60 protein-coding genes and 1 riboswitch (2 of these 61 only partly in view) are annotated in these 54,461 nt (G+C 69.5%); of the genes, 30 read left to right on the forward strand and 30 right to left on the reverse strand.

Annotated features, from left to right (window positions below):
* Together ACZ6WN_RS25440 and ACZ6WN_RS25445 are read right to left on the reverse strand one after the other, a co-directional pair.
* Positions 1-1,426, reverse strand: partial view of a fumarate hydratase gene (locus tag ACZ6WN_RS25440; protein ID WP_465868699.1) — the 5' portion only. Its footprint begins 263 nt before the window's first position; 1,426 of the gene's 1,689 nt are visible here — the first part of the coding sequence; the start codon lies at positions 1,424-1,426; the stop codon falls past the left edge of the window.
* A gap of 75 nt (positions 1,427-1,501) precedes the next feature.
* On the reverse strand, positions 1,502-2,617 hold the full coding sequence (locus ACZ6WN_RS25445; protein WP_465868701.1) for an NDMA-dependent alcohol dehydrogenase: 1,116 nt from the start codon (positions 2,615-2,617) through the stop codon (positions 1,502-1,504).
* Positions 2,618-2,771: 154 nt separating this feature from the next.
* On the opposite strand from ACZ6WN_RS25445, the gene ACZ6WN_RS25450 reads away from it, so the two are divergent.
* From ACZ6WN_RS25450 to ACZ6WN_RS25505, 12 genes are all read left to right on the forward strand, one after another.
* Positions 2,772-4,406: a sigma-54-dependent Fis family transcriptional regulator gene (locus tag ACZ6WN_RS25450; protein WP_465868703.1), complete on the forward strand. Its 1,635-nt coding sequence runs from the start codon at positions 2,772-2,774 to the stop codon at positions 4,404-4,406.
* 60 nt (positions 4,407-4,466) lie between these two features.
* A riboswitch (TPP riboswitch) is annotated at positions 4,467-4,576 on the forward strand.
* Positions 4,570-5,175 carry a thiamine phosphate synthase gene (gene thiE / locus ACZ6WN_RS25455; RefSeq protein WP_465868705.1) on the forward strand — a complete coding sequence of 202 codons (606 nt, stop codon included), beginning with the start codon at positions 4,570-4,572 and terminating at the stop codon, positions 5,173-5,175. (Overlaps the previous riboswitch by 7 nt.)
* A complete protein-coding gene (thiO, locus tag ACZ6WN_RS25460) occupies positions 5,175-6,245 on the forward strand; it encodes a glycine oxidase ThiO (RefSeq protein WP_465868707.1) in 1,071 nt (356 codons plus the stop codon). Before thiE ends, thiO begins: the two co-directional genes overlap by 1 nt.
* Complete coding sequence (gene thiS, locus ACZ6WN_RS25465; RefSeq protein WP_465868709.1) at positions 6,242-6,442, forward strand: sulfur carrier protein ThiS; 201 nt, start codon at positions 6,242-6,244, stop codon at positions 6,440-6,442. Before thiO ends, thiS begins: the two co-directional genes overlap by 4 nt.
* Positions 6,439-7,203: a thiazole synthase gene (locus ACZ6WN_RS25470; RefSeq protein ID WP_465868710.1), complete on the forward strand. Its 765-nt coding sequence runs from the start codon at positions 6,439-6,441 to the stop codon at positions 7,201-7,203. Before thiS ends, ACZ6WN_RS25470 begins: the two co-directional genes overlap by 4 nt.
* Positions 7,200-7,796: a thiamine phosphate synthase gene (locus ACZ6WN_RS25475; RefSeq protein ID WP_465868711.1), complete on the forward strand. Its 597-nt coding sequence runs from the start codon at positions 7,200-7,202 to the stop codon at positions 7,794-7,796. The genes ACZ6WN_RS25470 and ACZ6WN_RS25475 overlap by 4 nt, the downstream gene beginning before the upstream one ends.
* Entirely contained in the window at positions 7,793-8,602 is an 810-nt protein-coding gene (thiD, locus tag ACZ6WN_RS25480) for a bifunctional hydroxymethylpyrimidine kinase/phosphomethylpyrimidine kinase (protein ID WP_465868713.1), read from the forward strand. The genes ACZ6WN_RS25475 and thiD overlap by 4 nt, the downstream gene beginning before the upstream one ends.
* On the forward strand, positions 8,599-10,287 hold the full coding sequence (thiC, locus tag ACZ6WN_RS25485) for a phosphomethylpyrimidine synthase ThiC (protein WP_465868715.1): 1,689 nt from the start codon (positions 8,599-8,601) through the stop codon (positions 10,285-10,287). The genes thiD and thiC overlap by 4 nt, the downstream gene beginning before the upstream one ends.
* Positions 10,288-10,358: 71 nt before the next feature.
* Positions 10,359-11,036 carry a DUF1707 SHOCT-like domain-containing protein gene (locus tag ACZ6WN_RS25490; RefSeq protein ID WP_465868716.1) on the forward strand — a complete coding sequence of 226 codons (678 nt, stop codon included), beginning with the start codon at positions 10,359-10,361 and terminating at the stop codon, positions 11,034-11,036.
* Positions 11,037-11,104: 68 nt separating this feature from the next.
* Positions 11,105-11,782, forward strand: a complete 678-nt coding sequence (locus ACZ6WN_RS25495) for a DUF1707 SHOCT-like domain-containing protein (protein WP_465868718.1) — start codon at positions 11,105-11,107, stop codon at positions 11,780-11,782.
* 120 nt (positions 11,783-11,902) lie between these two features.
* A complete protein-coding gene (locus ACZ6WN_RS25500) occupies positions 11,903-13,624 on the forward strand; it encodes a sulfatase-like hydrolase/transferase (protein ID WP_465868720.1) in 1,722 nt (573 codons plus the stop codon).
* A 104-nt stretch (positions 13,625-13,728) separates the two neighbouring features.
* Entirely contained in the window at positions 13,729-14,799 is a 1,071-nt protein-coding gene (locus ACZ6WN_RS25505; RefSeq protein WP_465868722.1) for an ABC transporter ATP-binding protein, read from the forward strand.
* A 3-nt stretch (positions 14,800-14,802) separates the two neighbouring features.
* Here the strand turns inward: ACZ6WN_RS25505 and ACZ6WN_RS25510 are convergent, their stop codons facing one another.
* The 11 genes from ACZ6WN_RS25510 to ACZ6WN_RS25560 all read right to left on the reverse strand — a co-directional run bounded on the left by ACZ6WN_RS25510 (position 14,803) and on the right by ACZ6WN_RS25560 (position 23,770).
* Entirely contained in the window at positions 14,803-15,780 is a 978-nt protein-coding gene (locus ACZ6WN_RS25510) for a cytochrome c oxidase assembly protein (protein ID WP_465868723.1), read from the reverse strand.
* 76 nt (positions 15,781-15,856) lie between these two features.
* Positions 15,857-16,777, reverse strand: coding sequence for an alpha/beta fold hydrolase (locus ACZ6WN_RS25515; RefSeq protein WP_465868724.1), 921 nt, complete (start codon positions 16,775-16,777; stop codon positions 15,857-15,859).
* A gap of 17 nt (positions 16,778-16,794) precedes the next feature.
* Complete coding sequence (locus tag ACZ6WN_RS25520) at positions 16,795-17,298, reverse strand: hypothetical protein (RefSeq protein ID WP_465868725.1); 504 nt, start codon at positions 17,296-17,298, stop codon at positions 16,795-16,797.
* A complete protein-coding gene (locus ACZ6WN_RS25525) occupies positions 17,295-19,085 on the reverse strand; it encodes an alpha/beta hydrolase (protein WP_465868727.1) in 1,791 nt (596 codons plus the stop codon). The genes ACZ6WN_RS25520 and ACZ6WN_RS25525 overlap by 4 nt, the downstream gene beginning before the upstream one ends.
* A complete protein-coding gene (locus ACZ6WN_RS25530) occupies positions 19,082-19,387 on the reverse strand; it encodes a hypothetical protein (RefSeq protein ID WP_465868729.1) in 306 nt (101 codons plus the stop codon). Before ACZ6WN_RS25530 ends, ACZ6WN_RS25525 begins: the two co-directional genes overlap by 4 nt.
* The gene (locus ACZ6WN_RS25535; RefSeq protein ID WP_465868731.1) at positions 19,384-19,851 is read right to left on the reverse strand and encodes a hypothetical protein; all 468 of its coding nucleotides are present in this window, start codon (positions 19,849-19,851) and stop codon (positions 19,384-19,386) included. Before ACZ6WN_RS25535 ends, ACZ6WN_RS25530 begins: the two co-directional genes overlap by 4 nt.
* A 200-nt stretch (positions 19,852-20,051) precedes the next feature.
* Positions 20,052-21,071 (reverse strand): class II fructose-bisphosphatase, encoded by a 1,020-nt coding sequence (gene glpX / locus ACZ6WN_RS25540; protein ID WP_465868732.1) that lies wholly within the window; start codon positions 21,069-21,071, stop codon positions 20,052-20,054.
* Positions 21,072-21,113: 42 nt separating this feature from the next.
* Positions 21,114-21,812 carry a sulfate/molybdate ABC transporter ATP-binding protein gene (locus ACZ6WN_RS25545; RefSeq protein WP_465868733.1) on the reverse strand — a complete coding sequence of 233 codons (699 nt, stop codon included), beginning with the start codon at positions 21,810-21,812 and terminating at the stop codon, positions 21,114-21,116.
* On the reverse strand, positions 21,809-22,570 hold the full coding sequence (locus ACZ6WN_RS25550; protein WP_465868735.1) for an ABC transporter permease: 762 nt from the start codon (positions 22,568-22,570) through the stop codon (positions 21,809-21,811). Before ACZ6WN_RS25550 ends, ACZ6WN_RS25545 begins: the two co-directional genes overlap by 4 nt.
* A gap of 58 nt (positions 22,571-22,628) precedes the next feature.
* Positions 22,629-23,384 carry a molybdate ABC transporter substrate-binding protein gene (gene modA / locus ACZ6WN_RS25555; protein WP_465868736.1) on the reverse strand — a complete coding sequence of 252 codons (756 nt, stop codon included), beginning with the start codon at positions 23,382-23,384 and terminating at the stop codon, positions 22,629-22,631.
* Positions 23,381-23,770 (reverse strand): TOBE domain-containing protein, encoded by a 390-nt coding sequence (locus tag ACZ6WN_RS25560; RefSeq protein ID WP_465868737.1) that lies wholly within the window; start codon positions 23,768-23,770, stop codon positions 23,381-23,383. The genes modA and ACZ6WN_RS25560 overlap by 4 nt, the downstream gene beginning before the upstream one ends.
* 130 nt (positions 23,771-23,900) lie before the next feature.
* On the opposite strand from ACZ6WN_RS25560, the gene ACZ6WN_RS25565 reads away from it, so the two are divergent.
* The gene (locus ACZ6WN_RS25565) at positions 23,901-24,524 is read left to right on the forward strand and encodes a DUF4245 family protein (RefSeq protein ID WP_465868739.1); all 624 of its coding nucleotides are present in this window, start codon (positions 23,901-23,903) and stop codon (positions 24,522-24,524) included.
* A 627-nt stretch (positions 24,525-25,151) separates the two neighbouring features.
* Here ACZ6WN_RS25565 and ACZ6WN_RS25570 read toward each other — a convergent pair.
* Positions 25,152-25,352, reverse strand: a complete 201-nt coding sequence (locus ACZ6WN_RS25570) for an exodeoxyribonuclease VII small subunit (RefSeq protein ID WP_465868741.1) — start codon at positions 25,350-25,352, stop codon at positions 25,152-25,154.
* On the reverse strand, positions 25,345-26,577 hold the full coding sequence (gene xseA / locus ACZ6WN_RS25575; protein WP_465868743.1) for an exodeoxyribonuclease VII large subunit: 1,233 nt from the start codon (positions 26,575-26,577) through the stop codon (positions 25,345-25,347). Before xseA ends, ACZ6WN_RS25570 begins: the two co-directional genes overlap by 8 nt.
* Before the next feature lie 145 nt (positions 26,578-26,722).
* On the opposite strand from xseA, the gene ACZ6WN_RS25580 reads away from it, so the two are divergent.
* Both ACZ6WN_RS25580 and ACZ6WN_RS25585 read left to right on the forward strand, forming a co-directional pair.
* Positions 26,723-27,721: a 4-hydroxy-3-methylbut-2-enyl diphosphate reductase gene (locus ACZ6WN_RS25580; RefSeq protein ID WP_465868744.1), complete on the forward strand. Its 999-nt coding sequence runs from the start codon at positions 26,723-26,725 to the stop codon at positions 27,719-27,721.
* 33 nt (positions 27,722-27,754) lie between these two features.
* On the forward strand, positions 27,755-28,384 hold the full coding sequence (locus ACZ6WN_RS25585) for an L-threonylcarbamoyladenylate synthase (RefSeq protein WP_465868746.1): 630 nt from the start codon (positions 27,755-27,757) through the stop codon (positions 28,382-28,384).
* Positions 28,385-28,387: 3 nt separating this feature from the next.
* Here the strand turns inward: ACZ6WN_RS25585 and ACZ6WN_RS25590 are convergent, their stop codons facing one another.
* Both ACZ6WN_RS25590 and ACZ6WN_RS25595 read right to left on the reverse strand, forming a co-directional pair.
* Positions 28,388-28,831, reverse strand: a complete 444-nt coding sequence (locus ACZ6WN_RS25590) for a DUF6542 domain-containing protein (RefSeq protein ID WP_465868748.1) — start codon at positions 28,829-28,831, stop codon at positions 28,388-28,390.
* 2 nt (positions 28,832-28,833) lie between these two features.
* Positions 28,834-29,925: a DNA recombination protein RmuC gene (locus tag ACZ6WN_RS25595; protein WP_465868749.1), complete on the reverse strand. Its 1,092-nt coding sequence runs from the start codon at positions 29,923-29,925 to the stop codon at positions 28,834-28,836.
* Positions 29,926-30,000: 75 nt separating this feature from the next.
* On the opposite strand from ACZ6WN_RS25595, the gene ACZ6WN_RS25600 reads away from it, so the two are divergent.
* Positions 30,001-30,327 carry a TfoX/Sxy family protein gene (locus ACZ6WN_RS25600; RefSeq protein WP_465868751.1) on the forward strand — a complete coding sequence of 109 codons (327 nt, stop codon included), beginning with the start codon at positions 30,001-30,003 and terminating at the stop codon, positions 30,325-30,327.
* An 8-nt stretch (positions 30,328-30,335) separates the two neighbouring features.
* On the opposite strand, the gene ACZ6WN_RS25605 is transcribed toward ACZ6WN_RS25600, so the two are convergent.
* On the reverse strand, positions 30,336-31,118 hold the full coding sequence (locus ACZ6WN_RS25605; RefSeq protein WP_465868753.1) for an exodeoxyribonuclease III: 783 nt from the start codon (positions 31,116-31,118) through the stop codon (positions 30,336-30,338).
* A 45-nt stretch (positions 31,119-31,163) separates the two neighbouring features.
* On the opposite strand from ACZ6WN_RS25605, the gene ACZ6WN_RS25610 reads away from it, so the two are divergent.
* From ACZ6WN_RS25610 to ACZ6WN_RS25625, 4 genes are all read left to right on the forward strand, one after another.
* The gene (locus ACZ6WN_RS25610; RefSeq protein WP_465868755.1) at positions 31,164-31,958 is read left to right on the forward strand and encodes an ABC transporter ATP-binding protein; all 795 of its coding nucleotides are present in this window, start codon (positions 31,164-31,166) and stop codon (positions 31,956-31,958) included.
* Entirely contained in the window at positions 31,955-32,806 is an 852-nt protein-coding gene (locus ACZ6WN_RS25615; protein ID WP_465868757.1) for an ABC transporter permease, read from the forward strand. The genes ACZ6WN_RS25610 and ACZ6WN_RS25615 overlap by 4 nt, the downstream gene beginning before the upstream one ends.
* 23 nt (positions 32,807-32,829) lie before the next feature.
* Positions 32,830-33,930 carry an ABC transporter substrate-binding protein gene (locus ACZ6WN_RS25620; RefSeq protein ID WP_465868759.1) on the forward strand — a complete coding sequence of 367 codons (1,101 nt, stop codon included), beginning with the start codon at positions 32,830-32,832 and terminating at the stop codon, positions 33,928-33,930.
* A gap of 162 nt (positions 33,931-34,092) precedes the next feature.
* Positions 34,093-34,896, forward strand: coding sequence for a M57 family metalloprotease (locus tag ACZ6WN_RS25625; RefSeq protein WP_465868761.1), 804 nt, complete (start codon positions 34,093-34,095; stop codon positions 34,894-34,896).
* 60 nt (positions 34,897-34,956) lie between these two features.
* On the opposite strand, the gene ACZ6WN_RS25630 is transcribed toward ACZ6WN_RS25625, so the two are convergent.
* On the reverse strand, positions 34,957-36,804 hold the full coding sequence (locus tag ACZ6WN_RS25630; RefSeq protein WP_465868762.1) for a glycoside hydrolase family 3 protein: 1,848 nt from the start codon (positions 36,802-36,804) through the stop codon (positions 34,957-34,959).
* 161 nt (positions 36,805-36,965) lie between these two features.
* Between ACZ6WN_RS25630 and ACZ6WN_RS25635 the strand changes: the two genes are divergently transcribed.
* Entirely contained in the window at positions 36,966-38,009 is a 1,044-nt protein-coding gene (locus tag ACZ6WN_RS25635; RefSeq protein ID WP_465868763.1) for a WD40/YVTN/BNR-like repeat-containing protein, read from the forward strand.
* 3 nt (positions 38,010-38,012) lie between these two features.
* Here ACZ6WN_RS25635 and ACZ6WN_RS25640 read toward each other — a convergent pair whose 3' ends face one another.
* Genes ACZ6WN_RS25640 through ACZ6WN_RS25655 form a run of 4 tightly spaced genes read right to left on the reverse strand, consistent with a single transcriptional unit; the run spans position 38,013 to position 41,915 of the window.
* Positions 38,013-38,420: a VOC family protein gene (locus ACZ6WN_RS25640; RefSeq protein ID WP_465868765.1), complete on the reverse strand. Its 408-nt coding sequence runs from the start codon at positions 38,418-38,420 to the stop codon at positions 38,013-38,015.
* A 39-nt stretch (positions 38,421-38,459) separates the two neighbouring features.
* A complete protein-coding gene (locus ACZ6WN_RS25645; protein WP_465868767.1) occupies positions 38,460-40,043 on the reverse strand; it encodes a PH domain-containing protein in 1,584 nt (527 codons plus the stop codon).
* Positions 40,040-40,558 (reverse strand): PH domain-containing protein, encoded by a 519-nt coding sequence (locus ACZ6WN_RS25650; protein WP_465868768.1) that lies wholly within the window; start codon positions 40,556-40,558, stop codon positions 40,040-40,042. The genes ACZ6WN_RS25645 and ACZ6WN_RS25650 overlap by 4 nt, the downstream gene beginning before the upstream one ends.
* Positions 40,559-40,586: 28 nt before the next feature.
* A complete protein-coding gene (locus tag ACZ6WN_RS25655) occupies positions 40,587-41,915 on the reverse strand; it encodes a GH1 family beta-glucosidase (RefSeq protein WP_465868769.1) in 1,329 nt (442 codons plus the stop codon).
* 79 nt (positions 41,916-41,994) lie between these two features.
* Here ACZ6WN_RS25655 and ychF point away from each other — a divergent pair, with 79 nt between their 5' ends.
* Both ychF and ACZ6WN_RS25665 read left to right on the forward strand, forming a co-directional pair.
* The gene (gene ychF / locus ACZ6WN_RS25660) at positions 41,995-43,068 is read left to right on the forward strand and encodes a redox-regulated ATPase YchF (RefSeq protein ID WP_357338762.1); all 1,074 of its coding nucleotides are present in this window, start codon (positions 41,995-41,997) and stop codon (positions 43,066-43,068) included.
* A 28-nt stretch (positions 43,069-43,096) separates the two neighbouring features.
* Positions 43,097-43,549, forward strand: a complete 453-nt coding sequence (locus tag ACZ6WN_RS25665) for a hypothetical protein (protein ID WP_465868771.1) — start codon at positions 43,097-43,099, stop codon at positions 43,547-43,549.
* A gap of 194 nt (positions 43,550-43,743) precedes the next feature.
* Here the strand turns inward: ACZ6WN_RS25665 and ACZ6WN_RS25670 are convergent, their stop codons facing one another.
* Both ACZ6WN_RS25670 and ACZ6WN_RS25675 read right to left on the reverse strand, forming a co-directional pair.
* Positions 43,744-44,844 (reverse strand): hypothetical protein, encoded by a 1,101-nt coding sequence (locus ACZ6WN_RS25670; RefSeq protein WP_465868772.1) that lies wholly within the window; start codon positions 44,842-44,844, stop codon positions 43,744-43,746.
* Positions 44,845-45,187: 343 nt separating this feature from the next.
* Positions 45,188-45,655: an SRPBCC family protein gene (locus ACZ6WN_RS25675; protein WP_465868774.1), complete on the reverse strand. Its 468-nt coding sequence runs from the start codon at positions 45,653-45,655 to the stop codon at positions 45,188-45,190.
* Between the two features lie 85 nt (positions 45,656-45,740).
* On the opposite strand from ACZ6WN_RS25675, the gene ACZ6WN_RS25680 reads away from it, so the two are divergent.
* Together ACZ6WN_RS25680 and ACZ6WN_RS25685 are read left to right on the forward strand one after the other, a co-directional pair.
* The gene (locus ACZ6WN_RS25680) at positions 45,741-46,349 is read left to right on the forward strand and encodes a TetR/AcrR family transcriptional regulator (protein WP_465868776.1); all 609 of its coding nucleotides are present in this window, start codon (positions 45,741-45,743) and stop codon (positions 46,347-46,349) included.
* 9 nt (positions 46,350-46,358) lie between these two features.
* The gene (locus ACZ6WN_RS25685) at positions 46,359-46,841 is read left to right on the forward strand and encodes an SRPBCC family protein (protein WP_465868777.1); all 483 of its coding nucleotides are present in this window, start codon (positions 46,359-46,361) and stop codon (positions 46,839-46,841) included.
* A 123-nt stretch (positions 46,842-46,964) separates the two neighbouring features.
* Here the strand turns inward: ACZ6WN_RS25685 and ACZ6WN_RS25690 are convergent, their stop codons facing one another.
* Both ACZ6WN_RS25690 and ACZ6WN_RS25695 read right to left on the reverse strand, forming a co-directional pair.
* Positions 46,965-47,684 carry a hypothetical protein gene (locus ACZ6WN_RS25690; RefSeq protein ID WP_465868778.1) on the reverse strand — a complete coding sequence of 240 codons (720 nt, stop codon included), beginning with the start codon at positions 47,682-47,684 and terminating at the stop codon, positions 46,965-46,967.
* Positions 47,681-48,166: a sigma-70 family RNA polymerase sigma factor gene (locus ACZ6WN_RS25695; RefSeq protein WP_465868779.1), complete on the reverse strand. Its 486-nt coding sequence runs from the start codon at positions 48,164-48,166 to the stop codon at positions 47,681-47,683. The genes ACZ6WN_RS25690 and ACZ6WN_RS25695 overlap by 4 nt, the downstream gene beginning before the upstream one ends.
* A 169-nt stretch (positions 48,167-48,335) precedes the next feature.
* On the opposite strand from ACZ6WN_RS25695, the gene ACZ6WN_RS25700 reads away from it, so the two are divergent.
* Entirely contained in the window at positions 48,336-48,992 is a 657-nt protein-coding gene (locus ACZ6WN_RS25700; RefSeq protein WP_465868781.1) for a hypothetical protein, read from the forward strand.
* 30 nt (positions 48,993-49,022) lie between these two features.
* On the opposite strand, the gene ACZ6WN_RS25705 is transcribed toward ACZ6WN_RS25700, so the two are convergent.
* Both ACZ6WN_RS25705 and ACZ6WN_RS25710 read right to left on the reverse strand, forming a co-directional pair.
* On the reverse strand, positions 49,023-50,180 hold the full coding sequence (locus tag ACZ6WN_RS25705) for a PrsW family intramembrane metalloprotease (RefSeq protein ID WP_465868782.1): 1,158 nt from the start codon (positions 50,178-50,180) through the stop codon (positions 49,023-49,025).
* Complete coding sequence (locus ACZ6WN_RS25710) at positions 50,177-50,800, reverse strand: hypothetical protein (RefSeq protein ID WP_465868784.1); 624 nt, start codon at positions 50,798-50,800, stop codon at positions 50,177-50,179. Before ACZ6WN_RS25710 ends, ACZ6WN_RS25705 begins: the two co-directional genes overlap by 4 nt.
* Positions 50,801-51,033: 233 nt before the next feature.
* Between ACZ6WN_RS25710 and ACZ6WN_RS25715 the strand changes: the two genes are divergently transcribed.
* From ACZ6WN_RS25715 to ACZ6WN_RS25725, 3 genes are read left to right on the forward strand one after another with little or no spacing between them, the layout of a single operon-like run.
* Entirely contained in the window at positions 51,034-52,272 is a 1,239-nt protein-coding gene (locus tag ACZ6WN_RS25715; RefSeq protein WP_465868786.1) for an MFS transporter, read from the forward strand.
* Positions 52,273-52,300: 28 nt separating this feature from the next.
* Positions 52,301-52,774: an SRPBCC domain-containing protein gene (locus tag ACZ6WN_RS25720; RefSeq protein ID WP_465868788.1), complete on the forward strand. Its 474-nt coding sequence runs from the start codon at positions 52,301-52,303 to the stop codon at positions 52,772-52,774.
* Complete coding sequence (locus ACZ6WN_RS25725) at positions 52,771-53,103, forward strand: ArsR/SmtB family transcription factor (RefSeq protein ID WP_465868790.1); 333 nt, start codon at positions 52,771-52,773, stop codon at positions 53,101-53,103. The genes ACZ6WN_RS25720 and ACZ6WN_RS25725 overlap by 4 nt, the downstream gene beginning before the upstream one ends.
* Positions 53,104-53,142: 39 nt before the next feature.
* On the opposite strand, the gene ACZ6WN_RS25730 is transcribed toward ACZ6WN_RS25725, so the two are convergent.
* Entirely contained in the window at positions 53,143-54,054 is a 912-nt protein-coding gene (locus ACZ6WN_RS25730; RefSeq protein WP_465868792.1) for an SDR family NAD(P)-dependent oxidoreductase, read from the reverse strand.
* A 99-nt stretch (positions 54,055-54,153) separates the two neighbouring features.
* On the opposite strand from ACZ6WN_RS25730, the gene ACZ6WN_RS25735 reads away from it, so the two are divergent.
* Positions 54,154-54,461, forward strand: partial view of a TetR/AcrR family transcriptional regulator gene (locus tag ACZ6WN_RS25735; protein ID WP_465868794.1) — the 5' portion only. It continues 358 nt past the right edge of the window; 308 of the gene's 666 nt are visible here — the first part of the coding sequence; the start codon lies at positions 54,154-54,156; its stop codon lies beyond the right edge, outside the window.

Genomic DNA, 54,461 nt, shown 5'->3' on the forward strand with positions numbered 1-54,461 from the left:
CCACCTTGGAGCGGTTGCCCTTGGCGAGCATGACCATCGAGCCGCCCGCGGCCTGGAACTGCTCGACGTAGGAGTCCATCCGGCCGGCGGTGGTCGGGCCGAAGGAGCCGGACGCCATCCCCTCCGGCGTCTTGGCGGGCCCGGCGTAGTAGACCGGGTGGTTCTTCAGGTAGTCGGGCATCTCCTCGCCGGCGTCGAGGCGCTCCTTGATCTTGGCGTGCGCGATGTCGCGGGCCACGACCATCGGGCCGGACAGGGAGAGGCGGGTCTTGACCGGGTGCTGCGACAGCGTCGCCAGGATCTCCGACATCGGCTGGTTCAGGTCGATGTCCACGACCTCGCCCGCCGCGATCTCCTCGGCCATGCCGGCGTCGGGCATGTACTGCGCCGGGTCGGTCTCGAGCTGCTCGAGGAACACCCCGTCACGGGTGATCTTGCCCAGCGCCTGGCGGTCGGCGGAGCAGGAGACCGCGATCGCCACCGGACACGAGGCGCCGTGGCGGGGCAGGCGGACGACGCGTACGTCGTGGCAGAAGTACTTGCCACCGAACTGGGCGCCGATCCCGAAGGACTGGGTGAGCTCGAAGACCTTCTCCTCCAGCTCCGTGTCGCGGAAACCGTGGGCCGACATCGACCCCTCGGTCGGGAGGTTGTCGAGGTAGTGGGCCGAGGCGTACTTGGCCGTCTTCAGGGCGAATTCGGCGGAGGTGCCACCGATGACGACGGCGAGGTGGTACGGCGGGCAGGCGGCGGTGCCGAGCGAGCGGATCTTCTCGTCGAGGAAGGTCAGGATCCGGTCGGGGTTGAGGATCGCCTTGGTCTCCTGGAACAGGAACGACTTGTTGGCGGAGCCGCCGCCCTTGGCCATGAAGAGGAACTTGTACTCCGGGCCGTTCTCGCCCTCGGTGGTCGAGTAGATCTCGACCTGCGCGGGCAGGTTGGAGCCGGTGTTCTTCTCCTCGTACGTGGTCAGCGGCGCCAGCTGGGAGTAGCGCAGGTTGAGCTTGGTGTAGGCGTCGAACACGCCCCGCGAGACCGTCTCGGCGTCGTCGGCGCCGGTCAGCACGCCCTCGGACTTCTTGCCCATCACGATCGCGGTGCCGGTGTCCTGGCACATCGGCAGGATCCCGCCGGCGGAGATGTTGACGTTCTTGAGGAGGTCGAGCGCGACGAAGCGGTCGTTGCCGGAGGCCTCGGGGTCGTCGATGATCTTCCGGAGCTGGCGCAGGTGGGCCGGGCGGAGGTACTGGTTGATGTCCTTCATCGCCTCGGCGGTCAGCCGGCGGATCGCCTCGGGGTCGACCTTGAGGAACTTGCGCCCGTCGACCTCGATCTCTTCCACCCCCTCGCTGGTGATCAGCCGGTAAGGAGTGTCGTCCTTACCGGTCGGGAGGAGGTCGGAGTACCGGAACTCAACGTCAGCCACGGAAGGGAATCGTACGCCGCCGCGGCCCCGGTCCCGGCGTCGGCTCCGGCGCCGAGACCGAGGGCCACGACATCCTCAGGAGTGGTCGTGGACGACCACGCCGCGGATGTTGGCGCCGTTGAGCAGGTCGTCGTACCCCTCGTTGACCTGTTCGAGCGTGTAGGTGCGGGTGATGAGCTCGTCCAGCTTGATGTCGCCCTTCTGGTAGAGCCCGAGGATCCGCGGGATGTCGTACGTCGGGTTGCAGTCGCCGAACAGGCTGCCCTTGATCGTCTTGCGGAACAGGGTGGTGACCGCGCCGGAGAGCTGGATCGTCGGCTCGGTGAGCTTGTTGAGACCGGTGAGGACCAGCACCCCGCCCTTGCCGATCACGTCGAAGCCGTCGGTGACGTTCTCGGCGGTGACCAGGCCCTGGGTGAGGATGGCGGAGTCGGCGAGCTGGCCGCGGGTGAGGTTGGTGACCTCGGCGAGCGCGGAGCCGGCGTCGGCGAAGGCGTGGGTCGCCCCGAGCTGGAGGGCGGCCTCGCGCTTGTTCTCCAGCGGGTCGACGGCGACGACGTACTTCGCTCCCGCGAGCCGTGCGCCCTGGACGGCGTTGATGCCGATGCCGCCGATGCCGTAGACCACGACGGTGTCGCCGGCCTTGACCGCCGCGGTGTTGACCGCCGACCCGAAGCCGGTGGGTACGCCGCAGCCGACCAGCACGGCCGACTCGAGCGAGAGGTCGTCGTCGACCTTGACCGCCGAGTTCTGGTGGATGACGCCGTACTGGCTGAAGGTGCCGAGCATGCACATCGCGCCGTACTGCCCGGCGGGGCCGGTGATCGGGAACCGCTCTCCGGGCAGGTAGCCCTCCAGGATGGTCGCGCCCATGTCGCAGATGGACTGCTGGCCGTTGGAGCAGTAGCGACAGGTGCCGCAGTTGGGGATGAAGGAGCACACCACGCGGTCGCCGGCCTTGACCCGGGTGACGCCGGGACCGACCTCCTCGATGATGCCGGCACCCTCGTGGCCGAGGACCATCGGGAGCCGGGCCTCGAGATCGCCGTGGGCGATGTGCACGTCGGAGTGGCACAGGCCCGCATGGGTGTAGCGGATCAGCACCTCGCCCGCCTGGGGCTTGTCGAGGTCGAGCTCCTCGATCACGATCGGTTTGCCGGGCTCGTAGACGACGGCTGCCTTGGTCTTCATGCTGACTCCTAGCGTGTTCCGGGATGGGAGCGGGGGACCCTTGCCACGGTCCCAGCGCGGCCGGCCGCCGGGTGTTCAGAACCTGAACAGTTCGCTTCCGGTCCCCACCACCGCCGGTTAATGTGACGTAAGCCACATTCGATGGGGGGATGTTGTGCCGACCTCGACGTCAACGCCGGAACCGTCAGCGCCGGAGCGGATCGCCGCGTCGTGGCATCGCTCCCGGCTCGCCGGAGTCGACCCGGTGCGAGCCCACGGCTCGCTCGCGCCGGTCGACATCGACCCGCACGGATCGCTGTACGAGGCGGCCGGCCCGGTCCTGAAGGAGCTGGCCGAGAACCTCGACGGCACGACGTACGCCACGGTGCTGGTCGACCGCGACTGCCGGATCGTGCACCGCTGGTGCGGCCGGGCGCAGGTGGCGAGGGCCTTCGACGGCCTCGGGGTCGACCTGGGCGCCAGCCTGCTCGAGGAGCGACTCGGCACCAACGCGCCGGGCACCGCGCTCGAGACCAGGCTCCCGGTGCAGGTGCACGGCCCGGAGCACTTCGCCGAGATGCTGCGCGACTTCAGCTGCTTCGCGATGCCGATCCGGCACCCGGTGACCCACCGGATCGAGGGCGTCCTCGACATCACCTCCCTCGCCAGCGACGCCAACCCGCTCCTGCGGCCGGTGGTGCAGCGCGCGGTGACCGACATCCAGCGGCGCCTCCAGGACGGCAGCCGCACCACCGACAAGCAGCTGCTGCTGGCCTTCCATGAGGCCGTGGTGGGGTGCCGCGGTGCGCTGGTCGCGGTCGGCGAGAACCTGACCGTGGCCAACCAGACGGCCCAGGACACCCTGACCGGCGCGGACATCGCCGTCCTGCGGATCCTGCTCCAGGACGTACACCTTCCGGGGGCGACGGTCATGGACATGAACCTGGAGTCGGGGGAGTCGGTCCATGTGCACGCCGAGGTGCTCGACACCCGCCGCCTGGCCGCACTGGTACGCATCGAGCCCCGCGAGCCACGGCGCGGCCTCTCGGTCGGCGCGCTGTCCGAGACCGCACGGGAGGCGGGCACGATCCTGGTGGCCGGACCGCCGGGCTCCGGGCGTACGTCGCTGGCCAGGGAGCTCGCGCCGTCCTCGCCGATCACGCTGCTGACCGGCGCCACGACGGTCCTGGAGGGCGACGGCAACTGGGCCAAGCAGTTCCGGCGCCGGATGGCGGCCGGCGTGGGCACCGTCATCATCGACGGTCTCGAGCTGCTCTCCGACGCACTGCTCGGCGTCGTCGCGGACGCGCTCGATCGCCCGGACCGGGCTCACGTGGTGATGGTCTCGGCGCCGTTGGCCGAGCTGTCCGAGCACACCGCGGCGGTGGCCGCGCTGGCCTCGCGTGTCGAGGAGAAGCTGCCGCTGGCCGCGCGGCGCGACGAGATCCCCGGGCTGGCCCGCCAGCTGCTCTCCGGGATCAACCCGGACGCCTTCCTGACCCCCGGCGTCGAGCGGATGCTGGTCGAGCACCGCTGGCCGGGCAACGTACGCGAGCTGCGTGCGGTGCTGGTCCATGCCGCCGCGCGGCGCCGGTTCGGCGCGATCGTCGCGGCCGACCTGCCGCCGAAGCTCGGCTCCGTCCCCGGCCCGCGGGCGGCCGTGCGGCCGCTCGACCAGGCCGAGCGCGACGTCATCGTGCACGAGCTGACCAAGCACGACGGCAACAAGGCCGCGGTCGCCCGCGAGCTCGGGATCTCGCGCACCACGCTGTACGCCAAGATGCGGGCGCTGCGGATCTCGACCTACTAGAGGTATCCCGCTGTGTGGCACCTCGGGCTGCGGTCGCTCGGGGGTGCGCGCTATGGTCGGAGACGTCCACACGGGAGTCCGCGGCAGCGGGCTGAGAGGGAGCTGGAGCCGCTCCGACCGTTACACCTGATCCGGATCATGCCGGCGAAGGAAGTGATTGGTTGTGCTTCTGCCACGTATTTTTGCCCTGGTCTCCGCCCGCGATGACCTGGCCCTGCTGCCCGCGTTCGCCGAGGCCGGTGTCGCCGGCTTCCAGGTCCGCGACAAGGACGCGACCACTCGCGAGCTGCTGGCTCTGACGGCGACCGTGATCGAGCGGGTCGGGGCGTACGACGCCCGGGTGATCGTCGACGACCGGCTCGACGTGGCGCTCGCCTCGGGTGCGCACGGCGTCCATCTCGGCGCTTCCGACCTCCCGCTCGACGAAGCCCGGCGGATCGCCGACGCGGTCGCTCCCGGCCTGGTCATCGGCGCGACCTGCCGCGACCGGGCCGCGGTCGAGGCGGCCGCCGCCGCGGGTGCGGACTACGCAGGTTTCGGGCCGGTCTTCGCCACCAGCTCCAAGGCCGGGCTGCCCGACCCCCTCGGGGTCTCCGCCGTCGCAGACGCTGCCGGCGTCCTGCCGCTGATCGCGATCGGTGGGATCTCGGCGGAGTCGGCCGGGGCGGTGCGTGCCGCCGGCGCCCACGGGGTCGCCGTGATCGGCGGGCTCTGGCGACAACCGGACCCACATCGAGCCGTGAAGGAGCTCGTGGAAGCGGTCGGCTGATGCGGGTGCGGATCCTCGGTGCCGGGATCGTCGGGCTGGCCGTGGCCGACGAGCTGATCCGTCGCGGGCACGAGGTCGAGGTCGTCGACCCGTCGCCGGGCTCGGGCGCGTCCTACGCCGCGGCCGGCATGCTCAGCCCGGCCGGCGAGGCCTGGTACGGCGAGGAGGACCTGACCCGGCTCTGCCTGTCGTCCCTCGCGCTCTGGCCCGACTTCGCCGCCCGGCTCGGGGTGCCGGTGCACACCCGCGGGACGCTGCTGGTCGGCGTCGACGCCGGGGACGTCCAGCAGGTCGAGCGGCAGCTCGCGGTGCTCGATCTCGCCGGCGTCCCCTACGAGAGGCTGCTACGTCGCGAGCTGCTCGCCCGCGAACCCGGGCTCGGCCGGGTCGCCGGCGGGGCCTTCCTCGCCGAGGACCATTCCGTCGACCCGCGCGCGGTCGTCGCCGCGCTGCTCGATCGCCTCGGGGACCGTGTTGGTCTCGACACGGATTCGTTCGTTCCTCACGAATCCGGCTCGACCAGCGGTTCTGTCGGTCGATCCGCGACCAACACGGTCGCCGACATGACCGTGATCGCGACCGGTTCGCGGCTGCCCGCCCCGTACTCCTCCCTCATCCGGCCGGTGCGCGGCGACGTGGTGCGCGTGCGGACGCAGGAGCCGGTGGAGCGGACGGTGCGGGCCTGGGCGCACGGCGAGCAGGTCTACGTGGTGCCGCGGATCGACAGCGACGAGGTCGTCATCGGGGCCACTACCGAGGAGCGTGACGGTCCGATGCTGCCGACCGTCGAGGGTGTGTGGCGGCTGCTCGACTCCGCCCGCCGGGTGGTGCCGGCTCTCGACCGCGCCGCCGTGGTCGAGGTGACCTCGCGGGACCGCCCGGGCACCGCCGACAACCTCCCGCTGGTCGGCCCGACCCACGAGCCGGGAGTCATGCTCGCCGCCGGTGCCTACCGCAACGGCGTCCTGCTGGCGCCTCTCCTCGCGCAGCTGGTGGCCGACCACATCGAGACAGGGTCAGTGGAGCCCGCGGTGGATCCGCGCCGGTTCCGGATGAAGGAGGACGGATGAAGATCACCGTGAACAGCGAGCCGATCGAGGTCAGCGGCACCGTCGCCGACCTGCTCGAGGCGAGGACCGGCGACCGGCGGCCGAGCGGGATCGCCGTCGCCGTGGACGAGGAGATCGTGCCGCGCGACGACTGGGCGCGTCGGCCGCTCCAGGACGGCGACGTCGTCGAGATCGTGACGGCGGTGCAGGGCGGATGAGTGTGTTGAAGATCGCCGGCCGCGAGCTCTCCTCGCGCCTCTTCCTCGGCACCGGCGGCCTGCCCCACCTCGCCCTGCTCCCCGATGTCATCGACGCTGCGGAGCCGGGCCTGGTGACGGTGTCGATGCGGCGTACTTCCTCGACGGCGGCCGGCGGGCTGCTGGAGACGCTGCGCGCGGCGGCCGTCCCGATCCTGCCCAATACCGCCGGCTGTCTCTCGGCGCGCGAGGCGGTGCTGACCGCCGAGCTGGCCCGCGAGGCGCTGGAGACCGACTGGGTCAAGCTGGAGGTGATCGGCGACGAGACCTCGCTGATGCCCGATGCTGTCGAGCTCGTCGAGGCCGCCGAGCAGCTGGTGCGCAAGGGCTTCACGGTCCTTCCGTACGCCACCGACGACCCCGTCCTCGCCCGCCGGCTCGAGGACGCCGGCTGTGCGGCGGTGATGCCGCTCGGCTCGCCGATCGGCTCCGGGCTCGGCATCCTCAACCCTCATGCCATCGAGGCCGTCGTGGCCGCGGTGTCGGTGCCGGTGGTGCTCGATGCCGGCGTCGGGACCGCCTCGGACGCGGCCCTGGCGATGGAGCTCGGCTGCGCCGCCGTCCTGGCCGCCACCGCGGTGACCCGCGCCGACGACCCGGTCGGGATGGCTCGCGCGCTGCGGCTGGCGGTCGCGGCGGGGGAGGCCGCCCGCGGCGCCGGGCGCATCCCGCGCCAGGCGGTCGCCCGCGCCTCCTCGCCGATGGCGGGCCGGATCGCATGAACGCGCTGCCGCGACTGCTCGTCCTCACCGACCGTTCCCAGCTGCGTCTCGGTCGCGGGCTGCTCCCGACACTGGCCGAATGTGCGGAGGCGGGGCTGACCCATGTGGTGCTCCGCGAGCTCGACGAGCCCGCCGAGCAGCGAGCGAGGCTGGCCGCGGCAGCGGCCGACCTCGGCCTCGTGGTCATCGCCGCCCACGGCCCGCTGCCCGGAGCGGCGGGGGTGCAGCTCCCCGCCGGCGGGGGTAACACGGTACCCGCTGTCACGCCGTGTTACCCCCAGGGCCGCAGCTGCCACAGCCCCGCCGAGCTCGCCCGGGCGGCCGAGGAGGGGTTCGACTACGCGATGCTGAGTCCCTACGCGCTGACCGAGTCCAAGCCCGGGTACGGGCCGCCGCTGGGGCCGGAGGCGTTCGCGGACCTGCCGCTCCCGACGTACGCGCTCGGCGGGATCACGCCGGACAACGCTGCCGAGGCCGTGGCAGCCGGTGCCCATGGCGTCGCCGTGATGGGTGCGGTGATGCGCGCCGAGGAGCCGGGACAGGTCGTGCGCGATCTCCTTGCCGCCCTCGCCGCGACGGGGGTGGCCCGATGAACCCGCCGGTCGCGCTCACCGTCGCCGGCACCGACTCCGGGGGAGCGGCGGGTACGGCGGCCGATCTGGCCACCTTCGCCGCCCTCGGGGTCCACGGAGCGTGCGTGATCACCGCGGTCACCGCCCAGGACACGACGGGGGTCAGCGACATCCACGCCGTCCCGATCGCCACCGTCGAGGCCCAGCTCCACGCCGTGTTCGACGACCTCCCCGTCGCGGCGGTCAAGACCGGCATGCTCGGCAGCGCCGAGGCGGTCGAGCTCGTCGCGCGCGTCTGCGCCGACCGCCCGCTCGTCGTCGACCCCGTCCTCGTCGCCACCTCCGGCGCGGTCCTCGGCGGAGAGGACGTACGCCGCGCCTACCTCGACCACCTCCTCCCCGTCGCCACCGTCGTCACCCCCAACCTCGACGAGGCCCGGGCGTTGCTCGGGCACGACGGGGCGCCCGACGAGCTGGCCGAGGAGCTCGCCGGGCTGAAGCCGGCGGTGATCGTCACCGGAGGAGACCCGGCCGCCACCGGGGAGTGCACGGACTGGTTCGCCGAGCCCGGCAGGCCGGCGATCCCGCTGACACATCCGGCGATCCCCACCGCCAACGACCACGGCACCGGCTGCACCTACAGCTCGGCCCTGGCCGCCCACCTCGCCCACGGCGCCCCGCTGCACGAGGCGGCCGAGCAGGCCGCTGCGTACGTCACCCGGCAGCTCGCCACCAGCCGGCACTGGACCCTCGGCCGCGGCCGGGGACCGATCGCCCACCTCGCCACCCACCAGGTCAGCCCGACAAGCACCAAGGAGACCGCATGACCGTCCACCCCGCCCACACCCGCCTCGAGCTCGGCGACCTGAAGGTCCCGGTGACCCGGGTCGCGCTCACCAACGGCGAGACCTTCGACCGCTACTGCACCGAGGGCCCGGGATCCCAGCCGGAGCAGGGCCTGCCCCCGCGTCGCGACGAGTGGATCCACGAGCGAGGCGACACCGAGACGTACGAGGGCCGCCGCACCGAGCTGCTCGACAACGGCAAGGCAGCCGTACGCCGCGGCGCGGCCCGCCAGGAGTGGCAGGGCGAGCGCCGCGCCCCGCGCAAGGGCACCAACATCACCCAGATGCACTACGCGCGCCAGGGCATCATCACCAAGGAGATGGCCTACGTCGCGGTGCGGGAGAGCTGCGACCCCGAGCTGGTCCGCGAGGAGGTGGCCGCGGGCCGGGCGATCATCCCCAACAACGTCAACCACCCCGAGTCCGAGCCGATGATCATCGGCAAGCGGTTCCTGGTGAAGATCAACGCCAACATCGGCAACTCCGCGGTCACCTCCTCCATCGCCGAGGAGGTCGACAAGCTCACCCACGCGATCACCTGGGGCGCGGACACGGTGATGGACCTGAGCACCGGCGACGACATCCACACCACGCGTGAGTGGATCCTGCGCAACAGCCCGGTCCCGATCGGCACCGTCCCGATCTACCAGGCCCTGGAGAAGGTCGACGGCGAGGCCGACAAGCTGACCTGGGAGGTGTTCCGCGACACCGTCATCGAGCAGGCCGAGCAGGGCGTCGACTACATGACGATCCACGCGGGGGTCCTGCTCCGCTACGTCCCGCTCACCGCCAACCGCGTCACCGGCATCGTGTCCCGAGGCGGCTCGATCATGGCCGGCTGGTGCCTCGCGCACCACCAGGAGAGCTTCCTCTACACCCACTTCGACGAGCTCTGCGAGATCTTCAAGCAGTACGACGTCGCCTTCTCCCTCGGCGACGGCCTCCGCCCGGGCTCGACCGCCGACGCCAACGACGAGGCCCAGCTCAGCGAGCTGAGGACGCTGGCCGAGCTGACCGAGAGGGCCTGGGAGCACGACGTCCAGGTCATGGTCGAGGGCCCCGGCCACGTCCCGCTCAACCTGGTGAAGGAGAACGTCGACCTCCAGCAGGAGTGGTGCCACGGCGCGCCGTTCTACACGCTGGGCCCGCTGGCCACCGACATCGCGCCGGGCTACGACCACATCACCAGCGCCATCGGCGCGGCCACGATCGCGATGCACGGCACCGCGATGCTCTGCTACGTCACCCCCAAGGAGCACCTCGGCCTGCCGGACAGGGACGACGTCAAGACCGGCGTGATCACCTACAAGCTCGCCGCCCACGCCGCCGACATCGCCAAGGGCCACCCGGGCGCCCGCGACCACGACGACGCGCTCTCCAAGGCCCGCTTCGAGTTCCGCTGGCGCGACCAGTTCGCGCTGTCCCTGGACCCGGTCACCGCGGAGAGCTTCCACGACGAGACCCTGCCGGCGGAGGGCGCCAAGACCGCCCACTTCTGCTCCATGTGCGGCCCGAAGTTCTGCTCGATGAAGATCAGCCAGGACGTACGCGACCGCTTCGGTGGCAACGACGGCGCGTCCCCCGAGGAGATCGAGGCGGGGATGCTGGAGAAGTCCAAGGAGTTCGCGGCGGCGGGGAGCCGGGTGTATCTGCCGCTCGCCGACTGACGCACCGTCGCCCGTCTCTCAGGGTTGAACCTGAGAGACGGGCGAGACCTGCGCCGATAGCATTCAGGATCATGGGACTCCCTGAACCGCACCCCGGCCAGCCCCGCCGAGCCGACCTGCGCGTCAGCGATGCCGATCGCCACGCGGTGGCCGACATCCTGCGCGAGGCCGCGGGCGAGGGCCGGCTGGACATCGACGAGCTCGAGGAGCGGCTCGAGGAGACCTACAAGGCCAAGACGTACGCCGACCTGGAGCCGATCACGCAGGACCTGCCGGTCGCGGGGCGGGCGCCGGTGCTGCCACCACCGGCCGCGGCGCCGGCCGCCGGCGCGGTCCCCGTCGTCTACAGCGGGGGCGAGGCGAACGACAGCGCCAGCGCGTTCCTGAGCAACGTCGAGCGCAAGGGCTTCTGGGTGGTTCCCCAGCATCTCTCGGTCAACGCGGTGCTGGGCGACGCCAACATCGATCTGCGCGAGGCGCACTACTCCGCGCGCGAGGTGGTCATCAACGCCACCTCCGTCCTGGGCAGCGTGAAGGTCACCGTGCCGCCCCACGTGCACGTGATCGTGGAGGGCAACGGCGTCCTCGGTGACTTCAAGGAGCCGTCGGCGAAGGTGCCCGAGATGCTCACCGCGGACTCGCCGGTGGTGCGGGTGCGCGGCATCGCAGTGCTGGGCGACGTGACCGTCAGGCGCCGGGGACCGCGTGGCCCGAAGCGCACGCTGAGGCAGCATCTCGGCCTGGAGTAGCCATCGATCGAATGCCATCAGGGGGATTACCGAGGCGTACCTCGGAGCCCCGCACTAGCATTCGCCCCATGGGAACGACCCCCGAGCCATTTCGCGGACAGAATCCTGATCCGAATCTCCGGATCAGCGATGCCGACCGCCACAAGGTGGCCGACATCCTGCGCGAGGCCGCGGGCGAGGGCCGCCTGGAGATCGACGAGCTCGACGACCGCCTCGAGGCGACCTTCAAGGCCAAGACGTACGCCGACCTGATCCCGATCACCGTCGACCTGCCGGCAGCGGGCACCCCGGCGCCGCCGGTCCCGGTGTCGAAGCCCGCCACGGGCAACAGCCCCGCGGTCTTCGCCGACAATCCGATCGAGAGCCAGCTCTATGTCGCGATCATGAGCGGCGTCGACCGGCGCGGGATCTGGACGGTGCCGGCGACCGGCAACGTGATCGCCCTGATGGGCGGCGCCGACCTCGACATGCGTCAGGCGCAGTTCTCCGCGCAGGAGACCGTGATCTACGCCAACGCGATCATGGGCGGGGTCAACATCACCGTCGGTCCCGATGTCCAGGTCGTCATGCAGGGCGTCGGCATCATGGGCGGCTACGTCGGTCCGCGCGGGATCGAGCCGACCGGCGGTCCGGTGCTGCGGGTGAAGGGTCTGGCCCTGATGGGTGGCGTCACCGTCATCCGCAAGCCGCTGAAGGAAGCGAAGCGCTCGCGGCAGCTGAAGATGCCGCCGCACGAGCTGCACTAGCACCACCAGCTCGGGGGATGGTCCGCTCCGCGGACCCATTTTGTCGTGCCTGGAAATGAGGCACTAACCTCGCTTGAACCAGATATAGTGCAGTTAGATACTAGACAAAGGAGTCTCGGGATGAAGCCGAAGTGGAGCGCACTGCTGGGCGCCGCACTCCTGGCCGTCGTGGCCCTGATCGCCGGTCTCCTGGTCCTCGGCCCGAAGACGGTGGCCGCCGGTTCTGCCGCCGCCGACCCGTCGGCAGCGCCGGTCGAGGACGCGGCGGAGCTGGCCGCCACCACCGACGAGCGCCGCAACATGATCCTGATCCTGATGGACGACTTCTCCCTGGAGCTGCTCCGCACGATGCCGGAGGCGACGAAGATGGCCGCCGAGGGCGCGACCTACCAGAACTCCTTCGTCATCGACTCGCTCTGCTGCCCCTCGCGCGCGGCGCTGTTGACCGGGCAGACCCCGCACCACACCAAGGTCCTCACCAACACCCAGAACGACCCGGAGCACCCGGTCGGCGGCTGGTCGGCCTTCCAGCGCTACGGCAACGTCGAGAAGCAGTTCAGCATCGGGCTCCAGAAGGCCGGCTACACGACCGGGTTCGTGGGGAAGTACATCAACGCCTACGAGGCCACCATCGGCCCCGACGGCAAGCGCGTCCCGCCGCCCAAGGTGCCCGGCTGGGACTCCTGGAACGCGCTCCTCGGCGGCGCCTACGGCGGCTGGGGCTACCAGACCACCTACCTCGACAGCGATGGCGACGTGCAGCTGCACAACCACCCGCAGCCCGCGCGGAACGCCTCGGTGCAGGAGAAGGACGCGGCGTACGCCACCAACGTCACCCGCGACTACGCCCTCGACTTCATCAACGCGCACCGCGACGGCGAGAAGCCCTACTTCCTCGAGATCGCCGCCTACGGACCGCACTCGCGGCTCGGCCACCACTACCCGGGCCTGGACACCTGGTTCCCGCCCGCCTTCGCCGACCAGGCGCCCGCCGGTAACCCCGCGGGCGGCAACTGCGGCCGGGTCGCGTGCGCCGACCTGACCCTGAAGGACCTCGTCGGCTACGGCGACGACCGCGGGGACAACGCCCCGACCTACCTCGGCCGCGGGGGACGTACGTCGCAGGCCCCGGCCTGGCGCACCAACAAGGTCTCGCTGAGCGACGAGACCGCGCTCAGCCAGTACCGCGACCGGGCCCGGATGGTGCAGTCGATCGACCGGATGATCACCCAGGTCCGCCAGGCCGCCGGCGAGGACACCTACATCGTGCTGACCTCCGACAACGGCTTCCACCTGGGCCAGCACCAGCTCAACGGCGGAAAGGGCGCTCCCTACGACTCCGACACCCGTGTTCCGCTGGTCGTCGTCGGCCCCGACGTGGTGCCCGGCAAGCGCAGCCAGTTCGTCAACAACATCGACCTCGCGCCGACGTTCCTCGACATCGCGGGTGCCCCGACCCCGCCCTACGTCTCCGGGAGCTCGTTCGCGCAGTCCCTGAGCCGGCCGCGGCTGCCGGGCGGGAAGTACGCCTTCTTCGAGCACACCTACGCCAAGTCGCACCCCGGCGAGGTCGACCTCGACAGCGGCTCGGGCGGCACCATCGACATCATTCCGTCCTACATCGCCGTGCGCGGCTCGCAGGGGCTGCTGGTCCGGTTCGACCTGGACAAGTCCTGGAAGGGCACCGACTACGCCTACGAGCTCTACCGCTACGACCGGCCGTGGGAGGACCGCAACGTCTTCGCCGAGGACCACGCGAAGCCGTACGCCCGTGACCTGATGCGCCGGCTGAACGCCTACGAGGGCTGTGCCCCGGCTGTGTGCCGGGCTTTGACCCGCTGATTCCGGATCTGGGCTAAGGTGTCTCCGCCGGGGCCGATGTGGCCCCGGTCACTTCACAACGGATCGTCCGGCACGTACCTGCCGGTGAAGGAGACAACGGAATCATGGCAACAGTCAGCTTCGACAAGGCGCAGCGGTGGTATGCCGGCGCCGACGAGCCCGCCGTCAAGGGCATCGACCTCGAGATCAAGGACGGCGAGTTCATGGTGCTCGTCGGCCCGTCCGGATGCGGTAAGACCACCACCCTGCGCATGCTCGCCGGGCTGGAGGAGGTCAACTCCGGTTCCATCAGGATCGGCGACCGCGACGTCACCAACGTGGCGCCCAAGGACCGCGACATCGCGATGGTCTTCCAGAACTACGCGCTCTACCCGCACATGAGCGTCGCCGAGAACATGGCGTTCTCGCTGAAGATGGCCAAGGTTCCGAAGGCCGAGCGTGACAAGCTCGTCGCCGAGGCCGCCAAGACCCTGGGTCTGACCGACTACCTCGACCGCAAGCCGAAGGCGCTCTCCGGTGGTCAGCGCCAGCGCGTCGCCATGGGCCGTGCGATCGTCCGCCAGCCGCAGGTCTTCTGCATGGACGAGCCGCTCTCCAACCTCGACGCCAAGATGCGCGTGCAGACCCGCACCGACATCGCCAAGCTCCAGGCCGACCTCGGCATCACCACCGTCTACGTCACCCACGACCAGGTCGAGGCGATGACGATGGGCGACCGCGTCGCGGTGATGAGCAACGGTGAGCTGCAGCAGGTCGACACCCCGCTCAACCTCTACCGCAAGCCGGTCAACCTCTTCGTCGCCGGCTTCATCGGCTCGCCGCAGATGAACCTCATCAAGGCCACCGCCGCCGACGGCGGCGCCAAGATCGGGGAGTACGTCGTCCCCGTGGGCGCCTCCGACATGCCCAAGGAGATCACCATCGGCGTGCGCCCGGAGAGCTTCCGGGTCATCGGCGAGGGCCAGGGCGGGCTGCCGGTCCAGGTGACCGTCGTCGAGGAGCTCGGCTCCGACTCCTACGTCTACGGCACCAGCGACGTCGAGGGTGTCCCGTCGACCCTGATCGTCCGGGTCTCCTCCAAGGACCAGGTCAGCAAGGGCGACACCATCTACGTCACCACCGACCCCGAGGACGTCCACGTCTTCGACACCGAGTCGGGCCTCCGCGTCAACTGACGCTCAGTGCTGCTGGTTCATCCGAGCCAGCATCGCGTTGTAGGCATCGAGGGCCTCGTCGCTGTCGGGATCCACGGATCCCGGCTCGGCGGGGCCCTCCGCCATGCCCCGGGCGCTCTCCTCGGCGAGCCGGCTGCTGCGTACGCCGTCGAGGAAACGGCCGGTCATCTTGGCCCGGCGTTCGGCCGATGAGACGACGGCGATGACGAGGCCGATGGCGAGCAGCATCATGCCGCCGTCGCCGCCGGCCCACATCAGACCGCCGGCGGTCTGGATGTCGCGCACCGCGTCGGGCGCCCACTCGGGTCGGGCGGCGGAGTAGACCGGGTAGAGGTCGCGCTCGGTCTGCAGCATCACGATCCCCACGATCGTGTCGGGCACCATGCCCACGACGAGGAGCGCGATCCGACCCAGATAGGGCAGGTCGGAACGGACCTTCTCCTCGCCGATCGTGCCGGTGAGGAAGAGGAAGCCGGCGACGACGTACGCCACCTGTTCGCCGACCATCAGCGCCGTGCTCTGCGCCATCGAGTCCATGAAACCGGACAGGTGGGTGCCGATGATGACCACCGAGTAGAGCAGGGTGCCGGTGACCGGGTGGACCAGGACGGTGACCGGGAGCGAGCGCATCGCCCGCGCGGCCCGCGGGCCGGTCTCGGCGATGACGGTGAGCGGGTGACCGAGCACCAGGAGGGTCGGCACGATCATGATCAGCGTCAGATGGAGCACCATGTGCATCCAGGCCAGCGCCATCGCATAGGCGTTGATGGCCGAGGCGACCACGACGTACATCAGCGCGAGCCCGGTCAGGAACGACGCCACCCGCCAGCCCTTGACCGTCGAGGCCGGACCGGCGGCGTTGCGGAACGTGAGATAGCCCGCGCCGAGGATGACCGCGGCGAGCAGCCAGCCGGGCTGCAGACTCCAGGTGGTGAAGAACTCGGACCAGCCGAGCGCGGGCAGGGAGCCGTGGTCGTGCATGGTGCTCACGGTATCCCCGGGGCGGGAGCGAGGGCGATTCTGCGGGGCCTGTGCGGACGGCCCCGGCGCGCATCCGCTAGGCGGAGACGGCGCGGTCGGCGCGGTCGGCGGTGCGGCGCACGACCTTGATGAAGGCCGGCCACAGCGCTCGGGGCAGGTCGTGGCCCATGCCCTTGAACAGGGTGATCTCGGCACCGGGGACGGCGGCGGCGGTCGCCCGGCCGCCGGAGACGTGGACCATCTTGTCGGTCAGCCCGTGGATCACGCTGAACGGGACCTTGATGCGCCCGAGGTCCGCGGTGCGGTCGGGCTGGGTGAGGACGGCGAGCATCTGCCGAGCGACGGCGGGCCCGCTGACGCCGCGGTTCCAGGTGTCGATCGCCCGCCGGCGTACCTCGTCCTCGGGCTCGGGGAAGCCGGGGGAGCCGATCTGGAGGCCGCCCTTGATCTGGCGCTCGATGTAGCCCTCCAGGCCGGGCTTCTTGATGACCAGCGCGGGCAGCAGGGTCGGGTGCTGGAAGCCGACCCCGCGACGGCCGGTGGTGGACATCGTCGAGCAGACCGAGCGCACCCGGTCGGGGTGGCGGATGGCGAGGGTCTGGGCGATCATCCCGCCCATCGACACGCCCCACACGTGGGCGGAGTCGATGCCGAGATGGGTCAGCAGCGCGGCCGCGTCGTCGGCGAGGTCGTCCATGGCGTACGGCGACGTCGTCGGCAGCCCCACGAACGCCCGGGCCAGCCTCGCGAGGGTGATCCGCTCGTCGGACTGATGCGGCGAGGAGTGGCCGATGTCGCGGTTGTCGTAGCGGACCACGTAGAACCCGGCCTCGGCCAGCAGCTCGCACAGCTGGGTGTTCCACCAGGTCATCGGCCCACCGAGCCCCATGATCAGCAGCAGCGGGTCAGCGCCGGGGTCGCCGAACGTGTCGTACGCCAGCTCGACCCCTCCGGGGAGGAAGGCGGTTGACTCGGTCGGCTCGGCGGCGGTGGTCATACACCGACTTTACCGGGTCAGGCCAGGTCGACCGGTTCGCCGACGACGAAGCCGTCCCAGTCGCTGATGTCTTCCTGGTCGATCTCGATCGCGGGTCCTTCGACGACGAGGCCGACCGCCCCGGGGGCCTTCGGATAGGTCTGGAAGTGGGCGGTCAGGTCACCGTGCGAGAGCCGCAGCGAGTTGCCGCTGGGCGTCGGACTGAACTCCTCGAGCTCGTCGCGCAGCGCATCGAGCGGCTCCTGGTGCTCCGTGACGAAGTCTGCCTGGACGTCGTACTTGTACGACTTGTACGTGTCCGAGGTCCCCTTCTGGGCCACGCCGTCGTAGGCCTCGGTCGCCTCCTCCGGGGACGTGGCGAGTGTCGTGGAGGCAACGGCCGACAGCTCACGTGCCCACGCGAGCACGTCGTCTCGCTGCTGCTCCAGCTCGGGGTAGGTCTGGTCGCTCACTCCACCACATCCTCCGGCGAGCAGGATCGTCAGTGCCGCGGCGGTCGCGGCCAGGATCCGGGCGGTCATGAGCCGTCCGTGTCGGGGCTGGTCGGGGTGCGGTCGCTCTCGGGGTCGACCGGACCGCGGTACCACGGGTCGTGCACCTGCCCGGCGCGGACGACGTCGCCGTACTGGCCGTTGACGATGTGGGCCATGTTGGCGAGTGACTCCGTGTCGTGGTCGTAGTACTTGACGTGGTCGTCGATGTTGGGGATCGACCCTCTGCTGGTGCTCTCGGCCTGGAAGCGTACGGCACCGAAGTCGTCCTCCGCCGGGTTGTGGCCGAGGCCGGCGCCGGCCATCTGGGCGACGACCCCGCCGAGGGGGCCGGTGAGCACCCCTGCGCCGATGGCCGCGGGACTGACCCAGCCGGTCTGCCCCAGCCGGCCGACGAGGTCCTCGCTGTTCGTGCCGACGAAGACGTGTCCCGAGCCGACGCCGAGGTCGTCGGCCGAGTCGGCATCGTCGCCGGCGCCGGGACTGCCCAGCAGGACGACGTCGTCGGCACCGGGGTGGTGGTCGGTCATGGCGTGGGCGACGGTGGTGGACCCGTAGCTGTGGCCGATGGCGGTGAGGTGGAACTCGTCGGAGCGCATGGCGTTGAGGCCGTCGAGGGTGTCGGCGAGCCGCTCGCCGGCGGCGGCGGCCATGCCCTCGGTCGCGACCCCGGCCGAGTCGGCTCCGCTGGGTGCGTCGTAGCCGATCCAGAACATGGTGGCGGTGCTGGTGCCGCCCTCGAAGGACACTGCCTGATGGAGATTGATCACGTTCTCGGCATTCGACTGGGCCGACTCCATGTCGGTGGTCAGGCCCGGCACGCTGACCGATACGTTGCGCGCCGTGTCGAGGTCGCCGACCGCCATCGCGACCCGTCCGTCGCCGCCGAAGGCCATCGGGTCATAGAGGTAGACCTGGGCCTCGTAGTGCTCGTTCGTCATCGGGTCCTTGGATCTCTCGATCTTGTCACGCGCGACGTCTGCGGCCTTCGCGTTGTCGTAGCGGGTCTGCTCGTCGTCGGTGCGCTGGTCCTCGGGGATGGCGCCCAGCTCGGCGAGGTCACGGTCGAGCGAGATCGTGTTCGCCTCGCTGCGGGCCGCCGCCGGGATGCCGTCGGTGTTGCCCACGATCTCGGGGTCGGCAGCGATCATGGCCGCGCGCTGCTCCTCGGTGAGCCCGTCCCACCACGCCTTGACGGCCTTGGGATCCTGGCCAGGCGGCATCGAGTCCCTGGCAGCGTCCGCGGGGTCGGCGACCCCGGCGTACTTCTGGTCGATCTGTGTCTCCGTCATCGCCCCGCGGAGCGCGGCGGTGACCTTGTCTTCGCTGGCCTTGAGGTCCTCGGTCCACTTCACCAGATCCGATTCGTACGCCTCGATCTGGCTGGTGCAGCGGTCGCAGTCCGCCTTGAGGAGCTGGAGCTCGGCCTCGTCGGTCGGCAGCGGATTCGCCCGGGCGGCGAGCGCGGCGGCCTCGCGGGTCAGGTGCTCCCGGTCGCTCTGGAGCCGTTGATGGCGCTTCTCGAGATCGACCAGGTCGTCGCCGTGGCCCAGGACGGCGTTGGCTGCGGCGCGCAGCGCCAACGAGCAGGCGTCCGCGTGCTTGCCGATGGGACTGAGTGCCTGGGCGTACGCTGCAGCCGCCTGGCCGTCGAGGAGGCCGGAGTCCTTGGCCTTCCCCCCGACGAACGAGCCATGGTCGTCGAAGATCGACGACGACGTCCGCAGGGTGCTCCCCGTCTCGTGGACCTTCTCCCCGTCCCCCTTGAACTCAGGCGTCTCGCTCGGCGTCGGGGGTAGGGAGATGGTGATGGTCACCGGGTCTCCTTGATGCTGTTCAGCACCAGTGATGCGTTGACGTCGGTCTTCGCGTCGGCCTCGAGGATGTCGAGTGCCGTGCTCCTCAGCCCGTCGGCCTGGGTCTCGGCGGAACGCGCGGACCGTGCGGCGATCGCCTCCCACGCCTTGATGAACTGTTCGACCAGGCTCGCGACGGTCGGCGTGAATCCACCGGCCCCGGCACCGTTGATCTGCTTCGCCACGGCGGTGAGATGGAGATTCTCGGTATCCCACGCGGTTGCCGTGGACCGGACCTTGGCCGGTTCGACGTGAAGCGTCATGTCAACGCCTCCCGTACGCCCGGCGCGGGATGGAGGACCTGGCCGGTCACCGTCACCACGAGGGCGTGATGGCTCTCGGACCAGGTGCCGACGATCTGGACCTCCGGTTGCGAGGCGGTCCATCGGTGGAAGGCCTTCACCGCGAGCGTGGAGTGCCACCTCGCGTCTCGGAACCCCTGGTCCAGGCCGGCCAGGATCGCGCCGCCGTCGGCAGCTCTCGCCTCGAGCTGGGCCCAGCGGCGTACGTCGTCGCGGTTGTAGGTCTCCCACCTGGGGCCGTCCGAGGTGGGCTCCGGGAGGCGCGCGGCGATGGCGGCGACGGTTGCGTCCACGGCTTCCGCCGACCGGCTCAGCTCGTCAGCCGTCGCCTCGGGGGATGGCTCGGGAGGATCTTCCGGCGGCAGGATGACGATGTCGACGTCGGGGCGGCGTGCCCGCAGTGCAGCGAAGAATGGGTCCGTCACGTCGATGCCTCCCGGAACGACATACACCTGAGACGCTCATCAATGCTCGTGTCGCACCACAAGATAGCAACAAAAGGGCACTGTGGGCGGTCGCTCCGACGACTCGGGTGGGGACTTCGGGGACCCCGAGGACAACGAGAAACGCGGCAAGGACCAGGAGGTCCTTGCCGCGTCTGTCCGGCGCACTCGCCGGCCGAGGATCAGAAGTCGATCGCGCTGTAGGCCTTGAGCTTGGCGAGCTGGTGCTCGGAGGTGACCTTGCGGATGGTGCCCGAGCGGCTGCGCATCACCAGGGAGTCGGTGACGACGGCGCCGTGCGGGAGGTACTGCACGCCGCGCATCAGGTCGCCGTCGGTGATGCCGGTCGCGACGAAGAAGCAGTCGTCGCCGGTGACCAGGTCGTTGGTGTGGAGCACGAAGTCGGGGTCGAGGTTGTGGCCGGCGCCGAGGGCACGCTGGCGCTCCTCGTCGTCCTTGGGCCACAGCCGGCCCTGGATGGTGCCGCCCAGGGCCTTCATCGCGCAGGCCGCGACGATGCCCTCGGGGGTGCCGCCGATGCCCATCAGTAGGTCGGCGCCGGAGCCGGCGCGGGCGGCCGAGATGGCGCCGGCCACGTCACCGTCGACGATGAACTTGATCCGGGCGCCGGTCTCGCGGATCTCCTCGACCAGCTTGTCGTGGCGCGGCCGGTCGAGCACGATCACGGTGATGTCGGAGGCCGTGGTGTCCTTGGCCTTCGCCACCGCGGCGATGTTCTCGGCCACGGGGAGGCGGATGTCGACGACGTCGGCGGCCTCGGGACCGGTCACCAGCTTCTCCATGTAGAAGACGGCGCTGGGGTCGTACATGCTGCCGCGCGGGGCCACCGCCATCACCGCGACCGCGTTGCTCATGCCCTTGGCGGTCAGGGTGGTGCCGTCGATCGGGTCGACCGCGACGTCGCACTCCGGTCCGGTGCCGTCACCGACCTGCTCGCCGTTGAAGAGCATCGGGGCGTTGTCCTTCTCGCCCTCGCCGATCACGACGGTGCCGTTCATGGCGACCGTGGAGATCATCGTGCGCATCGCGTTGACCGCGACACCGTCGGCGCCGTTCTTGTCGCCCCGGCCCACCCAGCGGGCCGCGGCCATCGCCGCCGCCTCGGTCACGCGCACCAGCTCCAGGGCCAGGTTGCGGTCAGGAGCGGTGGGGGCGACGCCGAGCGGCTGGGTGTCGTTCATGGGTTCAATCTATCGGCCGGGGGCGGTGAAGCGTCCGTGGTGTCACTTGATCGATCCAGAGACAAGCCTCACAGCGAAGCCCGACTGCGGGTGCTCCAGAACCTGCTCGGTGGGGCCGTCCTCGACGATGTGACCGTGCTCGATCACCACCACCCGGTCGGCGAGCGCACGGGCGTCGGCGGCGTCGTGGGTGACGATGATGGCGGTCCTGTCCTCGAGGGCGGTGCGCAGGGTCTGGCGCAGCGCGGGACGTACGTCGACGTCGAGCGAGGCCATCGGCTCGTCGAGCAGGAGCAGCTCCGGGTCGGCCGCGAGCGCCCGGGCCACCGCCACCCGCTGGGCCTGGCCGCCGGAGATCTGGGACGGCTTGCGCCCGGCGAGCTTCTCGGCGCCGATCTCGGTGAGGTGGCGGAGGGCGAGCTCGTGGGCCTCACGGCGGCGTACGCCTCGGGCCCGGGGAGCGAAGGCGACGTTGGCCAGCACCGACAGGTGCGGGAAGAGGAGCGGGTCCTGGGCGAGCAGCGCGACGCCGCGGGCGTGCGGGGGAGTGCCGTCCAGGTCGCGGTCGCCGAGGCGTACCTCTCCCTCGTCGGGACGCAGGAGACCGGCGATGACGCCGAGCAGGCTCGACTTGCCGGCACCGTTGGGGCCGGTGAGCGCGATCGTCTCGCCGGCGGTCACGTCGAGGGTGACGTCGATGCCGCGCTGGGCGATCACCGCGCGGAGGTGCAGAGAGCTCACAGGGCCCTCCCGTGGCGGGCGAAGCCGATCACGGCGACCGCGACGACCACCAGCACCAGCGAGAGCGCGACGGCCGCGTCGGGGTCGTCGACGCGGAGCAGGTAGACCTGCAGCGGCATCGTGCTGGTGACGCCGGGGAGGTTGCCGGCGAAGGTGATCGTGGCGCCGAACTCGCCCAGGCAGCGGGCGAAGGCGAGGACGGAGCCGGAGAGCAGGCCGGGGCCGACCAGGGGGAGGGTGACCCGCCGGAAGACGGTGGTCGGGCGCGCGCCGAGCGTGGCCGCGACGGCCTCGTAGCGGGTGCCGCTGGTGCGCAGGGCGCCCTCGAGGCTGATCACCAGGAACGGCAGCGCGACGAACGTCTGCGCCATCACGACGGCGAGCGTGGTGAACGTGATCTGGATGCCGATCAGGTCCAGCGACTGCCCGAGCAGGCCACGCCGGCCGAACGTGTAGAGCAGCGCCAGCCCGCTGACGACCGGCGGGAGCACCAGCGGGAGGAGCACCAGCGAGCGCATCAGCCCCTGGCCGCGGAAGCTGGTGCGGGCGAGGACCGTGGATAGAGGTACGCCGAGGACGATGCACAGCAGGGTGCTCGCCACCGCGGTGCGCAGGCTGAGCCAGAGCGCCTCCAGGGCGGAGGGCGAGGTGATCAGCTCCGGGAAGCTCGCCAGGTCGACGCGGAGGATGATCGCGGCGAGCGGGACGATGATGAACGCCGCGGCGAGGGCCGCCGGGAACCACAGCCAGCGTGGCATGCCGACGGACGGACCGGCCCCCCGCTGCCGGTCCGTCCGACTGGACCTCCCGAGAAGATCAGGGCTGGCCGAAGCCGGCATCGGACAACACCTTCTGTCCCGCCTCGCTCAGCACCAGGTCGACGAACTCCTGGGCGAGGTCGGCATCGTCGGCGCCGTCGAGGGTGCTGATCGGGTAGGTGTTCACGACCTGGTCGGACTCCTCGAACTCGACGCCCGTCACGGTGTCGCCCGCGGCGGTCACGTCGGTGACGTACACGAGTCCGGCGTCGGCGTCACCGGAGGTGACCTTGGCGAGCACGTCGCTGACCGACTGCTCCTCGCTAACCGGCTCGATGTCGACACCGGTCTTCTTCTCCATCTCGGCGGTCGCGTTGCCGCAGGGCACCTCGACCGCGCAGACGACGACCTTGGAGCCCTCCTTGGCCAGGTCCTGGAAGGCGGTGATCTTGGCCGGGTTGCCGGGCGGGGTCGCGATCTCGAGCGTGTTGGAGGCGAAGTCCTGCGGGTCGGTGGCCAGGTCGCCGAGCTTGTCCATGTTCTTGGTGTCGGCCGAGGCGAAGACGTCCGCCGGCGCGCCGTCCTCGATCTGGGCCACGAGGTCCGAGGAGCCGCCGAAGCTGGTGGTCACCTTGACCCCGGGGTGGTCCTTCTCGAACTCCTCGGCCAGCTCGGTGAACGTGTCGGTCAGCGAGGCGGCCGCGAAGACGGTCAGCTCCTGATCCTGCGTGTCCTCGCTCGAGCTCCCGCATCCGGCGAGTGCGAGCAGGGCCGTCACCGCGACGACGGTGGAGATGGTGGTCTTCGTGATCATGGGCGCTCCACTACGACGTTGGTTGACTTGATCGATGCCACGGCGCTGACACCGGGCTCGAGCCCGAGCTCGGTGGCGGCCTCTGCGCTCATCAGCGAGACGATCCGGTAAGGCCCGCAGACCATCTCCACCTGGGCCATCACGGTGTCCAGGGTGGTCTTGGTGACGATCCCGAGCATCCGGTTGCGGGCACTGACGGCCTTCGCCCGGTCCGGGTTGGGGGCATCGGCCAGCTCCGTGGCCAGCTCGGCGAGGACGATGCCGTCGATGACCGCGCGACCGTTCTCCGTGGTCGCCTCGATCCGGCCCGCGTCGATCCAGCGGCGCACGGTGTCGTCGCTGACGCCGAGAAGATCGGCGGCCTCGGCGATGCGGTACGTGGTCACCGGAGGAGTATCGCATCTGCGGATCATTATTGGTCAAGATGTCCTCATCTGCGGAACAAGTTGTGGTGCTGGTCGAGCCTGTCGACACCACGATTCGAGGGAACATCGGTCGAGTGGGACCATGGAGGGCGTGAGCGACACCGATCAGCAGCAGCCCGCCCAGCCGTCGAGTCAGCCGACGGGTGAGCAGCCGGAGGTCCCGGCACGCAGCTACCCCCGCACGTTCGGGGCCCTGATCGGGTCGATGATCTTCCTGCTCGTCCTCGTCGTCCCGATCGTCCTGATCGTGCAGTGGCGCGGCAACCTCGAGCGCGAGGTCAGCGGTGCCAACGAGACCTACAAGGCCGACTGGGCCGAGGCCGTACGCAGCGCCCAGGTCGCCGACCTCGACGTCGTCTACCCGCGTGAGCTGCCCTCGGGCTGGTACGCCAACACCGACCCGTCCTACCAGGGCGGCGAAGAGCCCGCATGGACCATGTCGTTCGTCAAGGGTGAGACCTCCTACGTCGGCCTGGAGCTGTCCACCCGCTCCGCGCAGGCGCTCGCCCAGAAGAACGTCGACACCCAGGCCAAGAAGGGCGACGAGGTCAACATCGACACCGACGTCGCCACCACCTGGACCGAATGGTCCGACTCCGGCGGCGACACCGCCTACTCCGCCGAGGTCGACGGCCAGACCCTCATGCTCTGGGGCCCCAAGGACGGCGACGTACGCGACTACCTCACCCTCCTCACCACCGACTCCCTGAAGTAGGACCCCCGTCGGTCGAGCCGTCACCCCCGTCGGTCGAGCCGTCACCCCCGTCGGTCGAGCCGTCACGTACGTCGGTCGAGCCGCCGCCCCCGTCGGTCGAGCCGCCGCCCCCGTCGGTCGAGCCGTCGCCTACGTCGGTCGATGCGTCACGTCCGTCGGCCGAGCTGTCGCCCCCGTCGCTCGAGCCGTCGCCGGCGCTGGTCGAAGCGTCACGTAGGTCGGCCGAAGCGTCACGTACGTCGGTCGAGCCGTCACTTACGTCGGCCGAGATGGCAGTGCTGTGACAACTGGATCAGCGGGAGTGACGTCTCGGCCGACCGGGGTGACGTCTCGGCCGACCGGGGTGACGTCTCGGCCGACCGGGGTGACGTCTCGGCCGACCGGGGTGACGTCTCGGCCGACCGGGGTGACGCCTCGGCCGACCGGGGTGACGTCTCGGGCATCCGGGGTGACCACTCGGCCGACCGGGCTGATGCCTCGGCCGACCGGGGTGACGTCTCGGGCATCCGGGCTGACCACTCGGCCGACCGAGCTGACGCCTCGGGCGACCGGGGTGACGTCTCGGCCGACCGGGGTGACGTCTCGGCCGACCGGGCCGACGCCTGGGCCGACGGGGCCGACTTCTCGTCAGTCGTCGGCGATGGCGGCGTCGATCTTCTTCCGGGCGCCGTCGAGCCACTCCTGGCACAGCGTGGCCAGCTTCTCGCCGCGTTCCCACAGAGCCAGCGACTCCTCGAGGGTGATGCCGCCGGCCTCGAGCTTGCGTACGACCTCGATCAGCTCCTCTCGGGCCTGCTCATAGGACAGGTTCTTGTCGTCATCAGTCATCGGCTGGGTCTTTCTCGGTCGAGGTGATGGTGGCGGCGAGGCGGCCGTCGGCGAGGCGGATGCTGACGGCGGCGCCTTCGGTGGCGTCGGCGACGCTGGTGAGCACGTGCCCGTCGGCATCCTGGGCGACGGCGTACCCCCGTCTCAGCGTCTCCAGAGGTGAGAGTGCGCGAGCACGGGCGCGATGGTGGCCGATGTCGTCGGCGGCCCGGTCGAGGGCATGCCCGACGGTGCGACGGGCTCGGTCGCGCAGCGAGGTGACCTCGTCGCGCCGGGCGTCGATCAGCGAGCACGGGTCGGCCAGCACGGGCCGCGAGCGCAACGCGTCCAGCAGCGTCTGCTCACGGTGGATCAGCGCGGCGATCCCGCCGCGGAGCCGGTCACGCCCGGTCGCGACGATCCGCTGCTCCTCGACCACGTCGGGCACGACGAGCTTGGCGGCATCGGTCGGAGTCGAGGCTCGTACGTCGGCGGCCAGGTCCAGCAGCGGCGAGTCGGGCTCGTGGCCGATCGCCGAGACGACCGGGGTGCGAGCGGCGTGCACCGCGCGGATCAGGTGCTCGTCGGAGAAGGGCAGCAGGTCCTCGACCGAACCGCCGCCGCGGGCGATGACGATCACGTCGACCTCGGGATCGCGGTCGAGCCGCTGCAGCTTCTCGACGACGTCGGCAGCGCTGCGCGCCCCCTGCATCGCGGCGTACGCCACCTCGAACCGCACCTGCGGCCACCGGCGCTTCGCGTTCTCGAGCACGTCGCGCTCGGCCGCGGAGTTGGCCGCGGTGAGCAGCCCGACCTTGGTCGGCAGGAACGGGAGCGGGCGCTTGAGCTCGGCGGCGAAGAGCCCCTCGGCGGCCAGCAGCTGCCGGCGCTGCTCGAGCCTGGCGAGCAGCTCGCCGAGGCCGACCGGACGGATGTCGCGGGCCTGGAGAGACAGGGTGCCGCGGTTGGCGTAGTAGGACGGCTTCGCGTGGATGATCACCGAGGCGCCCTCGACCAGCGGCGGGTTGAGGCTGTCGAGCAGGAACCGGGTGCACGTCACCGGCACCGAGATGTCGGCCACCGAGTCGCGCAGGGTCAAGAAGACGGTCTGCATCCCCGGCCGCCGGCTCAGCTGCGCCACCTGCCCCTCCACCCAGACCGCACCGAGCTTGTCGATCCAGCTACCGATCGCGTTCGCGATCTGCCGCACCGGGGCGGGCGACTCGGGGGAGGTGTCCAACGCCATGGCTGCCACCTTAGTGCCGCCGAGTCGGCTCATCCTGACCCAGATCCCGGCCGAGTCGGCGCGTCATGACGAGCCGACTCGGCGAGGACGGCGGTCAGGATGCGCCGACTCGGCGGGTTTCAGGATGGATCTCTAGACTGGAGCCATGAGCATCGACCTCGGCACCCCACGCCTGATCTCCGACGACGAGAAGGCTGTCCTCCTCGCGGAGCCGCGCGGCTACTGCGCGGGGGTGGACCGGGCCGTGATCACCGTCGAGGAGGCCCTGGACCTCTACGGCGCGCCGGTCTACGTGCGCAAGGAGATCGTGCACAACAAGCACGTCGTCGACGATCTGCGCAACCGCGGCGCGGTGTTCGTCAACGAGCTCGACGAGGTGCCCTCGGGTGCGACCGTCGTCTTCTCCGCCCACGGCGTCTCCCCGGCGGTCCACGCCGACGCCGCCGTGCGCGAGCTGAAGACGATCGACGCGACCTGCCCCCTGGTCACCAAGGTCCACCTGGAGGCCAAGCGGTTCGCGCGTGAGGGTTACAGCATCCTGCTGATCGGCCACGCCGGTCACGAGGAGGTCGAGGGCACCATGGGCGAGGCGCCGGAGGCGACCACGCTCGTCGAGGGCCCCGGTGACGTACCCGGCGTCGAGGTCGCCGACCCGTCCAAGGTCGTCTGGCTCTCCCAGACCACCCTCTCGGTCGACGAGACCATGGAGACGGTCGCCGCGCTCCGGGCGAAGTTCCCCGAGCTGCTCGACCCGCCCAGCGACGACATCTGCTACGCCACCCAGAACCGTCAGCAGGCGGTCAAGGAGATCGGCGGGGCCAGCGACCTGGTCATCGTCGTCGGCTCCGGCAACTCCTCCAACTCGGTCCGCCTGGTCGAGGTCGCTCTCGAGGCCGGCGCCAAGGCCGCCTACCGCGTCGACGACGCCGGCGAGATCGACGAGTCCTGGCTCGAGGGCGTGCGCAGCGTCTCGGTCACCTCCGGGGCCAGCGTGCCCGAGAAGCTGGTCGAGGGTGTCGTCGAGTTTCTCAAGGAGCGCGGCTTCCCCGACGCCAAGGCGCACAAGAGCGCCGAGGAGTCGCTGATCTTCGCGCTGCCCACCGAGCTCCGCAAGGACCTGAAGGCCGCTGCCGCGAGGGGTTGATCCTGGCCCGCCCATGGGCGTTAGGGTCGAGGGGTGGCCCGATATCTCGACGTACACCCTGACAACCCGCAGTCCCGTCTGATCAGCCAGGTCGTCGATGCCCTGCGCGCGGACCAGCTGATCGCCTACCCGACCGACTCCGGTTACGCGCTCGGCTCGCGGATCGGCAACAAGGACGGGCGCGACCGGATCCTGCGGATCCGTGGTCTCGACGACCGCCACCACTTCACGCTGATCTGCAAGGACTTCGCGCAGCTCGGCACGATGGTCCACGTCGACAACAGCGCCTTCCGGGCGATCAAGCACGCGACGCCGGGGCCCTACACGTTCATCCTCCCGGCGACCCCCGAGGTGCCGCGACGCCTGATGCACCCGAAGAAGAAGACCGTCGGCGTACGCATCCCCGAGCATGCCGTCGTGCAGGCGCTGCTCGAGGAGCTCGGTGAGCCGCTGCTGTCCTCCACGCTGATCCTGCCCGGCGAGACCGAGCCGGAGGTCTTCGGATGGAACGTCAAGGAGGCGCTCGACCACCAGGTCGACATCGTCATCGAGGCCGGTGAGACCCCGGCCGAGCCGACCACGGTCATCGACTGGTCCGGCGGCGAGCCCGAGGTCATCCGTGAGGGTGCCGGCGACGTCTCCGGGTTCCTGGCGCTGGACTGATTCTCAGGAGGCCAGCGCGCGCTCGCGCTCGACCTCGTCGCGGCTCTCGCTGCGCTGTCGCAGCACTCGGCGGCGCATCACCAGGCAGCCCAGGCATCCCGCATAGCCGATGAACAGGCTGATCGCATGGTGTCCGAGGCCGCTGACCACGGCTTGGACGAAGCCGTCCTCCGCATCGGCGATCGACCCGGGCTGGGTCGCGGCCAGCAGGATGAAGATGCCGAGCATGATCAGCGGCGGGAGCACACCGACCACGAAGAAGTCGCTGGGTCTGACGATCAGCGCGAGCGTCAGCGCGATCGCCACGAAGGCGAAGTCGAAGAGCAGGCCGATCTGATCGTCGATGAGGAGATCGACGAAGGTCACCGTCAGCGACGTGGCGGATCCGAGCGCGACAACATGGCGGCCGGACTCGCGTCCTTCCTCCCAGATGGTGCGCTGACTCATGGTCACGATCTCTCGTATGCAGCCTGTGTATCAGAACCCACGGTAGGGCCCGGCACACCGTCATTCTCGGCGGCGCGCCGATCATCCTCCCTTACGCTGCTCAGCCGCTCCACAGCGCGCATCTCCACCGGACGCGGCGTCTCGAGATCGTCGTCGGTTACCGATAATTCATTGAAACGACGGGCGGCCACCAGGACCCGGTTGTCGAGGGATCCGATCGCTTGGTTGTAGCGCGTCACCGCGGTGTTGAGGGAGCGCCCGATCCCGTCCAGGTGGGTCGACATCGTGGAGAGCCGCTGGTGCAGGTCACGGCCGAGCCGGTGGATCTCCCGGGCCTGCTCGGCGAGCGCCTCGTGGGACCAGCCGTGCGCGACCGTGCGCAGCAGCGCGATCAGCGTCGTCGGTGAGGCCAGCACGACGCGGCGCTCAGCTGCGTACTCGATCAGGCCGGGCTCGGTCTCCAAGGCCGCCGAGAGGAACGACTCCGCCGGCACGAAGAGCACCACGAACTCGGGCGACTCCTCCAGGAAGCGCCAGTAGGACTTCGAGGCCAGCTGGTCCACATGCGTACGCAGCTGGGCGGTGTGGCGGCGCAGGTGAGCGCGGTAGTCGTCCTCGTTGTCCGCGGCGGCGGCGTCGAGGTAGGCGTCGAGGGGGACCTTGGAGTCGACGACCAGCTCCTTGTTGCCGGACAGGTGCACGACCAGATCGGGGCGCAGCCGCCCGTCCTCGAGATGGACCTGCTCGGAGAAGTCGCACTTGTCCACCAGGCCGGCGAGCTCCACGGCGCGGCGCAGGTGCATCTCGCCCCAGCGGCCTCTGACCTGGGGCTTCCGCAATGCCGTCGACAGCGACCGGGTCTCGGTCTGGAGCCGCCCGACCTCCGTCTCGAACTGCCCCTGCCAGCGGGCCCGCTCCCGGTCGAGATGCTGCATCTGGTCGCTGAGCCGGTCGAGCCCCTGCATCACCTCGGCCTGGTCGACCATCCCGGCCGCGACCGTACCGACGCTCCGGGCCCGCGCCCAGAGCACCCCGAGCACGACGCCCAGGCCAAGACCGATCACCAGTCCGAGCACGAGGATCCAGATCTCCATGACATCGATCCTCGCAGGGACCACCGACAATTTGTTCGGATGGGCACGGTCGGCGGTTCGTGGTTCCATGGAGACATGGCCTACGACGTCGAGCTGGCCGAACGGGTGCGGCACCTGATGCCCGCCGGCACCACCGAGGTGAACATGTTCGGTGGGCTGGCGTTCATGGTGAACGGCAACATGGCGTGCGCGGTCGGCGCCGACGACCTGCTCGTACGCACCGGCAGGTCGGCCTACGAGGCCGCCCTCGCCGCCGGTGCCGAGCCGATGATCATGGGCGCCCGGACGATGTCCGGCTACGTCAACGTCGCCGCCGACCTGCTCCGCGGCGATGCGCTCGCCGACTGGATCAGACGCGGCGTCGCCACGGCCGAGTCATTGCCGCCGAAACCGCCGAAGTAGACCGAGCCTCAGTCGGCGAGGTCGACGATCACCGGGGCGTGGTCGGAGGGGGCGCCGGTGCCGATGGCGGGGTTGCGCTCGTCGAGGTCGACGAACGCGCCGGTCACACGCGAGGCGAACGAGGGCGAGCCGAGGACGAAGTCGATGCGCAGGCCGCGGTTGCGCTCGAAGCGCTGCCGGTAGTAGTCGAAGTAGGTGTAGGCCTCCGGACCGGGCACGTAGGGGCGTACGACGTCCTTGAAGTCCTTCTCGATGGCGAAGAAGGCGTCGCGCTCGGCGGGGGTGAGGTGGGTCTTGCCGACGAACTGCTTGGGGTCGAAGCAGTCCTCGTCGAACGGGCAGACGTTCCAGTCGCCGACCATCGCCGAGGGTCCGTCGTGCCAGGCCGTCGCGGCCTTCTGCAGGGCGGCCAGCCACTCCAGCTTGTAGGCGTAGTGCGGGTCGTCGGGCTTGCGGCCGTTCGGGACGTAGACCGAGGTGACGCGTACGCCGCCGCACGTCGCCGAGAGAGCCCGGGCCTCCGCGACGTCCTTGAACGTCGGCATCCCCTCGAAACCCACCTCGATGTCGGACAACCCGACCCGGGAGAGCAGCGCGACGCCGTTCCACTGGTCGTAGCCCACCGAGGCGACCTCGTAGCCACGGGCCTCCAGGCCCATCGTCGGGATCTGGTCGGGCCTGGCCTTGGTCTCCTGCAGGGCGAGCACGTCGATCGAGTGTCGTTCGACGAAGGCCTCGACGCGGTCGATGCGGGAGCGGATGGAGTTGATGTTCCAGGTGGCGATACGCACGCCCGTCAGACTATCCGGGACCGAGGGTGGACTACCGTTTGAGGCGTGGGCAGCGCGACGATCGAGATGCACGGGGTCCGGCGTCTCTATGAGCAGGCCGACCTCTCCGAGCTGATCGCCCTCGACGACATCGACCTGACCATCGAGCCCGGCACGTTCGTGAGCATCATCGGGCCCTCGGGGTGCGGCAAGTCGACGCTGTTGCGGCTGATCAGCGGGCAGGAGAAGCCGGAGGCGGGCACGATCACCGTGTGCGGCCTGACTCCGAAGGAGGCCGCCGAGGCGAAGGCCTTCGGGTTCGTGCCGCAATCCCCGGCGTTGCTGCCCTGGCTGAGCGTGCTCGGCAACGTGACGTTGCCCCACAAGGTCAATCGACGCGGGGCCGATCGGGGCCGCCCCGACCTCGAGGCGATGCTGCGCGAGGTCGGCCTGGGCGAGTCGCTCCACAAGCTCCCCGCCGAGCTGTCGGGCGGCATGAAGCAGCGGACCGCGATCGTACGCGCCTTCGGGCTGCGTCCCGACGTACTCCTTCTCGACGAGCCCTTCGGAGCGCTCGACGAGTTCACCCGCGAGGCGCTCCAGGAGCAGCTGCTGGAGCTGTGGGAGCAGACCCGCGCGACGGTGGTCTTCGTCACCCACTCGATCTCCGAGGCGGTCCGGCTCTCGGACAAGGTCGTGGTGATGGCCCCACGTCCGGGCCGGATCACCGACGTCATCGACATCGACCTGCACCGCCCCCGCCACCAGGAGCTCCTCACCTCGCCGGAGTTCCACGCCTACGAGCTCGCCCTCCGCGGCAGCCTGCGCGACGCCTTCAGTCATGGAGAGGTCGTCTCGTGACCCTGGACTCCGGTACGCAGCCCGCCCCTCGCCAGCGGCCCCACCTGATCGTCCCCACCCCTGACCAGCTCGCCGCGCGCCGCCTGCGCCGCCGCACCCGGCTGCTCCGCCCGGCCTACTGGCTCCCGTTCGTTTTCCTCGTCGTGGTGCTCGGGTTCGCCTGGGAGATCGGCGCGCGGCGGATGCCCTACCTGTTCGCGCCGCTCGGCGACATCGCGAGCGTGCTGCGCGAGGACCCGGGCTACTTCCTGAGCAACACCCTGGTCACGCTCAGCGAGGCACTGGTGGGGCTCGGGATCGGGTTCGTCGCCGCCTTCGCGCTCGCCGTCGTGGTGAGCGAGGTCGGGGTGGTGCGACGTGCGGTGATGCCGGTGGCCGTCGTGCTCTCGGTGACGCCCCTGGTGGCGATCGCGCCGCTGCTCGTGGTCGCGCTCGGGTTCGGGATGGGGCCGAAGGTCGTCCTGACCGCGCTGGTCTGCTTCTTCCCGATCCTGATCAACGTGGCGACTGGGCTGCGGGCGGTGCCGTCGCCGGTGCTGCAGGTCTACCGCACCGTGGCCGCGAGCCGGCTGGAGGTGCTGCGCCACCTGCGGGTGCCGGCCTCGCTGCCCTACGTCTTCGCGTCCCTGCGGATCGTCTTCCCGCTGTCCATGATCGGCGCCGTCGTGGCCGAGCTCTCCGCCGCCGGGTCGGCCGACGGCCTCGGCAGCGTGATCCAGGTGGCCAGCTCGCAGAACAGACTGGCTACGGTGTGGGCAGCGATCTTCGTCCTCGCGGCGCTCGGGTCGTTGCTGTTCTGGCTCGTGACGCTCGCCGAGCGTCGAGTGCTCCACTGGCACGAGTCCTGATCCTTGCGTTGAAGGAGCCCTTCATGTCTCGCGTACGTCCGCTTGCCGCTGCCCTCGTGTCGGCGCTCGTCCTGATGGGTGCGCTGAGCGCCTGCGGGTCCTCGCCGGACTCCGCCGGCGACTCTGCCGGTGAGCGGGGCAGCGCGGTCTCGGCCGAGCGCTGCAAGCAGAACGAGAAGGCCGGCAAGATCACCTACATGTCGGGTTACTACTGGCAGGCGTCGGCCTCGATCATGGAGGCCATCGCAGCGGATCGGCTGGGCTACTTCGACGATCTCTGCCTCGACGTCGAGCTCCAGCCGGGCTCGGGCGACGTCTCCCAGAACGCCAAGCTGATCGCTGCCGGGAAGGTCCAGGTCGGGCCACTCTCCGAGCAGGACATCATGACCTCCAACGCGAGCGGCCTGAAGGTGCTCGGCGTCTCCTCCTACTCCAACGCCGGCCTGGACGTGCTCATGACCGGCACCGACATCACCGACCTGAAGCAGCTGGAGGGCAAGACGCTCGGCCACAAGGGCTGGGTGCCGGTCGGGGTCCAGGCGATGCTCGCCGAGGCCGGGGTGGACATGGCGAAGGTGAAGCAGGTCAAGGTCGGCTACGACCCCGGCATCCTGCCCCGCGGCCAGGTCGACGCGCTGGTCGGTTTCGTCTCCAACGAGCCCAACCAGCTGAAGGCGGCCGGCGAGAAGGTCACCGTCTGGGAGCCGACCGACTTCGACGTGCCGGGCTCCCTCGGCGCCTACTCCGTCAACCCCGCCTGGGCGAAGAAGCACCCGACCGCGGTCCAGGACTTCCTGCGCGCCGTCTTCAAGGCCTACGCCTACTGCGCCTCCTCCGACCACGTCGAGGAGTGCATCGGCTACCAGCACGACCTGGCCGGCGCCGAGTCCGACGAGAAGCACGAGACGGCGATCTGGCGCACCGAGGTGAAGGTCGCCTCCGACAACCCGCTCCCGGGCAGGTTCGGCTCGGTCGACCCCGACAACGTCGCGGCGCTGGCCGGGGTCGTGACGGCGTACGCCGGGCAGAAGGTCACGCCCGAGCAGGCGGCCTCGTGGTTCGACACGTCCTTCGCCGAGGCCGTCGTCGACGACAGCGACAAGGTGATCTGGCCCGCTCCGTGATGCTCCGGGCGGCAAACGTAGGAAATCACCTCGAAAGTTTTGCCTGTTCAATCGGAATTTCACCGAAGTTTCTATAGCCCATCAGGGGTCTCGACGCTTGAATCTCCTGTGGCCGCCGGCGTCCATCGCCGGCGGCCGTTCACGAATCCAGGAGGAAGAGCTATGCGAGTTCGTATTCCCATGATGATCGCCGCGGCTGCGGGTGCCGCGGCGCTGACTGCGTCGATGGTTCCCGCATTCGCCCAAGAGGCGCCGAGCTATCAGGAGTTCGAGGCGTCGACCTACGTCGACTTCGACGGTCAGTACGTCGTCAACGGCGACGAGGTCGTGTCCAACCAGGGTGACCTGCACAAGTTCTACGACTCGATGGTCTCGACGCCGAAGCACGTCCCGGAGGACGGCCTCATCGTCAACACCGTCAGCGGCAAGGACGACAAGTGGTCGGCCTCCCAGGCGCTCAACCTGACCTACTGCGTCTCGGACAAGTTCGGCAGCAACAAGGCCGGCATCATCACCGCGATGGAGCAGGGCGCAGGTCTGTGGGAGGCGGCGAGCTCGGCGGTCGAGTTCACCTACGTGCCCGCACAGGACGCCTCGTGCAACACCCGTAACTCCAACGTGCTCTTCTCGGTCGAGCCGGTGAGCACCACGCAGTACATCGCGCGGGCGTTCTTCCCCTCGACCTCGAAGCGCTCGCGCAACGTGCTCATCGACGACTCGATCTTCTCCTCGGGCAGCTGGGAGCCGGGTGACATCCTCGGTCACGAGCTCGGTCACACCCTCGGCTTCCGCCACGAGCACACCCGCCCGGAGGCGGCGACCTGCTTCGAGGACAACAACTGGCGTGCGCTGACCCCGTACGACTCCTCCTCGATCATGCACTACCCGCAGTGCAACGGCGGCTCGTCCGACCTGGAGTTCCAGGCCTCCGACGCGGCCGGCGTCCGGGCGCTGTACGGCTCCTGATCGGCTAGCACGACGAAGGCGGCCCTCCCGGTTTCCGGGAGGGCCGCCTTGCGTATGTGCCTAGTAGGACAGCCCGTGCCCGAGCGGGTAGAGATCCGGGATCTCCACCGGGAGCCTGCCGCTCGGGTCGACCTCGCCGTGCAGCACCCGCACCAGCGACTCGAGCTGGTGGGAGGTGTAGCCGTAGGTGTCGAGAACCGTCGCCGCCTCGGGGAAGGAGGTGACGTCGTAGGGGTTGCGCATCGCGGTCACGATCACCGGGGTGTCGGTGGCGAGCAGCGCCTTGACCAGCTTGGTCTGGGCCACGGACGCCGGTGTGGGCTGACCGGTCGCCGGGTTGATCTGCCAGGCGTTGTTGGTCGGCACCACGACCAGATCCTTGCCCGCGGCCGCCTGGACGGCGGCGTCGATCTGGGCATCGGTCGGGGTGGTGCCCGACTGCAGCACCTGGGTCGTCGCGCCCCGCTTCTGGAACCCGGCCGCGATGCCCGCGGTCGTGTCCACGCCCCAGCCCGCGACCAGGACGTCCTTCGGGCCGGGCGCCAGCGGCAGCAGGCCGTCGTCGTTCTTCACCAACGTTGTGGTGCGGTCGGAGATGGCCTGGGCGTCGGCCTTGTGGGCGGGGTCGGCGAAGACCGCCGCAGCGGCAGCCGGGTTGACGTACGGGCTCTCGAAGATCTCGTTGTCGAGCTTGTGCTTCAGGATCCGGTAGACCGACTCGTCGAGCCGCTTGCGCGAGATCGTGCCGTCCTTGACGGCGTCGAGCACCGCGGCGTACGCCGTGTCCATCTGCGGCGGGATGAGCAGCTGGTCCGCGCCGGCGAGGAACGCCTCGACCGGGGCGACGTCGGGCGGGTACGTCGCGCTCGCGCCCTGCATGTCGAGGGCGTCGGTCACGATCAGGCCGTCGAAGCCCAGCTCCTCGCGGAGCAGACCGGTCAGGATCGGCTCCGACATGGTCGCCGGCTCGCCGCTCGGGTCGATCGCGGGCACGGTCACGTGAGCCGTCATGATCGCGTCGATCCCGGCGTCGATCGCAGCCTCGAAGGGCGGCAGGTCGATCGCCTCGAGCTGCTCGCGGCTGTGGGTCACCTCCGGCAGGCCGTAGTGGCTGTCGGTGCCGGTGTCGCCGTGGCCGGGGAAGTGCTTGGCGATCGAGGAGAGGCCGCCGGCGTCGAAGCCACCGACCTCGGCGGCGACGATGTCGGAGACCGCGGCGGAGTCGGCACCGGCGCTGCGGATGCCGATGACCGGGTTGTTGGGGTTGAGGTTGACGTCGGCGACGGGCGCGTAGTCCTGGGTGACGCCGACGGCGGCCAGCTCGGTGCCGATCACCTCGGCGGACCGGGCCGCGTCCGTGGTCGAGCCGCCGGCGCCCAGCGCCATCTGGCCCGGCATCTGGGTCGCGCCGCTGGCCGGACCGAAGCGGGCCACGAGCGCGCCGCCCTCCTGGTCGACCGCGATGTTGAGCGGGATCTTGGGCCGCTGCCGCAGCGCGGCGCGCTGGAGACCGTTGGAGAGCGTCGCCACCTGAGCCGCGTCACCGATGTTGTCGGGGCCACGGGTGGTGAAGTAGATGACCCCGCCGGGCTGGTACTTGGCGATCGCCTGCGCCGGGGTGTCCACGCCGTAGAGCTTCTGGTTGCCGGCCTTCGCCGCGTCGCTGACGTTGTCGGCGTCGCGTCCGTAGACCTCGATCACGAAGAGCTGGCCGACCTTCTGCTGCAGCGACATGTGGCGCATCAGCGAGACGATCTGGCCGTGCTGCGCCGGGGTCTTGGCGGCGGTCGTCGCGGGCGGGTCCGGCTCCGCGGCGTGCGTTGCCGCGTACGGCATCGCCACCGCCACCGCGGCCGCGAGTCCCGCAGCCGCCAACCTTCCGCGTCTGGTCAGTGTCGTGCTGCTCATGACAACCTCCCCATCTGCGCCGCTGCTGTGCGGCACGGCGATTCACTTTAGGGGCTACCAACCGGTCACGGAAGAAAATTGCCGAGTCCGTGCAATCACCGGCGGACGATTTTCGCCGGATCGGTGGACAGAACGCCCGGGCAGGGCCAGGGTGAACCTTCGTGCGCATCGTTGTCGGAGCCGCAGCGGCGGCCACTCTCGCTCTCACCACCCTCACGTTCGCGCCGGCGGCGCAGGCAGGGGGTGCGTACGACTGGACGTCGGTGAACGTCGACACGACCCAGGGGTTCCGGGCGCTGGACGCCGTCGACGCGAGGACCGCGTGGGTCGGCGGTGACGGCGGGGGAGTGTTCCGTACGACGGACGGTGGCCGCACCTGGGACGAGGTCTCGCCGCCGGGATCCGAGGAGCTGCTCTTCCGTGACGTCGAGGCACGCTCGGCGAACGAGGCGGTGGTGCTCTCCATCGGCGAGGGCGAGGCGAGCCGGATCTACAAGACCACCGACGGCGGGACGACCTGGACCGAGACGTTCCGGTCCGCGGAGCCGACCGCGTTCTACAACTGCGTCGACTTCTGGCCCGGCGGCAGGCGCGGGATCGCGATGAGCGACCCGGTCGACGGCGAGTGGCGCATCATCACGACCGCCGACGGCGGCGACACCTGGACCGTCGCGGACACGCGTGGCCTCGAGGCGCCGGGCGAGTTCGGCTACTCGGCCAGCGGCACCTGCCTGGTCACCGCCGGGGCGCGCGATGCCTGGATCGGGGGTGGCGGCGCCGCCGCGAAGGTCTACGCCACGCACGACGGCGGTCGCTCCTGGTCGGCTGCCGACTCTACGATCGCGACCGGCGAGGCCGCCGGCGTCTTCGGGCTCGGCTTCCGCAACCCTCGCCAGGGGATCGCGGTCGGTGGCGACTTCGGCCTCGAGGACGACGGCGTCGACCGCGCCGCCTACTCCACCGACGGCGGCCGCACGTGGGTCAACTCCGACTCCGACCTGGGCGGATACCGCGAAGCGGTGGCCTGGGTCGGCGGCCGCACCGCGATCGCCGTCGGCCCCAACGGCAGCGACGTCAGCCATGACAACGGCCGCTCCTGGAAGCCGTTCGGCGCCACCCAGACCCGCTTCCACACCATCGACTGCGCCACGGGCGTCTGCTGGGCCGCCGGTGCGGGCGGACGGGTCGGGGTCCTCGCCCGCTGAGGGTCAGATCGTGAGCCCGATCTTCATCGGGCCGCTCGGGGTCATCTCGTGCTCGCCGCGCTCGATGCAGAACTCGTTGCCCTCGGGGTCGCGGAGCGCGACGAAGCCGGTCCCGTCCTCCTTGCGGTGGTCGCCGAAGACGGTGGCGCCCAGCGAGAGCGCCCGCTCGACGAGCTCGTCGCGGGTGGTGTCCTCCGGCTTGATGTCGATGTGGACCCGGTTCTTCGCCGACTTCTCCTCGGGCACCGGGACGAAGAGGAACATCAGCTCCTTCGACGGGAAGCTGCGGGCGACGATCACCTCGGGGTCCTCGTCGTAGAAGAGGTGCCAGCCGGTGACCGCTGACCAGAACTCCCCGAGCTTGCGGGGGTCGGCGCTGTCGAAGGTGAGATGGCGGATCTGGATCGTCATGGGCGGATCATCCACCGAAGCGCGCCCGAAGGAAACGGGTTATTCGACGAACTCCGAGACCGTACGCGGCGTGGCCGCCGTCGCGAGGGCGACGGCCGTCTCGAGCGGCACGTCCGGGATGTCGACGTGCTCCTGGCCGGCCGCGGTCATCGCGGTGACCTGGGCCAGGCCGATGCGCCGGTCGAAGAAGGTCTGCCTGACTCGCCAGCCGATGATGCCGTCGGTCTGCAGAGCGGTGCGCACCGCGGTGTAGGAGCCTGAGCGGACCACCAGGTAGCGGTCGGTGAGGGCGTGGCCGAGGTGGCGGTGGCGCAGCTCGGCACCGAGCAGCCCCAGGACCAGGGCGAGCAGCATCACGGCGACCGGGATCCACCAGATCCAGGTGTCGCCGAAGACGCCGAGCAGCACGGTCGGGACGAGCGCGACGAGCGTCCAGATGACGGTGCCGAGCACCGCCCGGAACCAGTAGCGCCGGCGCGGCCGCGGCCCGTGGCCGGTGAGCGCCGCCGAGAACGCGTCCTCGCCGAGGATGTCGGTGCCGACCTCGGACACGACGCCCTCCGGGGCGGTCGGCAGGACCGCGGGGGAGTTGTCGTCGAGCCCGGTCGTCAGCAGGTTGAGGTCGGCGCCGCCGGCCAGGCCGATCAGCGGGCCGACGGTGGAAGTGGCACCGCGTACCTTCGCCTCTTCCACCGTCGTCGCGCGGGTGCTGGTCAGGCCGAAGCTGCGTCGCAGCGTGGTGCCCTCCCGGCCCTGCTCGCGCACGACCTGGAGGTCCCACCAGCGCACCGCGTAGCCGACGCACGACCCGATCGCCCACACCGCGGCCGCCCCGACGATCGCGATCGGCACGGCGATGTACAGCGTGCGGACGACCTCGTCGACCGGGACGCCGTTGATCTCACCGTCGGTGACCCGCACGCCGATGGACTCCCACGGGATGAGATCGGAGAACGCGCCGAAGACCGCGCCCAGGCCACCCAGCGCGATCGCAAGGTTCCTCAGGTTGAGCGGGGCGTACCTGATCCAGGACCAGTCGAGCCTGGCGACGACCTCGCCCTCGGTGGTCGAGCTGGTCGAGACCTCCTCCGGGGACACGTCGCCTCCGGAGGCCGTCGCGGGGGTGGCGTCCGAGGGCGCTGAGGGCGCGGCGTGCAGCAGCTCGCGCCGCAACCGCGCGGCGGCGTCCTTGGTCAGCGAGTCGAGGGTGATCTGGCCCTCGTCGACCCCGGTCCCGACGTTGACCTTGGTGACGCCGAGGGCGCGGTGGATGAGGGTCGAGCTCAGGTCGACACTGCGCACCCGGTCGAGCCGGGCGGTCAGGGTGGTGCGGTTGAGCAGGCCCTTGCGCACCTCCAGGTGCGTGGGCGTGACCCGATAGGTCGTGGTCAGCCACGGGATCATGCCGGCCAGGGCCGCGAACACCGCGATGCCGGCCGCGACCAGCAGGCCGATGACCACGTTCGCCTGCCCGGCGGTGAAGGCACCGATCGCGGCCGGGATGATCGCCTGGCGCAGCGTCGAGAGCGGGCTGACGACCGCGGTCCAGCCGGCCAGCCGCTGCCACTCCGCGTCCGGGACGGCCGGAGCGTGCGGGACCTCGGGGACCTCGGGCGTGCTCACGTCGCGTCCTCGGGCGTCGCGGCGGTGATCGCCACCAGCTTCGCGACCACCTCCAGCGCCAGCGCGTCGTCGAGGCAGGCGATCTGGACGGTGCCCGCCGAGGAGGCGGTGGAGACCTTGACCGTACGCAGCCCGAACTGCCGCATCAGCGGTCCCTGGGTCGAGTCGACCGTCTGCACCCGGGAGAGCGGCACGATCTCGTCGATGACGGTGAGCCAGCCATGGCGTACGTGGACGGCGATGTCGGTCACCTCCCACCGGTGGATCCGGAACCGGATCGAGGGCACGAAGGTCAGCCCCGGCACCGGCGCCAGCACGAAGACCACGGCGACGAGCCAGAGGATCCAGGTCCAGAAGCCCTCCGGGACGAGGACCGCCGCCACGATCGCACCCACCGCGAGGGCCAGCCAGATCACGGCGCCGATCGCCTCCGCCGTACGCCAGTAGGCTGGCGCTCGCTCGGAGACCTGATGTGCGGGTTCGCGCAGTCGCTGTGGTGCCTCGGGGTCGCTCACGGGCGCGAGCCTATGGGGTGTGCGGTCTTTACCGTCGGTATTTGTGATCGGCGATTACGGAGGCGTACCACGCGAACGAGTCCCGCGGCGTGCGCACCAGGGTGTCGTAGTCGACGTGCACCAGCCCGAACCGCTGGGTGTAGCCCTCGGCCCACTCGAAGTTGTCCATCAGCGACCAGCAGTAGTAGCCGGTGACGTCGATGCCGTCGGCGACCGCGCGCTCGACCTGGCGCAGGTGGAGGTCGAGGTAGGCGATGCGGTCGGCGTCCCCGTCACCGGGGCCGGTGTTGTAGGAGGCGCCGTTCTCGGTGATCACGAACGGCGGGTGCTCCGGATAGCGCTCGTGCAGCGCGGTCAGCAGCTCGTGGAGACCGTCGGGGACGACCGGCCAGCCGAAGTCGGTGGTCGGGTAGCCGGTGATCGGCGGCTGCTCGATCGGGTTGGCCGCCCCCTCGGGCGCGGCGGCGGCCGCGGTCGGGTTGTAGTAGTTGAGGCCGTAGAAGTCGAGCGGTGCGCTGATCACCTCCAGGTCGCCGTCCTGGACCGGGAACAGCGCGGCGAGATCCTCGGGATATCTGCCCAGCAGGACAGGATCGGCGAAGGAGTGGTTCCACAGCGTGTCCAGCAGCCCGGCGGTGGCCACGTCTCCCTCCGAGTCGGTCGCGGGCCAGACGGGCATGTGGTTGGTCGCGGTGCCGATGCTGGTGGCGCCCGCGGCGCGCAGCGCCTGGACCGCCAGCCCGTGTCCGAGCAGCAGATGGTGACCGGCCGGCAGCGCGTCGAAGACCAGCGCCTCGCCAGGGGCGTGCATGCCGAGCGCGTGGCCGAAGACGGTCACCACGTTCGGCTCGTTCACCGGGCACCAGTGGGCGACGCGGTCGGCGAGGCGATCGCCCATCAACGCCGCGTACTCCCCGAACCGCTGCGCCGTCTTCCGGCTCAGCCACCCGCCGTGGGCGTCCTGCAGCACCTGCGGGGTGTCCCAGTGGAACAGCGTCGCCATCGGGGCGATGCCGCGCTCGAGCAGCCCGTCGACGAGGCGGTCGTAGAAGTCGAGGCCCTTCTGGTTGACCGCACCCGAACCGGTCGGCAGCACCCGAGACCAGGAGATCGAGAAGCGGTACGCATCCAGCCCGAGCCGCGCCATCAGCGCGAGGTCCTCGTCGAGCCGGTGATAGTGATCGCAGGCCACCTCGCCGCTGCTCCCGTCGACGATCCGCCCGGGCTCGGCGCAGAAGACGTCCCACACCGAGGGGCCCCGTCCGTCCTCGCCGGCGGCCCCCTCGATCTGGTAGGCGGCGGTGCTCGCGCCGAAGCGGAAGCCGGTCGGGAGGCTGGTGCCGGGAAGCTCGCTCACACCGCAGAGTCTGCCGGGGCCGCCCCGGCCCCGTCCGCGTTTCGGCCGTGGTCGGCGTAGAACCCTAGGATTGTCGATCGTGGCACTCACCATCGGCATCGTGGGACTTCCCAACGCGGGCAAGTCGACCCTCTTCAACGCTCTGACCAAGAACGACGTACTCGCGGCGAACTACCCCTTCGCCACCATCGAGCCCAACGTCGGCGTCGTCGGGGTGCCCGACGAGCGGCTGGCCGAGCTGGCGAAGATCTACGGGTCCCAGAAGCTGCTGCCGGCCACGGTGCAGTTCGTCGACATCGCCGGCATCGTGCGCGGCGCCTCGCAGGGTGAGGGGCTGGGCAACAAGTTCCTCTCCCACATCCGTGAGTCCGACGCGATCTGCCAGGTCACCCGGGTCTTCCGCGACGACGACGTCACCCACGTCGACGGGAAGGTCGAGCCCGCCAACGACATCTCCACCATCCAGACCGAGCTGATCCTGGCCGACCTGGAGACGGTCGAGAAGGCGATCCCGCGGCTGGAGAAGGAGTCGCGCAAGGCTCCCGACCTCAAGGCCAACCTCGCCGCCGCGGTCGAGGCCAAGGAGGCCCTCGAGGCCGGCACCCCGATCATCGCCACCAAGATCGACCGCGCGCTGATCCGCGACCTGATGCTGCTCACCGCCAAGCCCTACATCTTCGTCTTCAACTGCGACTCCGACGAGCTCGCCGACGAGGCGCTCAAGGACTCGATGCGCGAGCTGGTCGCCCCCGCCGAGGCGATCTTCCTGGACGCGAAGTTCGAGTCCGAGCTGGTCGAGCTCGACGAGGACGAGGCCCGCGAGTTCCTGGCCGACGCCGGCGTCGAGGAGCCCGGCCTGGACATCCTGGCCCGCGTCGGCTTCGACACCCTCGGCCTGCAGACCTACCTCACCGCCGGCCCCAAGGAGGTCCGCGCGTGGGAGATCCCCAAGGGCGCCACCGCCCCCGAGGCCGCCGGTGTCATCCACACCGACTTCCAGAAGGGCTTCATCAAGGCCGAGATCGTCTCCTACGACGACCTCATCGCCGCCGGCTCCGTGGCCAAGGCCCGTGACCTCGGCAAGGTCCGCATGGAGGGCAAGGACTACGTCATGGCCGACGGTGACGTCGTGGAGTTCCGCTTCAACGTGTAGTCGCATCACTTTCGACGTTAGGCCTGCAATGATCCAACTATGGAGTGCTATCGCCGTTGCGATACTGACTGTTGTTGTCGGGCCGCTTCTGCGCGGCGAAGTTAGCGGCCTTCTTGCGAGGCGAATTGCCACCCACGCGGATATTCGGGCGAAGTTGGAGGGAAACGTTGAGGCTCTTGAACACCTCGACGTCCTCCTTGCGAATGAAACGCAAGTACTTAAGGAACGCGAGACACTTCGCCTGACTCGCAAGCTGAACGGCGGCAACGTTGCTGCTTTGGTATTTGTGGCGCTCTTGGGTGGGGGAGTCGTATACGGGCTCGTGTCCGCAGCCATCGCCTTTACGGACAAGCCAATACTGTTCTGGCTCCTGATGGCTGTTGCCGTACTTGTCGGGTTGTTCGCGATCGGGCTCGCCGCCGCAGGCATGGGAACCCTCTTTGAATATCCGCGGGAGAAAGACAAGGCGACAGAGCAGTGATCGGGCGTCAGATCCTTGCTGTTCGCAGATGTCTTTTTGTGTCACCCGATTTGGATCTGGTGTTTCCGTGCAATGCCCGAAACTAGTATCGGGGTTTTTCGAAACGCAGATCAGGGCCTCGGTCCTCAAGCGAAGGGTAAGCGCTGGAAGACCAAGGTTCGGGGTAGCACGCGGAACCGTCAATCCTGGGAGGCCTACGTTCCACGATTGTCAAACACCATTGCGAGTTGCAAAGCGGCACGGTTCGGGACAGCCTCACGCCGCGCCTTCATCCAGTCCGACGCGCCACTGATCAGCGTCGCAAGCCCTGCGCCGCCGAGCCCAGCCAGCGCAGCGGCCCCGGGGCCACCAGCCAGCCCTCCGACTGCGGTCCCAATGCCTACGATTGTAAGCTGCTTCATGCCGATCACGGCCGCCGAGAGTGCATCACTCCTCTTCGTCTCGGCACGGACCTTCTCCGTGTACGGCTTCAGTTCGTCCACGATGATCCCGCGTGCGTCACGTTGCCACCCATCGCGATCTGGCAAGAGCTCTACTTGCGACAGTGCGGCGCGCAGGTGCTGCCTCCACTCACCGAAGGTGTCGCTGCTCCGCCGAACCGCGATGAGATCCGGCGTGTGCAACCTCAGCGTCGGAAGCTCCAGGGCCGCGAGTTTGGACACCTGAATCACGCGTCGATCAGCACCGCTGGCGCCGGCTAGTTGGAGCATCTTCTCCATCGAGCGTGACTGTTGCTCGCTGACGAACCACGGGGACGTTCCCCCGGGCCAATGCTCAAGAGCCATTTCTTGATAAGTCCAGTGAATGAACTCTTCCTCGGTGAATCCAAGCGCGGAGGCTCCGTCGCTTCCCAACCACGACTCCCACATTGGATGGGTGTTCATGTCGCCCATGAGTAGAGACCCGTCCTCAACCAAGTCCCAAACATCTACCAGTGAACGAACCGTACGGGTTGTTTCATCCAGATCACTCGAAGACGAGATGGGCGCGCCCGACTCGAAATCCATCCAGTAAGTAGGGTCGTCGATGATTACCTCGTGAGATAGGAGAAGAAGGTTAAGAGCGCGCGTCAGAACGTTCTCGAATTCCCAAGACCCTGTCCGGGCGTCAGTCGGCGGGACATAAGGTCGCAAACGACCTGGGCCCACTGCCGGTGGATTGTAGCCCGATGAGATCACGCTCGCTAGCGCTTTAGGTGTGAAGCGGGACGCGTTAATCCTCGAAAGGGCACACTCAATGGCCGCCTCAAACTCTCGTCCCTCTTCGTCTGGTTCAGGCACGTTTTCGAGCGACATGACAACACCTTAGTGTAGACGCGGTCCGCTATCTATGCCTCTGCCTCAGGCAGGACCAACCTGGAACCGAATCTTCAGGAGCATGCTTGCGTGGTTCGCCATCGAGATGAAGGTCACGACCCGTCGTCACCCGCCGTCCATGTCGTCTGGAGCGTGGTGCGTGGACTGCGTGGACTGCGTGGAGCTGGTCCGCCCATCGTGGCGGTCGGTGGGACGGTGGTTGTCGCAGCCGCGTTCAACCTTGCGTACTCGAGCCTCGGATAGCGCCGATGGCCGGAGGGCGAAGTCTACCTCGCGAGGCTCCGCCTGACCTGGTGGCCGAGGTCGTACGCTCGGCTCGACGTCAGCCGCCGGCTGCCTCACGGATCCGTTCGAGGGTCTCGCGCATCCCGGCGCGCATGGCCGCAGTGAACTCGTCCTGCCCTCCCATGAACCCGTCGGTCAGGTCACGGGAGAGTTGAGAGATTCCTTCGGGTGCATCGCGCCGCTGGATGAGTCGAGTGCCATTCCCGGCCACGGCTTGGAGCCTGAACGACCAGGTCACCCAGTTCTCGACGATCCGAAAGGCCAGCTCCTCATCCGGGACCCACCGGGTGATCTCGGCATGGGTCGTCCATTCGAGGTCGCCGTGGCGGTTGCGGTTGGTGAACTCCGCGCCCGGTCCGACGCGCTCATGGCCGGAGCGAAGGCGGGTCGAGGTCACCTGCGGGCTCCACTCGTGCATCCGGCATACGTCGCTGACCATTTCCCAGACTCGTGCTGGTGGGGCCGCGATGTCGATGCTCTCTTCCAAAGTCGGCACGGCGTACATAGGGCCTCCTGATTTAGCGTCCGATCGGTCGCAAAGATATCCACTCCGAAACTCCGCGTCCAGTCGGTCGCATAGAATCCTCGTCGTGACCTCAACTCCACGCGACGGGCGTCGCGCCCGTGGCGACGTGACCCGCCGACGGGCGGCACGCAAGGCCGCCGAGATCGCGACCACTTACGGGCTGGACGCAATCACCGTGGGCGGCCTGGCCGAGGCGACCGGGCTGAGCAAGAGCGGGATCCTCACCGTGTTCGGCAACCGGGAACAGATCCAGGTTGCCGCGGTCGCCGAAGCTCGGCGCATCTACCGCGAGACCGTGATAGCGCCCGCCTGGGACACGGAGCCGGGACGGCCGCGGCTACGCGCGCTGGTGGACTCATGGATCGACTATCTCCTGCAGGAGGTGTTCCCTGGCGGCTGCTTCGTCGCGGCCACCTCGGTCGAGTACGGCCACCGTATGGGGCCAGTAGCGGAGTCGGTGCGTGCGCTGAAGCGAGAGTGGCTGGACCTGCTCGAGCGGGAGTTGGCGGCTGCGGGGTCCGCACACCCGACCGACGACGCGTTTCGGATCGACGCGTTCCTGGTGGCCGGCAATACCCGGCGAGAGCTGTTCGGGGACGACGACGAACTGTGGAGGGCCAAGGCGCTCGTTCTGGAAGTCATCGGATCGGATTCCGAAGCGGCTGGAACCTAGGATCCTGAGGTGCCCCGAATCGTGCTGACCACGGAGATCTCGGCGACGCCCGAGCGGTGCTTCGAGCTGAGCCTGTCCGTGGACGCACACCGGTCGTCGATGTCCGACTCGGGGGAGCGCGCCATCGCCGGGGTCACCTCCGGTGTGATGCGTCGCGGAGACTCGGTGACCTGGAGGGCTCGCCATTTCGGGATCCCGTTCACGATGACCTCTGTGATCAGCGAGTACGACGCTCCGCTCCGATTCGTGGACGAGCAGCAGTCCGGCCCGTTCCGGCGGTGGTGGCACGAGCACCGGTTCGAAGCGGTTGCGGGTGGCACGTTGATGACAGATGTTGTCGAGTTCGAGTCACCCGTCGGAGCGGTCGGACGGGTAGTGAACGTCCTCGTGCTGACTAGGTACATGACGAAGTTGTTGGAGCGGCGGAACGCCTGGCTTCTGGACGCCCTGTCTGCCTCTGGATCTGCCTCTGAACCTGGCTCTGATGCTTGACGGCCTGATGAGCCGTAAGCCCTGTCATCGGACCAGGCGCTCCTGTGTCGAACGAAAGTTCGTTCACGGCGTTTGGCCGACGTAGTGGTCGGGGTGAACGAATTTTCGTTCACCGTCCCGCGGTCAGGGCCTCGGCACCTTCTGCTCGTCCCGGGATCCCGGAATGGCCTGGCCGTCGATGAGCAGTTCGGACGTGTACTCCCTCATGCCCTTGGGGATCTCGAAGGGGGCGTATCCCGCGCCATCGACCTCGTAGACCTCGAGTTCCCTGGTGTAGTCACCTGAGGTGATTCGCACGGCGGTGACATCGGAGTGAACGGCGTAGATCCAGACGAACGAGTCACCGACCTCGGCCCCGGAGTCGTTGAAGAGCGCAGGGTTCTTCAGGTAGCGGGACGTGTCGTTGACGGGGCCGCAGTCGGTATCGGCGTACTCGCCGTACTCATAGCCCGTGGTGCTCCATTCGCTTCCGAGCAGGTTCTTCTTCTCCTCGACCAGCTCGACTCCGGTGACAGGGTGGCCACACTCGTCGGTTCGGTCGGACTCGATCAGCAGGTAACGGCTGCCGTCGACGCTGCCGCGCATGACGATGTCCTGCGGAGGAATCGTGTCGACGTACTCCGGACCTTGGCGGATGATCGCAGCCGCCGCGGCGGTCGCCAGCACGAGTGGGATGGCGACCGCACCTGCGACGACGGCGACCCGACGCCCACGCTGTGGTTTGCGAGCCATGCCGGTGTGGGCGGTCGCCGGGAAGTCGTCCTCGCTGAGCGCGTCCGCAACCGTGTGCAGGGTGTGCCGGAGTCGCAGCTCGAGGCTGTCCGGGTTCTGGGTCTCGTTCATGCGAGTGCCTTTCGAAGCTTGTCCAGCGCGCGTCGGTGGTCCGAGCGGACGGTCGCCGCAGGGCGGTTGAGGATGTCGGCGACGTCGACGAGGGGAAGGTCCTCGTAGTAGTGGAGGACGACGACCGCGCGTTGCGCCCACGGCAGCTTCGCCAGTTGTGCCCACGTCTCGTCGACCTCCCGCGGAAGGTCCACCTGTGGCCGCTCGACAGCCTTCCGCGCGAGGCGGAGGTGTCGACGCTGCCCGTCCTTGACGAGATTGACAACGGCCTTCTTGAGGTAGGCCAAGGGGTTCTCGATCTCGTCCCAACGTTCGTGTGCCGATGTGAACACGGACTGGACCGCGTCTTCGCTCACCTCGTGGGAGCCCGACATCAGGTACGCCAGTCGCAGGAGCGCTATTCGGTGCTCCCGATACGTCTCCTCGAATCCCGAGCCGGGCACCTGCCCTTCCGTTGTCATCACACCCTTCAGTTGTTCCAAGGGCCCCAAACGTTGCACCTGAACACCGAAACGTCCGAGCGAACCAATGGCTCAGCCGTCGAGCGGGAAGCGTACGCCGGGCGTCGTGCTCACCAGGTGGTCAGACGTACGTGTACTTCCCGAGCCGGAGTGCTTGACCCGGGTGGGGGACCAGGAGAACTCTGGAGAGATGACGGTCGATGATTCGTGTTCGCTGCTGACCCTCGGCCGGGTGGACTCGGTGCGGGTCCAGGTGGGCTATCGGGCTAGTCCGGACAATCAGGTGGATCGGCACTACCTGCTCGACCTGTCGGTCCCGGAGCCGGATGGCGGGGGAGACGAGGATGTCCTCGACGAGCGGAGGATCCTCGCCGCGCTGGAGCCTGTCCTGTACGCAGGGGCCGATGCGCGGCGGCACTACTCGCTGCACCAGCACCGATGGCACACCAGCTGGGGCGCCAGCCCGGGCGCCCTCGAGATCGGGCTGCTGGTGAGCACCGGGCCACGGACCACGGCGATCTCGGAGGCGTCGTACGACGGTGTGACCCGCGCCTTCCTCGACGTGATGGAGGTGGTCGGCCGACCGGAGCGGACGCCGACCTCGCGGGAGTCCGCGGTCCAGCGCGCCCGGCAGGCGGCCGCGACGGCGTACGCCCTGGACCCGGACGGCCTGTCGCTCCGCGCGGAGGAGCACCACCCGGTCGACGGCTCCTGGACGCTCACCCTGCGCTCCACCGCGGGCGATGAGTACGACGTGGTGATCGGTTTCATCGAGGGGTACGCCGGATCGGTGTCGGTGCGGGACGCACACCGGATCGAGGCGTCCGACTCCATCGGCCCCGAGTGAACCGGCGCCTCGAGCCAGTGGCGGAGAGTGTTACGTGTCGGTGCGGAACCGCGCGACCTCCGCGCGGCACAGCTGTACCCGCTCGGTGTCGGCGCCGTGGGCAGCGGCGAGCTCATGCACCAGGTCGTACGCGGCGTGCGTGAGGTGCCGGCGTGCTCGCTGTGCGTGGCGGCCGTGCCCGGCGTGGACATAGGCCTTGCGTGCCTTGCGGTCCAGCACGGCTTCGACCTCCGGCTCGTCCAGCAGCCCAGCCTCGACCTCGGGCGCGAGCATGTCGCGGGCGAAGGCGTGCTCGACGGGCCGGGCGATCTTGAATGCGGCCCAGAGGACGGTCAGGCCGAAGGCGGCTGAGCCGATCATGATCAGCAGGGTCATCGGACCGCTGCCGGAGAACGCGATGATCGAGTCCCACAGGCCATGGGTGAGCATGCCGGCTGCGATGAAGCCGAGGCCGCGACCGATCCGGCGCTTCTGGCTGGAGGTGCCGATCAGGTAGATCAGTCCGGCGCAGCACAGGGCCGTGTAGAGCGGGTGGGAGACGAAGCCGGTGGCGACGCGGAGCCACGCCGTGCCGATGGCGCCTTCGACGGGTGCGGTTCCGAAGTTGTCGAGCGCTGAGTCGAAGGCGTACGTGACGTCCTCGAGGACCTGGAATCCCAGCCCGATGAACGCGCCGAGGATGAGTCCGTCGTTGACTGTCCTGACGAGACGGGGTGCCAGCCCCATCAGCAGCAGGAACCCGGCGAACTTGGCGCTCTCCTCGACGAACGGCGCGGTCAGCGCCGCTTGCCAGTGTCCTGCCCAGTCCTGACCGAGCCACTTCGCCCACAGGGACATGAGCGCGCCGTTGGCGTTGATGGCGATCGCGAAGGTCGCCGGCACGGCACCCCAGACGAAGGCGGCCAGCAGGAGACCGGCGGGCTGTCGCTCCCAGCGGTCGAGGTGATGGAACCAGAGCCACCAGGCCAGGCCCAGAAAGCCGTTGATCAGGAGAGCCACGGCGACCGCGGCAGCCGAGAAGTGCGCTCTGCTCGAGGCGATCGGCACCAGCACGTAGACGCCGTAGCCGACCAGGACGACGTAGAGCCAGAAGCAGAGGTTACGGGGCTGAACGAAGTGGAAGCGCTCGCCCCAGGCCGAGGCGTCGAGCGCTGCGGTACGCCGCTGCTCGGCGGACAGGGTGCTCATCGCGACTCACCATCCGTCGACCGGATGCTCTCCACCATGGCTTCGACGTCGTCGCCGACCGGGGCGATCTGGTCGGGAGGGCCGACCACCTGGATCTCGACGCCGGTCCCGTCCAGGACCAGCGCTGCGATGAATCCTTCGGCCCGGGCACTGGCGAAGGCCTGCGCGACGCCCACGTCACCGGCCGTCGTCGTGAGGCTGACCTCGCGCCGGCTGACGTGAAAGCCCTCACCATCGGTGAGACGCGTCGTGACCTTGTCGATCTGGGAGAGCAACGCCCTGGGCGTGCCGGAGAAGTCCCCGGTGCTGAGCACCACGGTCACACCGCGAGACGAGAGCTGCACCGGGCCGGTCTGCTGCGCCGCCGCATCCGGTTCGACGCGGTAACCGCTGACGACCTTCCACCCTGCGGCCGGGGTGAACACGATCGACTCGGTCAGTGCGAACTGCTCACCGGCCAGCACCTCGTCGTCGTAGGCCGTCGCGCTGTCGAGCTTGGGCACCGCGACCACCCAGAGCAGGGCGATGGCGATGACGGCGATGCCGTAAGGCAGGGACCTCTTGTCCAGGCCGAGCCATCGTCTGTCCACCGGGACGTAAGGGACCGCGAGGTGAGGCATGGGCGCTCCTCTGGGCTGTCGGGTCAGCGGCGGGGAACAGGGCCGACCCCGCTTGATTTGAGCCAGGGCCGGACTCAGTGCCAGCAGTTCGATCCCGCACGACATTCTCGCACCGGAAGGAGTGCCATCGAGGCCGCGACTCGCGTTGCTTATTGCAACCATTGGGTTGCAATCCGAGGGAAGGCGTGCCAAGGTTGAATGCAACCATTGAGTTGCATAGTCAAGGGGTGTCGATGTCTTCTCGACAGAGTCGTTCAGCAGCGGGCCGTTCCCGAGCTGCGATCACCCTGGGCGCGCTGTTCACGGGGACGCTGGTGATGGGGTGCGCCGAGATGCTCGTGATGGGCATGCTCGACCTCATGGCCGCAGACCTGGGCGCCCCGGTCTCTGCGGTGGGTGTGCTCGTGTCGGCGAACGCGCTCGGGATCGCGATCGGCGGTCCGCTGCTGACGTTCCTGACCGCCCGCATCGATCGGCGGCCGGTGCTGCTGGCCGCCTTCGCGATCTTCGCCGGGCTCAACCTGCTCCCCGCGCTCGGCGCCAGCCTGAACCTCTTCATCACCGCGCGGGTCGTGATCGGCGCCGTGGAGGGGCTGTTCATCGCGGCCGCCATCACGACGGCGACGTCGGTCGTGCCGCCGGAACGGGCCGGCCGGGCGATGGCGATCGTGATCTCCGGGTTCGCCGTCTCCGGTGCGGTCGGGATGCCGTTGGGCCGGCTCCTCGGCGAAGCCGTCGGCTGGCGGGCATCGTTCCTCGCGGTCGTCCTGGCCTCCGCTGCCGCGCTCCTGATCGCGGTGCTGGTGGTGCCGCGGGTGCCGGCCGAGGGCGAGGTCGGACTGCTCAGCCAGCTCCGGCTCGCCTGCGCTCCGCGCGTGCTCGCGGTGCTGGCGGTCGGCGTACTGCTGTTCGCGGGCGTCTCGGCGGCGCTGACCTATCTCGTCCCGTTCCTCAGTGACGTGGCCGGGGTGTCGGGGCCGTGGATCGGAGCTTGCCTGCTGGGCTACGGCATCGCCGCCGCAGTCGGATCGTTCGCCGGTGGCGGGTTCGCCGACATCGGTGCCGCCCGCGCCCTGACGGTCGGCGCGGTCGGCGTATCGGCGTCACTCGTCGCGATGGTCCTGTGGGGTACGACCCCGGCCGTCGCCGTTGTCGCGGTGCTCGGCCTCGGCATGTGCAGTGCCGGGATCACCACGCCGTGGCAGCACCGCGTCGAACACCTCGCCGGCCCCGGCGCCATCCTCGCGGCCGCGCTGCCCGCATCCGCCGGGAACCTCGGTGACGCGATCGGTGCCTTCGGCGGAGGGCAGGCGATCACCGCCGGCGGCATCCCCGCGGCACTCCTCGTCGCCGGGATCCTCGCCGGCCTGGCCGTCGTCACCGCGATCGCCAGCCGCTCCCTGTGTCCCGCGCCCTCGTCTTCGCCCCGGCCGGATCGAGCACCAGAACCCGAACCCGCCGCCATCCGATGACCACCGATACCGAGAGAAGGGAACCATCATGAAGAACACACAGAACCGCCAGGCCGAGATCGAGGCCGACACGTTCACCGTGCGCCGTACGATCCACATCGACGCGCCCCGGGAGAAGGTCTGGCGAACAGTCACCGAGCCCGAGCTGATCTCCCAGTGGTTCGGCCAGATCACTCTCACCGGTGCCGGCGTCGGCGCCGTGGGGACGATCGGCTGGCCAGGGGAGCGCCGGGTGCCGATCCGGGTCGACACCTTCGATCCGCCCTCGGAGGTGTCCTACCGCTGGTGCAACGAGGAGGGCCCGCTGCCGGAGACGGTCGACGAACAGCGGTCCACGGTCTTCCGGTTCACCCTGGAGTCGACCCCCGGCGGCACGCGGCTCACCGTCGTCGAGACGGGCTTCGAGAACACCAGCGACCCGACGGGACTCATGGCGGACCACCGTGGCGGCTGGGACGCAGAGCTCGACAAGCTCGTCGCCCTCCTCGAGCAGGGCTCATGAGCGACGGCACTCTCGTGGACCGGGCCGTGGTCGACATGTGCAGCGCACTGGGCGACGAGAGCCGATGGACCATCCTCGCCGCTCTCGGCGAGGGTGACGCCTCGGCGTCCGCCCTCGCCCGGCAGCTGCCCATCACCCGGCAGGCCATCGCCAAGCACCTCGCCGTCCTCCATGAGGTCGGCCTCGTGGAGACGGTCCAGGCCGGGCGCGAGGTCCGGTATCGGGTCGTCGGTGCCGGGCTCAGCACCGTGGCCCGACGGCTCGATGCCATCGGCACCGAGTGGGATCGCCGCCTTGCTGCCATCAAGCAGATCGCCGAGAACCTCTGACGAGCCTCGTGCCGATCCCTGCGTGGTCGGGCTCGACGCTCATGGTCGGGTGTCGAGCGGGAAGCGTACGTCGGTGAGCTGCTCGGAGACGGTCCACAGCCGCTGCTGGGTCGCCAGGTCGTAGGAAGCAGGGCTGGAGGTGACGAGCTTCGGGTGGCCACGGGTCTCGCCCAGGCCGCTGGGTCCGTAGTACTGGCCGCCGATGACGGCGGGGTCGGTGGCGGCGCGCAGGGTGGGCAGGGCGCCCATCGCGGGCGACTGGGCGAGCAGCGGTCCGACGAGGGCGAAGGGCACGCGCAGCGCGGCGGGGCTGTTGCGGGCGAGCTCGGTGTTGGAGCCGCCGGGGTGGGCGGCCACGGCGATCGTGGTGCCGTGGGAGGCGAGCCGGCGCTGGAGCTCGTAGGTGAACATCAGGTTGGCGAGCTTGGCCTGGCCGTACGCGGCGACGCGGCTGTAGGAGCGCTCCCACTGCAGGTCGTCGAAGTGGATGTCGGCCCGGATGCGGTGACCGATGCTGCTGACCGTGACGACCCGGGATCCGGGGACGGGGAGGAGCTGGTCCAGCAGCAGGCCGGTGAAGGCGAAGTGGCCGAGGTGGTTGGTGCCGAACTGCATCTCGAAGCCGTCGGCGGTGGTCTGCTTCGGCGTGTACATCACGCCGGCGTTGTTGATCAGCAGGTCGATCCGCGGGTGTCCGGCGCGCAGATCCGCCGCCGCGGATCGGATCGAGTCCAGAGAGGCCAGGTCGAGGACCTGGACGCTGACGTCGCCGTCGATGCGGGCCGCTGCCTGCTTGCCCTTCTCCACGTCGCGTACGGCCATGACCACCTGCGCTCCGCGCTCGGCGAGCATCCGGGCGGTCTCGAAGCCGAGGCCGGTGTTGGCGCCGGTCACGACCGCCACGCGGCCGTGCTGGTCGGGGATGTGTTGCTCGGTCCAGGTCTCGCTCATTGTCCGCTCCTAAAGAACCATCGGTCTGTTATGTCTCCAACTTAAGAGACCGATGGTCTGATGTCAAGGGACCGGTGGTCTTTAAGCTAGTCTGGGCGGGTGACATTCCAACGGGCGCGAAGCGACGAGCAGCGTGAGATCCGCCGCCGGGCGATCCTGGAGACGGCGGCGTCGATGCTCGACGAGATGCCGGTGGCCGAGCTGAGCCTCAACGAGCTCAGCCGTCGTGTGGGGCTGGCCAAGTCGAACGTCCTGCGCTACTTCGAGTCGCGCGAGGCGGTGCTGCTCGAGCTGCTGGACGACTTCTTGGCGACCTGGCTCGAGGAGCTGACGGAGGAGCTGGCTGCCGGCATCGAGGCGCAGGCTCCACCGGAGGTGCGGGCGGGCCAGCTGGCCGAGGTCCTCAG

The sequence above is a fragment of the Nocardioides sp. NPDC054178 genome, from assembly GCF_055585005.1.

Coding starts and splice junctions, on each gene's coding strand:
- xseA (WP_465868743.1), bottom strand. CDS start 26,577: ATGGCGTTGGACACCTCCCCCGAGTCGCCCGCCCCGGTGCGGCAGATC.
- ACZ6WN_RS25715 (WP_465868786.1), top strand. CDS start 51,034: ATGTCTTCTCGACAGAGTCGTTCAGCAGCGGGCCGTTCCCGAGCTGCG.
- thiC (WP_465868715.1), top strand. CDS start 8,599: ATGACCGTCCACCCCGCCCACACCCGCCTCGAGCTCGGCGACCTGAAG.
- ACZ6WN_RS25470 (WP_465868710.1), top strand. CDS start 6,439: ATGAGTGTGTTGAAGATCGCCGGCCGCGAGCTCTCCTCGCGCCTCTTC.
- ACZ6WN_RS25640 (WP_465868765.1), bottom strand. CDS start 38,420: ATGACGATCCAGATCCGCCATCTCACCTTCGACAGCGCCGACCCCCGC.
- ACZ6WN_RS25700 (WP_465868781.1), top strand. CDS start 48,336: ATGACGGTCGATGATTCGTGTTCGCTGCTGACCCTCGGCCGGGTGGAC.
- ACZ6WN_RS25725 (WP_465868790.1), top strand. CDS start 52,771: ATGAGCGACGGCACTCTCGTGGACCGGGCCGTGGTCGACATGTGCAGC.
- glpX (WP_465868732.1), bottom strand. CDS start 21,071: ATGAACGACACCCAGCCGCTCGGCGTCGCCCCCACCGCTCCTGACCGC.
- ACZ6WN_RS25705 (WP_465868782.1), bottom strand. CDS start 50,180: ATGAGCACCCTGTCCGCCGAGCAGCGGCGTACCGCAGCGCTCGACGCC.
- ACZ6WN_RS25665 (WP_465868771.1), top strand. CDS start 43,097: ATGATCCAACTATGGAGTGCTATCGCCGTTGCGATACTGACTGTTGTT.
- ACZ6WN_RS25550 (WP_465868735.1), bottom strand. CDS start 22,570: ATGCCACGCTGGCTGTGGTTCCCGGCGGCCCTCGCCGCGGCGTTCATC.
- ACZ6WN_RS25500 (WP_465868720.1), top strand. CDS start 11,903: ATGAAGCCGAAGTGGAGCGCACTGCTGGGCGCCGCACTCCTGGCCGTC.
- thiD (WP_465868713.1), top strand. CDS start 7,793: ATGAACCCGCCGGTCGCGCTCACCGTCGCCGGCACCGACTCCGGGGGA.
- ACZ6WN_RS25590 (WP_465868748.1), bottom strand. CDS start 28,831: ATGAGTCAGCGCACCATCTGGGAGGAAGGACGCGAGTCCGGCCGCCAT.
- ACZ6WN_RS25670 (WP_465868772.1), bottom strand. CDS start 44,844: ATGTCGCTCGAAAACGTGCCTGAACCAGACGAAGAGGGACGAGAGTTT.
- ACZ6WN_RS25595 (WP_465868749.1), bottom strand. CDS start 29,925: ATGGAGATCTGGATCCTCGTGCTCGGACTGGTGATCGGTCTTGGCCTG.
- ACZ6WN_RS25490 (WP_465868716.1), top strand. CDS start 10,359: ATGGGACTCCCTGAACCGCACCCCGGCCAGCCCCGCCGAGCCGACCTG.
- ACZ6WN_RS25445 (WP_465868701.1), bottom strand. CDS start 2,617: ATGAAGACCAAGGCAGCCGTCGTCTACGAGCCCGGCAAACCGATCGTG.
- thiS (WP_465868709.1), top strand. CDS start 6,242: ATGAAGATCACCGTGAACAGCGAGCCGATCGAGGTCAGCGGCACCGTC.
- ACZ6WN_RS25630 (WP_465868762.1), bottom strand. CDS start 36,804: ATGAGCAGCACGACACTGACCAGACGCGGAAGGTTGGCGGCTGCGGGA.
- ACZ6WN_RS25510 (WP_465868723.1), bottom strand. CDS start 15,780: ATGCACGACCACGGCTCCCTGCCCGCGCTCGGCTGGTCCGAGTTCTTC.
- thiO (WP_465868707.1), top strand. CDS start 5,175: ATGCGGGTGCGGATCCTCGGTGCCGGGATCGTCGGGCTGGCCGTGGCC.
- ACZ6WN_RS25570 (WP_465868741.1), bottom strand. CDS start 25,352: ATGACTGATGACGACAAGAACCTGTCCTATGAGCAGGCCCGAGAGGAG.
- ACZ6WN_RS25475 (WP_465868711.1), top strand. CDS start 7,200: ATGAACGCGCTGCCGCGACTGCTCGTCCTCACCGACCGTTCCCAGCTG.
- ACZ6WN_RS25515 (WP_465868724.1), bottom strand. CDS start 16,777: ATGACCACCGCCGCCGAGCCGACCGAGTCAACCGCCTTCCTCCCCGGA.
- ACZ6WN_RS25625 (WP_465868761.1), top strand. CDS start 34,093: ATGCGAGTTCGTATTCCCATGATGATCGCCGCGGCTGCGGGTGCCGCG.
- ACZ6WN_RS25505 (WP_465868722.1), top strand. CDS start 13,729: ATGGCAACAGTCAGCTTCGACAAGGCGCAGCGGTGGTATGCCGGCGCC.
- ACZ6WN_RS25730 (WP_465868792.1), bottom strand. CDS start 54,054: ATGAGCGAGACCTGGACCGAGCAACACATCCCCGACCAGCACGGCCGC.
- modA (WP_465868736.1), bottom strand. CDS start 23,384: ATGATCACGAAGACCACCATCTCCACCGTCGTCGCGGTGACGGCCCTG.
- ACZ6WN_RS25600 (WP_465868751.1), top strand. CDS start 30,001: ATGGCCTACGACGTCGAGCTGGCCGAACGGGTGCGGCACCTGATGCCC.
- ACZ6WN_RS25620 (WP_465868759.1), top strand. CDS start 32,830: ATGTCTCGCGTACGTCCGCTTGCCGCTGCCCTCGTGTCGGCGCTCGTC.
- ACZ6WN_RS25710 (WP_465868784.1), bottom strand. CDS start 50,800: ATGCCTCACCTCGCGGTCCCTTACGTCCCGGTGGACAGACGATGGCTC.
- ACZ6WN_RS25675 (WP_465868774.1), bottom strand. CDS start 45,655: ATGTACGCCGTGCCGACTTTGGAAGAGAGCATCGACATCGCGGCCCCA.
- ACZ6WN_RS25690 (WP_465868778.1), bottom strand. CDS start 47,684: ATGAACGAGACCCAGAACCCGGACAGCCTCGAGCTGCGACTCCGGCAC.
- ACZ6WN_RS25720 (WP_465868788.1), top strand. CDS start 52,301: ATGAAGAACACACAGAACCGCCAGGCCGAGATCGAGGCCGACACGTTC.
- ACZ6WN_RS25580 (WP_465868744.1), top strand. CDS start 26,723: ATGAGCATCGACCTCGGCACCCCACGCCTGATCTCCGACGACGAGAAG.
- ACZ6WN_RS25520 (WP_465868725.1), bottom strand. CDS start 17,298: ATGACCGCCCGGATCCTGGCCGCGACCGCCGCGGCACTGACGATCCTG.
- ACZ6WN_RS25495 (WP_465868718.1), top strand. CDS start 11,105: ATGGGAACGACCCCCGAGCCATTTCGCGGACAGAATCCTGATCCGAAT.
- ACZ6WN_RS25530 (WP_465868729.1), bottom strand. CDS start 19,387: ATGACGCTTCACGTCGAACCGGCCAAGGTCCGGTCCACGGCAACCGCG.